Annotated in this window: 52 protein-coding genes and 1 other RNA gene (1 of these 53 running past the window's edge); 16 read left to right on the top strand and 37 right to left on the bottom strand. The window is 39.5% G+C overall.

What is annotated here, in order from left to right; translation table 11 throughout:
- The 5 genes from lpdA to ampD all read right to left on the bottom strand — a co-directional run.
- Positions 1-703, bottom strand: the beginning of a protein-coding gene (gene lpdA / locus BTO23_RS00265; protein WP_060994114.1) for a dihydrolipoyl dehydrogenase. Its footprint begins 728 nt before the window's first position; only the first 703 of its 1,431 coding nucleotides appear in the window; the start codon lies at positions 701-703; the stop codon falls past the left edge of the window.
- A 270-nt stretch (positions 704-973) separates the two neighbouring features.
- Complete coding sequence (aceF, locus tag BTO23_RS00260; protein ID WP_105062772.1) at positions 974-2,854, bottom strand: pyruvate dehydrogenase complex dihydrolipoyllysine-residue acetyltransferase; 1,881 nt, start codon at positions 2,852-2,854, stop codon at positions 974-976.
- A gap of 11 nt (positions 2,855-2,865) precedes the next feature.
- Entirely contained in the window at positions 2,866-5,529 is a 2,664-nt protein-coding gene (gene aceE / locus BTO23_RS00255) for a pyruvate dehydrogenase (acetyl-transferring), homodimeric type (protein ID WP_061030632.1), read from the bottom strand.
- A gap of 55 nt (positions 5,530-5,584) precedes the next feature.
- Positions 5,585-6,355, bottom strand: a complete 771-nt coding sequence (gene pdhR / locus BTO23_RS00250) for a pyruvate dehydrogenase complex transcriptional repressor PdhR (protein WP_061005749.1) — start codon at positions 6,353-6,355, stop codon at positions 5,585-5,587.
- A 288-nt stretch (positions 6,356-6,643) separates the two neighbouring features.
- A complete protein-coding gene (gene ampD, locus BTO23_RS00245) occupies positions 6,644-7,195 on the bottom strand; it encodes a 1,6-anhydro-N-acetylmuramyl-L-alanine amidase AmpD (RefSeq protein WP_061005747.1) in 552 nt (183 codons plus the stop codon).
- 124 nt (positions 7,196-7,319) lie between these two features.
- On the opposite strand from ampD, the gene nadC reads away from it, so the two are divergent.
- The 8 genes from nadC to yacG all read left to right on the top strand — a co-directional run bounded on the left by nadC (position 7,320) and on the right by yacG (position 14,571).
- On the top strand, positions 7,320-8,207 hold the full coding sequence (gene nadC / locus BTO23_RS00240) for a carboxylating nicotinate-nucleotide diphosphorylase (RefSeq protein ID WP_061005744.1): 888 nt from the start codon (positions 7,320-7,322) through the stop codon (positions 8,205-8,207).
- Positions 8,208-8,547: 340 nt separating this feature from the next.
- Complete coding sequence (locus BTO23_RS00235) at positions 8,548-9,027, top strand: pilin (protein ID WP_105062770.1); 480 nt, start codon at positions 8,548-8,550, stop codon at positions 9,025-9,027.
- Positions 9,027-10,718: a type IV-A pilus assembly ATPase PilB gene (gene pilB, locus BTO23_RS00230; RefSeq protein ID WP_105062769.1), complete on the top strand. Its 1,692-nt coding sequence runs from the start codon at positions 9,027-9,029 to the stop codon at positions 10,716-10,718. Before BTO23_RS00235 ends, pilB begins: the two co-directional genes overlap by 1 nt.
- 21 nt (positions 10,719-10,739) lie before the next feature.
- Positions 10,740-11,978: a type II secretion system F family protein gene (locus BTO23_RS00225; protein ID WP_061037445.1), complete on the top strand. Its 1,239-nt coding sequence runs from the start codon at positions 10,740-10,742 to the stop codon at positions 11,976-11,978.
- A gap of 104 nt (positions 11,979-12,082) precedes the next feature.
- Positions 12,083-12,970 (top strand): prepilin peptidase, encoded by an 888-nt coding sequence (locus BTO23_RS00220; RefSeq protein WP_061030642.1) that lies wholly within the window; start codon positions 12,083-12,085, stop codon positions 12,968-12,970.
- Positions 12,967-13,590, top strand: a complete 624-nt coding sequence (coaE, locus tag BTO23_RS00215; protein ID WP_061005735.1) for a dephospho-CoA kinase — start codon at positions 12,967-12,969, stop codon at positions 13,588-13,590. Before BTO23_RS00220 ends, coaE begins: the two co-directional genes overlap by 4 nt.
- A gap of 5 nt (positions 13,591-13,595) precedes the next feature.
- Positions 13,596-14,342 (top strand): cell division protein ZapD, encoded by a 747-nt coding sequence (gene zapD / locus BTO23_RS00210; protein ID WP_105062768.1) that lies wholly within the window; start codon positions 13,596-13,598, stop codon positions 14,340-14,342.
- 7 nt (positions 14,343-14,349) lie between these two features.
- The gene (yacG, locus tag BTO23_RS00205) at positions 14,350-14,571 is read left to right on the top strand and encodes a DNA gyrase inhibitor YacG (protein ID WP_060994103.1); all 222 of its coding nucleotides are present in this window, start codon (positions 14,350-14,352) and stop codon (positions 14,569-14,571) included.
- A 74-nt stretch (positions 14,572-14,645) separates the two neighbouring features.
- Here the strand turns inward: yacG and mutT are convergent, their stop codons facing one another.
- Together mutT and secA are read right to left on the bottom strand one after the other, a co-directional pair.
- Positions 14,646-15,044 (bottom strand): 8-oxo-dGTP diphosphatase MutT, encoded by a 399-nt coding sequence (gene mutT, locus BTO23_RS00200; RefSeq protein WP_061005731.1) that lies wholly within the window; start codon positions 15,042-15,044, stop codon positions 14,646-14,648.
- Positions 15,045-15,130: 86 nt separating this feature from the next.
- Positions 15,131-17,854 (bottom strand): preprotein translocase subunit SecA, encoded by a 2,724-nt coding sequence (secA, locus tag BTO23_RS00195; protein ID WP_061030626.1) that lies wholly within the window; start codon positions 17,852-17,854, stop codon positions 15,131-15,133.
- Between the two features lie 332 nt (positions 17,855-18,186).
- Here secA and BTO23_RS00190 point away from each other — a divergent pair, with 332 nt between their 5' ends.
- Positions 18,187-18,657 (top strand): DUF721 domain-containing protein, encoded by a 471-nt coding sequence (locus tag BTO23_RS00190; protein WP_245922063.1) that lies wholly within the window; start codon positions 18,187-18,189, stop codon positions 18,655-18,657.
- Positions 18,658-18,712: 55 nt separating this feature from the next.
- Here the strand turns inward: BTO23_RS00190 and lpxC are convergent, their stop codons facing one another.
- The 16 genes from lpxC to rsmI all read right to left on the bottom strand — a co-directional run bounded on the left by lpxC (position 18,713) and on the right by rsmI (position 36,747).
- Positions 18,713-19,630 (bottom strand): UDP-3-O-acyl-N-acetylglucosamine deacetylase, encoded by a 918-nt coding sequence (gene lpxC / locus BTO23_RS00185; protein ID WP_060994100.1) that lies wholly within the window; start codon positions 19,628-19,630, stop codon positions 18,713-18,715.
- A gap of 105 nt (positions 19,631-19,735) precedes the next feature.
- Positions 19,736-20,977, bottom strand: coding sequence for a cell division protein FtsZ (ftsZ, locus tag BTO23_RS00180; protein WP_105062767.1), 1,242 nt, complete (start codon positions 20,975-20,977; stop codon positions 19,736-19,738).
- Positions 20,978-21,009: 32 nt separating this feature from the next.
- Entirely contained in the window at positions 21,010-22,272 is a 1,263-nt protein-coding gene (gene ftsA / locus BTO23_RS00175; RefSeq protein ID WP_060994098.1) for a cell division protein FtsA, read from the bottom strand.
- A gap of 1 nt (position 22,273) precedes the next feature.
- Entirely contained in the window at positions 22,274-23,026 is a 753-nt protein-coding gene (locus BTO23_RS00170) for a cell division protein FtsQ/DivIB (protein WP_245922062.1), read from the bottom strand.
- A gap of 228 nt (positions 23,027-23,254) precedes the next feature.
- The gene (gene murC / locus BTO23_RS00165; protein ID WP_061005727.1) at positions 23,255-24,718 is read right to left on the bottom strand and encodes a UDP-N-acetylmuramate--L-alanine ligase; all 1,464 of its coding nucleotides are present in this window, start codon (positions 24,716-24,718) and stop codon (positions 23,255-23,257) included.
- A gap of 8 nt (positions 24,719-24,726) precedes the next feature.
- Positions 24,727-25,800, bottom strand: coding sequence for an undecaprenyldiphospho-muramoylpentapeptide beta-N-acetylglucosaminyltransferase (gene murG / locus BTO23_RS00160; protein ID WP_060994095.1), 1,074 nt, complete (start codon positions 25,798-25,800; stop codon positions 24,727-24,729).
- Positions 25,784-26,986, bottom strand: coding sequence for a cell division protein FtsW (ftsW, locus tag BTO23_RS00155; protein WP_060994094.1), 1,203 nt, complete (start codon positions 26,984-26,986; stop codon positions 25,784-25,786). The genes murG and ftsW overlap by 17 nt, the downstream gene beginning before the upstream one ends.
- Positions 26,987-26,988: 2 nt before the next feature.
- Positions 26,989-28,314 carry a UDP-N-acetylmuramoyl-L-alanine--D-glutamate ligase gene (gene murD / locus BTO23_RS00150; RefSeq protein ID WP_060994093.1) on the bottom strand — a complete coding sequence of 442 codons (1,326 nt, stop codon included), beginning with the start codon at positions 28,312-28,314 and terminating at the stop codon, positions 26,989-26,991.
- A 1-nt stretch (position 28,315) separates the two neighbouring features.
- Positions 28,316-29,398, bottom strand: coding sequence for a phospho-N-acetylmuramoyl-pentapeptide-transferase (mraY, locus tag BTO23_RS00145; protein ID WP_060994092.1), 1,083 nt, complete (start codon positions 29,396-29,398; stop codon positions 28,316-28,318).
- The gene (locus BTO23_RS00140) at positions 29,398-30,756 is read right to left on the bottom strand and encodes a UDP-N-acetylmuramoyl-tripeptide--D-alanyl-D-alanine ligase (RefSeq protein ID WP_105062766.1); all 1,359 of its coding nucleotides are present in this window, start codon (positions 30,754-30,756) and stop codon (positions 29,398-29,400) included. Before BTO23_RS00140 ends, mraY begins: the two co-directional genes overlap by 1 nt.
- Entirely contained in the window at positions 30,753-32,234 is a 1,482-nt protein-coding gene (gene murE, locus BTO23_RS00135; RefSeq protein WP_061030622.1) for a UDP-N-acetylmuramoyl-L-alanyl-D-glutamate--2,6-diaminopimelate ligase, read from the bottom strand. The genes BTO23_RS00140 and murE overlap by 4 nt, the downstream gene beginning before the upstream one ends.
- A 7-nt stretch (positions 32,235-32,241) precedes the next feature.
- A complete protein-coding gene (locus tag BTO23_RS00130; RefSeq protein ID WP_060994089.1) occupies positions 32,242-33,981 on the bottom strand; it encodes a penicillin-binding transpeptidase domain-containing protein in 1,740 nt (579 codons plus the stop codon).
- On the bottom strand, positions 33,978-34,304 hold the full coding sequence (ftsL, locus tag BTO23_RS00125) for a cell division protein FtsL (RefSeq protein WP_060994088.1): 327 nt from the start codon (positions 34,302-34,304) through the stop codon (positions 33,978-33,980). Before ftsL ends, BTO23_RS00130 begins: the two co-directional genes overlap by 4 nt.
- Positions 34,301-35,251: a 16S rRNA (cytosine(1402)-N(4))-methyltransferase RsmH gene (rsmH, locus tag BTO23_RS00120; protein ID WP_060994087.1), complete on the bottom strand. Its 951-nt coding sequence runs from the start codon at positions 35,249-35,251 to the stop codon at positions 34,301-34,303. Before rsmH ends, ftsL begins: the two co-directional genes overlap by 4 nt.
- Positions 35,252-35,418: 167 nt before the next feature.
- An RNA gene (gene rnpB / locus BTO23_RS00115) (RNase P RNA component class A) lies at positions 35,419-35,827 on the bottom strand.
- 56 nt (positions 35,828-35,883) lie between these two features.
- Positions 35,884-36,747: a 16S rRNA (cytidine(1402)-2'-O)-methyltransferase gene (gene rsmI / locus BTO23_RS00110; RefSeq protein WP_060994086.1), complete on the bottom strand. Its 864-nt coding sequence runs from the start codon at positions 36,745-36,747 to the stop codon at positions 35,884-35,886.
- 136 nt (positions 36,748-36,883) lie between these two features.
- Here rsmI and BTO23_RS00105 point away from each other — a divergent pair, with 136 nt between their 5' ends.
- Genes BTO23_RS00105 through BTO23_RS00090 form a run of 4 tightly spaced genes read left to right on the top strand, consistent with a single transcriptional unit; the run spans position 36,884 to position 40,233 of the window.
- Complete coding sequence (locus tag BTO23_RS00105; protein WP_105062764.1) at positions 36,884-38,695, top strand: penicillin-binding protein activator; 1,812 nt, start codon at positions 36,884-36,886, stop codon at positions 38,693-38,695.
- Positions 38,676-39,047 (top strand): YraN family protein, encoded by a 372-nt coding sequence (locus BTO23_RS00100; protein WP_061005716.1) that lies wholly within the window; start codon positions 38,676-38,678, stop codon positions 39,045-39,047. Before BTO23_RS00105 ends, BTO23_RS00100 begins: the two co-directional genes overlap by 20 nt.
- Before the next feature lie 3 nt (positions 39,048-39,050).
- Positions 39,051-39,641: a phosphoheptose isomerase gene (locus BTO23_RS00095; protein ID WP_060994083.1), complete on the top strand. Its 591-nt coding sequence runs from the start codon at positions 39,051-39,053 to the stop codon at positions 39,639-39,641.
- Positions 39,642-39,645: 4 nt separating this feature from the next.
- Positions 39,646-40,233, top strand: coding sequence for a BON domain-containing protein (locus BTO23_RS00090; RefSeq protein ID WP_060994082.1), 588 nt, complete (start codon positions 39,646-39,648; stop codon positions 40,231-40,233).
- A 79-nt stretch (positions 40,234-40,312) separates the two neighbouring features.
- On the opposite strand, the gene sspB is transcribed toward BTO23_RS00090, so the two are convergent.
- From sspB to zapE, 8 genes are all read right to left on the bottom strand, one after another.
- Positions 40,313-40,774, bottom strand: a complete 462-nt coding sequence (gene sspB / locus BTO23_RS00085; RefSeq protein WP_060994081.1) for a ClpXP protease specificity-enhancing factor — start codon at positions 40,772-40,774, stop codon at positions 40,313-40,315.
- Positions 40,774-41,409, bottom strand: a complete 636-nt coding sequence (gene sspA, locus BTO23_RS00080) for a stringent starvation protein SspA (protein ID WP_060994080.1) — start codon at positions 41,407-41,409, stop codon at positions 40,774-40,776. The genes sspB and sspA overlap by 1 nt, the downstream gene beginning before the upstream one ends.
- Before the next feature lie 146 nt (positions 41,410-41,555).
- A complete protein-coding gene (locus BTO23_RS00075) occupies positions 41,556-42,293 on the bottom strand; it encodes a cytochrome c1 (RefSeq protein WP_105062763.1) in 738 nt (245 codons plus the stop codon).
- Positions 42,290-43,558 carry a cytochrome b gene (locus BTO23_RS00070; protein ID WP_061005714.1) on the bottom strand — a complete coding sequence of 423 codons (1,269 nt, stop codon included), beginning with the start codon at positions 43,556-43,558 and terminating at the stop codon, positions 42,290-42,292. Before BTO23_RS00070 ends, BTO23_RS00075 begins: the two co-directional genes overlap by 4 nt.
- A complete protein-coding gene (petA, locus tag BTO23_RS00065) occupies positions 43,558-44,151 on the bottom strand; it encodes a ubiquinol-cytochrome c reductase iron-sulfur subunit (protein ID WP_060994131.1) in 594 nt (197 codons plus the stop codon). The genes BTO23_RS00070 and petA overlap by 1 nt, the downstream gene beginning before the upstream one ends.
- 402 nt (positions 44,152-44,553) lie before the next feature.
- Complete coding sequence (gene rpsI / locus BTO23_RS00060) at positions 44,554-44,946, bottom strand: 30S ribosomal protein S9 (RefSeq protein WP_060994077.1); 393 nt, start codon at positions 44,944-44,946, stop codon at positions 44,554-44,556.
- Between the two features lie 15 nt (positions 44,947-44,961).
- Positions 44,962-45,390, bottom strand: coding sequence for a 50S ribosomal protein L13 (gene rplM, locus BTO23_RS00055; RefSeq protein WP_045101173.1), 429 nt, complete (start codon positions 45,388-45,390; stop codon positions 44,962-44,964).
- 279 nt (positions 45,391-45,669) lie between these two features.
- On the bottom strand, positions 45,670-46,776 hold the full coding sequence (gene zapE, locus BTO23_RS00050) for a cell division protein ZapE (protein WP_170066717.1): 1,107 nt from the start codon (positions 46,774-46,776) through the stop codon (positions 45,670-45,672).
- A 124-nt stretch (positions 46,777-46,900) separates the two neighbouring features.
- Here zapE and zapG point away from each other — a divergent pair, with 124 nt between their 5' ends.
- Together zapG and degS are read left to right on the top strand one after the other, a co-directional pair.
- A complete protein-coding gene (zapG, locus tag BTO23_RS00045) occupies positions 46,901-47,356 on the top strand; it encodes a Z-ring associated protein ZapG (protein WP_060994075.1) in 456 nt (151 codons plus the stop codon).
- Positions 47,357-47,568: 212 nt separating this feature from the next.
- Positions 47,569-48,636 (top strand): outer membrane-stress sensor serine endopeptidase DegS, encoded by a 1,068-nt coding sequence (gene degS / locus BTO23_RS00040; protein WP_061005710.1) that lies wholly within the window; start codon positions 47,569-47,571, stop codon positions 48,634-48,636.
- Between the two features lie 119 nt (positions 48,637-48,755).
- On the opposite strand, the gene parC is transcribed toward degS, so the two are convergent.
- The 6 genes from parC to nudF all read right to left on the bottom strand — a co-directional run bounded on the left by parC (position 48,756) and on the right by nudF (position 55,555).
- A complete protein-coding gene (gene parC, locus BTO23_RS00035; RefSeq protein WP_060994073.1) occupies positions 48,756-51,029 on the bottom strand; it encodes a DNA topoisomerase IV subunit A in 2,274 nt (757 codons plus the stop codon).
- A gap of 3 nt (positions 51,030-51,032) precedes the next feature.
- A complete protein-coding gene (gene parE, locus BTO23_RS00030; protein WP_061005708.1) occupies positions 51,033-52,913 on the bottom strand; it encodes a DNA topoisomerase IV subunit B in 1,881 nt (626 codons plus the stop codon).
- Positions 52,914-53,056: 143 nt separating this feature from the next.
- Entirely contained in the window at positions 53,057-53,641 is a 585-nt protein-coding gene (yqiA, locus tag BTO23_RS00025) for an esterase YqiA (RefSeq protein ID WP_060994071.1), read from the bottom strand.
- A gap of 1 nt (position 53,642) precedes the next feature.
- Positions 53,643-54,467, bottom strand: coding sequence for a 3',5'-cyclic-AMP phosphodiesterase (cpdA, locus tag BTO23_RS00020; protein ID WP_105062761.1), 825 nt, complete (start codon positions 54,465-54,467; stop codon positions 53,643-53,645).
- 28 nt (positions 54,468-54,495) lie between these two features.
- Complete coding sequence (locus BTO23_RS00015) at positions 54,496-54,915, bottom strand: DUF1249 family protein (RefSeq protein ID WP_105062760.1); 420 nt, start codon at positions 54,913-54,915, stop codon at positions 54,496-54,498.
- 1 nt (position 54,916) lies between these two features.
- The gene (gene nudF, locus BTO23_RS00010; protein WP_060994068.1) at positions 54,917-55,555 is read right to left on the bottom strand and encodes an ADP-ribose diphosphatase; all 639 of its coding nucleotides are present in this window, start codon (positions 55,553-55,555) and stop codon (positions 54,917-54,919) included.
- A 232-nt stretch (positions 55,556-55,787) separates the two neighbouring features.
- On the opposite strand from nudF, the gene tolC reads away from it, so the two are divergent.
- Positions 55,788-57,113: an outer membrane channel protein TolC gene (gene tolC / locus BTO23_RS00005; RefSeq protein WP_060994067.1), complete on the top strand. Its 1,326-nt coding sequence runs from the start codon at positions 55,788-55,790 to the stop codon at positions 57,111-57,113.
- Positions 57,114-57,671 lie beyond the last annotated feature (558 nt).

Below are 57,671 nucleotides of genomic sequence, written 5' to 3'. Positions count from 1 at the left end.
CAAGCATTAGGTTAAACTTGTTTTTAATACGCTTAGTATAAACTTTAACGATATCTTTATCTGCAGCAGGGATTACTTGGTCAAACATCTCAACAACGTCAACTTGAGAACCCAGCGCGTGATAAACCGTACCCATTTCTAGGCCGATGATACCACCACCCATGATAAGCAGTTTCTTAGGAACTTCTTTAAGCTCAAGTGCATCCGTTGAATCCCAAATACGTGGGTCTTCATGAGGAATGAACGGCAGTTTAATTGGACGAGAACCCGCAGCAACAATCGCATTATCAAAATTGATTGTTGTATTGCCATCTTCACCAGTTACTTCAATAGTGTTAGCGCCAGTAAATTTACCAAGACCATTAACTACTGTTACTTTACGCATCTTAGCCATACCGCCAAGACCGCCAGTCAGTTGAGTAACTACTTTTTCTTTCCATAAACGGATCTTATCGATGTCCGTTTGAGGCTCACCAAATACGATGCCGTGATCTGCCATCGCTTTTGCTTCTTCAATAACTTTAGCTACGTGAAGTAATGCTTTTGATGGGATACAACCAACGTTTAAACATACACCACCAAGTGTGTTGTAACGTTCAACGATAACTGTTTCTAAACCTAAATCTGCACAACGGAATGCTGCAGAGTAACCAGCAGGACCGGCACCAAGTACCACAACTTGGGCTTTAATTTCTTTGCTCATTTTGACCTCGTTATAGTCATTTCCCTAACAGGCTGACCGATGTTCTAGTATTGTTTTCAGACTGACTTTATTTTACATATATGTTAACAGTGTGAAAGCAAGATGGGGTTAGCCTGTGAGCTAGACAACAATTCAGGTTAATACACTTCCTATAGAAAGTATTAAGATCCGTAAATTGTATTTAATTCTAAAAACTGAAGTTAACCTTCAATTTATGAAGCAATAAGGCGGCTTATTTGCCACCTTATTGTTTATTTCAATTACCGCTAATTACAGTACTAAGCGACGAATGTCTGATAATGCACTGTTTAAGAAAGTAATGAAACGAGCACCTTCTGCACCATCAATCACACGGTGATCGTAAGATAGAGACAGAGGAAGCTGTAGGCGTGGAGCGAACTCTTTGCCATTCCAAACTGGTTTAATTTCAGATTTAGATACCCCTAGGATACCTACTTCTGGTGCATTTACGATTGGTGTAAATGCTGTACCACCGATACCGCCAAGGCTTGAGATTGTGAAACAACCACCTTGCATATCAGAAGCCATTAATTTACCAGCACGTGCTTTCTTAGAAATAGCCATTAGCTCTTCAGATAGCTCGTAAATGCCTTTTTTGTTCACGTCTTTAAATACAGGAACAACAAGACCGTTTGGCGTATCAACAGCGATACCTACGTTTACGTACTTCTTAAGGATAATGCTTTCGCCATCATCAGATAAAGAAGAGTTAAACGATGGGAATGCTTCAAGTGCTTTCGCTACTGCTTTCATGATGAACACAAGTGGCGTGATCTTCATACCAGTATCATTTTTCGCTTCGATTGCATTCTGCTCTTTACGGAATGCTTCAAGCTCTGTGATATCAGCATTATCCCACTGTGTAACGTGCGGGATCATTACCCAGTTACGATGTAGGTTAGCACCAGAAATTTTCTTAATCTTAGAAAGTTTCTTAACTTCTGTTTCACCAAACTTGCTGAAGTCAATTTTTGGCCATGGAAGTAGACCAAGAGCTGAACCGTCACCGCCTTTAGCTGATGCAGTAGCACCAGATTCAAGACGCTTAAGTGCATCTTTAACAAAGCTTTGAACATCTTCTTTTAGGATACGGTCTTTACGGCCAGTACCTTTAACTTTAGCAAGGTTTACACCAAACTCACGAGCAAGACGACGAACAACTGGAGATGCATGTGCATATTCGTTGTTTGCTTCAAATTCACCTGTAGCTGCTGGAGCAGAAGCCGCTGCAACTGGTGCTGGAGCTGCTTGTGCAACTGGTGCTGCTGTCGTTTGTGCTGCAACTGGTGCTGCGCCTTCAACAACAAATGTCATGATTAGAGATCCAGTTGATACTGTATCGCCAGCTGCAATCTTAATCTCTTTGATAGTACCAGCAAAAGGAGCAGGAACTTCCATCGATGCTTTGTCGCCTTCAACAGTAATTAAAGATTGCTCTTCTTCTACTGTATCGCCAACCGCTACCATGATTTCAGTTACTTCAACTTCATCACCGCCGATATCTGGAACATGAACTTCTTTCTCAGCAGAGACTGCTGGAGCCGCTGCAACTGGTGCTGCTGCTGCCGCTTGAGGAGCAGCTGCTGGAGCAGAACCTGCAACTTCAAAGATCATAACTAGAGAGCCAGTTGACACTGAATCACCAGCAGCGATTTTGATTTCTTTAACTGTACCAGCGAATGGTGCAGGAACTTCCATCGATGCTTTGTCGCCTTCAACAGTTAAAAGAGATTGCTCTTCTTCTACTGTGTCGCCAATAGCAACCATGATTTCAGTTACTTCAACTTCATCACCACCAATATCTGGAACATGAACTTCTTTAAGCTCAGCAACAGATGCCGCAGCAGGAGCAGCTACTGGAGCTGCAGGTGCAGCAGGTGCAGCAGGTGCAGCAGCACCCTCAGCTTCAAAGATCATAATTAGAGAACCAGTTGTTACTGAATCGCCTTCAGAAATTTTAATTTCTTTAACGATACCCGCTTGAGACGCAGGAACTTCCATTGAAGCTTTATCGCCTTCAACAGTGATCAGTGACTGCTCTTCTTCAACTCGGTCACCGACCTTAACTAGAATCTCAGTTACTTCAACCTCATCTGCACCGATATCAGGTACATTAATTTCGATTGTCATTGTTTTCTACCTTATGCGTATTGCGGGTTAGTTTTTTCAGTATCGATATTGAATTTAGCAATTGCTTCTGCAACAACAGATTTCTCAATATCACCACGTTTCACAAGTTCAGTTAGAGCAGCAACAACTACGTAGCCTGCGTTAACTTCGAAGTGACGACGTAGGTTCTCACGGCTGTCTGAACGACCAAAGCCATCAGTACCAAGTACTTTGTATGATTCAGTTGGCATAAATGCACGTACTTGCTCAGCATAGTTCTTCATGTAATCTGTCGCAGCGATTGCTGGTTCGTTACCAAGAACAGTTGTGATGTACGGTACTTTCGCTTCTGCTTCTGGGTGTAGCATGTTGTAGCGCTCTGCATCTTGACCATCACGAGTTAGCTCGTTGAACGATGTTACAGAGAAGATATCAGACGCTACGCCATAGTCTTCACTTAGGATCTGTGCAGCTTTGCGTACTTCGTTCATGATCGTACCAGAGCTCATTAACTGAACTTTAGCTTTAGAACCAGCATGAGACTCAAGCTTGTAGATACCTTTACGGATGCCTTCTTCAGCGCCTTCTGGCATCGCTGGCATTGCGTAGTTTTCGTTCATTACTGTTAGGTAGTAGTAAACGTTTTCTTGGTTCTCACCGTACATGCGACGAATACCGTCTTGCATGATTACCGCTAGCTCGTAAGCAAACGTTGGGTCATAAGAAATACAGTTAGGAACTGTGTTTGCCATGATGTGTGAGTGACCATCTTCGTGTTGTAGACCTTCACCGTTTAGCGTTGTACGACCTGCAGTAGCACCTAATAGGAAACCACGTGCTTGTTGGTCACCCGCTAACCATGCCATGTCACCAATACGTTGGAAACCAAACATTGAGTAGTAGATGTAGAATGGGATCATTGGAAGATCGTTGGTGCTGTATGATGTTGCAGCAGCAACCCAAGATGCCATTGAACCTAGCTCATTAATACCTTCTTGAAGAACTTGACCAGAAGTTGCTTCTTTGTAGTAAGAAACAATGCCTTTATCTTCAGGAGTGTAATCTTGACCGTGTGGGTTGTAGATACCAACCTGACGGAATAGACCTTCCATACCGAATGTACGTGCTTCATCACAAATGATAGGAACGATATTCTTACCAATGTTCTTATCTTTAAGTAAGATATTTAGTGTACGTACGTAAGCCATCGTTGTTGAGATATCACGCTTCTGCTCACCTAATAGAGGAGCAAATGCATCAAGCTCTGGCACTTTGAATTCTTGAGTAAACTTAGGCAGACGCTTAGGTGTGTAACCGTGTAGCGCATCACGACGTGCGTGTAAATAATTGTACTCAGCAGAACCTTCTTCCAATTTAAGGTAAGGAAGCTCTTTAATTTTCTCATCAGAAAGGATGTCTTCTAGACCTAAACGATCACGTAGGTGTTGAACATGAGTCATGTCCATTTTCTTAACACCGTGTGCAATGTTCTTGCCTTCAGCTGCATCACCCATGCCGTAACCTTTAACAGTTTTAGCTAGGATCACTGTTGGCTTACCGCCTGTTTCTTTTGCATTGTTAAATGCTGCGAACAGTTTAGATGAATCATGACCACCACGCTTAAGAGCGAAGATTTCGTCATCAGTCATATCAGCAACAAGCGCTGCAGTCTCAGGGTATTTACCAAAGAAGTTCTCACGAACGTAAGCGCCATCTTTAGATTTGAATGTTTGGTAGTCACCGTCGATAGTTTCGTTCATTAACTGAAGAAGTTTACCAGTCGTGTCTTTAGCAAGTAGTGAATCCCAGTTGCTACCCCAAATAACTTTAACAACGTTCCAGCCAGCACCTTTAAATAGGCCTTCTAGTTCTTGAATGATGCTACCGTTACCCATAACAGGGCCATCTAGACGCTGTAGGTTACAGTTAATTAGGAAACATAGGTTATCCAGTTTTTCACGAGCAGCGAAAGAGATCGCACCGCGTGATTCTGGCTCATCCATCTCACCATCACCTAGGAAAGCATATACACGCTGAGCGCCAGTCTCTTTCATGCCACGGCCTTCAAGGTACTTAAGGAAGCGCGCTTGATAGATAGCAGAAATAGGACCAAGACCCATAGATACTGTAGGGAACTGCCAGAATTCAGGCATCAGTTTAGGGTGTGGGTAAGAAGGAATACCTTTACCATCAACTTCTTGACGGAAGTTATCTAGTTGCTCTTCAGTTAAACGACCTTCAACGAAAGCACGAGAGTAGATACCAGGAGAGATATGACCTTGGTAATAAACTAAATCACCACCGTCCGTCTCATTTGGAGCACGGAAGAAATGGTTGAAACATACTTCGTAAAATGCAGCTGCAGATTGGTAAGACGCCATGTGGCCACCTAGATCCAAATCTTTCTTCGAAGCACGTAGAACGATCATGATTGCGTTCCAACGAATAATTGAACGGATACGACGCTCAAGAGTAACATCACCAGGGTACGCAGGTTCTTGCGTTACAGGGATGGTATTGATGTAGTTAGTATTGATGCCAGTTGGCATATCAACACCATCTAAACGAGCTTTATCAAGAACTTGCTCTAATAGATACTGGGCGCGTTCAACACCCTCTTCACGTACAACTGACTCAAGAGCTTCTAACCAATCTTGAGTTTCTAGTGCATCAACGTCATGCTTCATGTCAGACATGCGAGCTATCCTTTTATTTGTTGGTTCAAATAGGGTGACAATGATATGAATCGAATTAATTCATATCATTACTTTGTTGAATTCGACGAAGCGAGCACTCTCGGCGGCTCTCTTCTTTTGTCAATTCCAACAATGTTTCTTCAATATAAGCAAGATGTGAGTGTGATGCCAAACGCGCCTCTTCAGGCCTTCCTGACACTATCGCCTCTACAATCTCAGCTCTATGCTCTCTTACTTTTTTCACCACCGCTTCGCGACGATTTAATAAAGTAAAATTTTGTAATACGTTTTGTTCAAGCAAAGGTTCTAAACTACGAACCATGTGAAGTAATACCACATTGTGCGCCGATTCAGTGACCGTAATAAGACAATGCATAACCGCAGACGCTTCTGCTTTTAAATCACCATCTTGTTGTGCTTGTTGGATTAACTTATGTGACTCTTTAATCCGTTTAAAATCTTCTTCATTACCACGTAAAGCGGCGTAATAGGCAGAGATACCTTCTAACGCATGGCGTGATTCAAGTAAATCAAACTGTGTTTCAGGGTGAGTTGCTAGTAAATCTAACAACGGCTCTGAGAAACTTTGCCACAGTCCCTTATTAACAAATGTTCCACCACCTTGGCGGCGAGTTAATAAATGCTTCGCCTCTAAACGTTGTATTGCTTCTCGTACCGAAGGACGAGAAACATCAAACTGTTTTGCTAACTCTCTTTCTGCTGGCAACTTTTGCCCTGGAGAAAGGGTTCCTTCTAAAATCAGCCGTTCAAGCTCTTGCTCGATTACATCGGACAACTTTGGCTGACGTATCCTTTGATATGTCATCGTAGCTCAACCTAATTTAAGTTGATTACTTCCCACATTACCGTGAGTCATTCGTCACTTTAAATAATTGGTAATACCAATTTTATTTGAGGTGCAAGTTATCATGAAAAAAGGGAATTTGTCTAGATAAAAGTTGATTTGAATCATGGAATGGAGTTGATTTACATTGTTAATTAACAATACGCTCACACAATAAAAACAATTGGTCTGACCAATTCAATCTATAAGCAGAGATTAATGTGCCAAAATTAAGAAATCAAAGCACATAAATTTTAAGGCTAACCTCTTCTATTTCCTTAACTTATGGAACTTTTCCCAGTGAAATGATAACCCCGGATCTGTTTTCCTTAGCGGGGCAATGTACTGATGACCAGTGATACGCTTATCAACAATCAATGGGTAAGCGTCTTGTAGCACGTTTGTTACAACAGCTAAACTATCATATTGTTTTTGAGTATAAGCAGTAAAATCAGTCCCTTCCAACTCAATTCCGATACTATAGTCATTGCATCGCGTACGTCCTGCAAAGGATGATTCCCCTGCATGCCAAGCTCTTGCGTTAAAAGGAACAAATTGCACAACTGAACCATCACGTCGGATCAAGCAATGCGCCGATACTCGAAATTGGTGGATCACTTTAAAGAATGGATGTTCATCTGGATTTAATGTGCCCGTAAATAACTGTTCAATATAAGAACCACCAAATTGTCCTGGCGGTAGACTGATGTTATGCACCACAAGTAAAGAGATATCTTTATCATCAGGACGATCATCATAAAATGGTGATACCACGTGCTTTGCTTCATTAAGCCAATGATCTGTTGATAAAGTGAATTTCATCATCTATTCCTATGTCAATTAAAGTAACTTATGCAACTTGTATGTATCTTATGATGAAATTCTGCTCTAGCGCGAGTATTATTGTCACCATAAATCTATTTCAAATAATTCAATGGACCTCACCATGATCAAAACCCATGACAGCGCCTCTCGTCTTGAATATTTAAAACAACAGCTTCCAACCGAAATTACTCGTGCCGTTTCAGATACGTTACGTGAAGATTTAGGTGGAACTCTCGATGTAAGTACGGACATTACCGCAAGCTTAATCGCAGAAGAAACGCAATCTGTTGCAACAATCATCACGCGTGAACATGGTGTGTTTTGTGGGAAGATGTGGGCCGATGAAGTATTCAAACAACTGGGTGGCACAGTCTCTATTGAATGGCATGTAGAAGATGGCGATAAGGTTGAACCAAACCAAACACTTTGTACCTTAACTGGCCCTGCTCGCACGTTGTTAACGGGTGAGCGCAATGCAATGAATTTTATTCAAACTTTATCAGGCTGCTCTACCATCACAGCAACCTATGCTGAAAAAATTGCACATACAAAATGTCGTCTGCTTGATACTCGTAAAACAATCCCTGGTTTACGCAGTGCATTAAAATATGCAGTGGCGTGTGGCGGTGGTTTTAATCATCGTATTGGGGTTTTTGATGCTTACTTAATTAAAGAAAATCACATTATTGCCTGTGGCGGTATTGAAAAAGCAATTGCTACAGCGAAAGAACTTAACCCTGGTAAACCTGTTGAAGTAGAAACGGAAAGCCTAGAAGAGCTACAACAAGCGATTGATGCTGGTGCTGACATTATTATGTTAGATAACTTTACTACCGATATGATGCGCGAAGCGGTGAAACTAAATGCAGGTCGTGCTGCACTAGAAAACTCAGGTAATGTCACTTTAGATACGATTGCAGAGTTTGCAGAAACGGGGGTTGATTATATCTCTGTAGGCGCTCTAACTAAGCATCTTACTGCAATGGATTTATCAATGCGTTTTAAGTAACCGCTATCTAACTGATTAAAAAGGCTGACATTACGTTGGCCTTTTTTATTTCTTTGTACATAATCCCCCATAAATAACTTTGACTAACCCCACACTACACAACTTCAATATAGTTAATTAACTCTTTGTTTCTAAATTAAGAATTGCGATCAAACATAAACTAAAAAATGTCATAACTTGAAGTTTATCGTATTTGATTTTGAAAATTTCATTGCCAACATAATAAAGTGATGCCTCACTCGAACCTTCTCTTTTTCTCTCTGCACGCTCTTTTTATTCGATTTATTATTTTACACATCAAATAAAACATGAATCAGTCTGATTCATCTTGGAGAGAAAAATGAAACAACGTCAAGGACAGAAAGGCTTTACCTTAATTGAATTAATGATTGTAGTTGCAGTGATTGGAGTATTGTCAGCAGTAGCTATTCCTCAATACCAAAAATACGTAGCTAAAGCTGAAGTAGCCTCTGCTTTAATTACTCTATCAGGCCTAAAAACTAATGTAGAAGCTCATACAGTAGAAAATGGAAAATTTCCAGTTGTTGGTACTCATGAAGATCTTGGGGCACCTATAGGCATGCAGCTTGGGGATATAGCCTTTGTAGATCAAGGAACAGGAGTTAGTGGTGCTAGTGGTGCTATCACATTTACATTCAAAACATCAGCAAGCGCAAGTGTAAGCTCTTTAATATCCGGAAAAAGTTTTTCATTAACCAGAAATAATAGTGGTACTTGGGGCTGTAAAGCGTCAGATACAAACGGCGTTAATGAAGATTTACTTCCTAAAAACTGTAAGACAAAGACAACTGCAGAATAATGCACACCAACCTAGCTTCAATCTTGCGTCAGGCTGAACTCATCAGCTCGGCGCAAGAAATTACCATTATCGAACACGTACAATCAGGGGCACACACCGTGCCTTCTGCGCTTTTGGCTGAGCATATTTTCAGCCCTGACGAACTCGTCAGCCATCTTGCTCACATCTTTGGTTTAGATGTCATTAATATTACCCACTATGACTATGCCGATTGTTGTCAAAAGTTGGGCTTACGCGATCTGATCACTAAGTACCAAGCGCTGCCTATTTCTAACGACGGTTGCAATATTCAACTCGCTGTCAGCGATCCAAGCATCGCCCAAGTTGAAGATGATTTTCGCTTTACCACAGGTAAACAAATTACTCTCGTTTTAGCTGACCAAGGTCAACTTGAAGCAGCAGTACGTCGCCTGTATGGACGCAGTATTTCAACCTCTGATTCGTCGCACCGTAAAGACATCACTCAAGATGAGCTCGCCTCATTAGTTGATGTATCACTTGATGAAATGACCTCTACCGAAGATCTTAGTCAAGATGATGCCCCAGTTACCCGCTTTATTAACCAAATTCTTTTAGAAGCCGTCCGCAAAGGTGTCTCTGATATTCATTTTGAGCCTTATGAAGAAACCTATCGAGTCCGTTTTCGTTGTGATGGGATCTTAGTAGAGAACAGTTCACCTTCTTCACATTTAAGTCGTCGCCTTTCTGCTCGCTTAAAGATCATGGCTAAACTTGATATCGCAGAGCGTCGTTTACCACAAGATGGTCGTATAAAACTCAAATTGAACAGTGATATATCGATAGATATGCGAGTTTCTTCCCTTCCCACGTTATGGGGAGAAAAAATCGTTTTACGTTTATTAGACAGCAGTGCCGCAAGTTTAGATATTGATAAATTAGGCTACAACGACAAACAAAAAGAGCTTTATCTTAACGCATTAAAACGCCCTCAAGGGATGATATTAATGACTGGCCCAACAGGCAGTGGTAAAACCGTCTCTCTCTATTCTGGTTTGAACATTTTAAATACCACAGAAAAAAACATATCCACCGCTGAAGATCCGGTAGAAATAAATCTTAATGGGGTAAACCAAGTACAAGTCTCCCCTAAAATCGGGTTTACTTTCGCCCATGCCCTGCGTTCTTTTTTACGACAAGATCCAGACATCGTCATGGTCGGTGAAATTCGAGATCTCGAAACGGCAGAAATCGCAGTAAAAGCGGCACAAACTGGGCACTTAGTGCTTTCGACCCTCCATACCAATTCAGCAGCAGAAACCGTAGTTCGCTTAGGTAATATGGGGATAGAAAACTTCAACCTTGCCTCTTCCCTTAGTTTAATTATCGCCCAACGCTTAGCGAGAAGACTTTGCCCTCACTGTAAAGAAGTTGACCCTCTTAGTTCAGAAACACGAGAAGAATATGGTATCGATTTATTAAGTACTATTTTTAAAGCTCGGCTTGAGGGCTGTAATGAATGTACTCATGGTTACTCTGGCCGTATCGGTATTTATGAAGTCATGCCCTTTACGCGTGAATTATCAATCGCCATCCTTAAAGGAGCGACAGTAAGACAAATTGAACAACTCGCCATCAAACAAGGTATGGACAACCTAGTTACATCCGGCATTAAACGACTTGAAGATGGCACAACGAGCTTACAAGAACTCACTCGTGTTCTTTATTTTTAATTCTTAAGTAAGTAACCTCTCATGCTAAAACCAAAAACTAAAATAAAAACACTTACCCTACACAACTTTCAATGGCGTGGAATCAATAGCACTGGAAAAAAAGTATCAGGGAAAATCCTTGCACTTACTGAGGTCGAAGTCAGAGCAAAACTCAATGAACAAAGCATTCAAATAAAGAAAATTAAAAAACGTAAGATTTCTAGCTTTGAAAAAATGAAGCACGCCGTTAAACGAAAAGACATCACTCTTTTCACTCGCCAGTTAGCAACAATGCTTGGTGCAGGTGTACCCATAGTGCAATCATTACAGCTCATCGCTGAAAACAATATTAAAGCCGAAATGAAATCCATACTTGGTCAGGTCTGTTTATCAATAGAGGCTGGAACCCAACTTTCAAAAGCACTCTCTACCAGTTGCTCACTCTTTGATTCTTTTTATATTGATTTAGTGGCGACAGGAGAAGAGACCGGGAGTTTATCGCATGCATTTGCTCGTTTAGCTGAATACAGAGAAAAAAGTGAGGCATTGCGAGCAAAAGTAGTCAAAGCAATGATCTACCCTACGATGGTTTTTTTAATCGCTATTGCAGTGACTGTTTTAATGCTTATGTTTGTTATTCCTGAATTTGAAGCCATTTTTAAAGGGTTTGGCGCAGCACTACCTTGGTTTACTCAACAAGTCGTCAATGCTTCCCATTTTTTACAAAATTATGGATTCTGGATTTTATTAATGTTGATGCTTGCTTCTCTATCCCTGCATTTATTAAAAAAGAAATCTTACCATTTTCGATTTATGCTCAACCGACGAAGTCTGCAACTGCCTATTATCGGTACTGTATTATCTAAAGCCGCTATTGCGAAATTTAGTCGAACTCTCGCCACCAGTTTTAGCTCAGGGTTACCTATTTTACATAGCTTACAAACCACGAGTAAAACCGCAGGTAATCTTTACTACCAAGAAGCTATACTATCGGTACAACAAAACACTGCCGCAGGAATGCCTCTTTATTTAGCAATGCGACACACTCAAGCCTTTCCTGAGATGGTATTGCAAATGGTCATGATTGGTGAAGAATCAGGTCAATTGGATGACATGCTTAATAAGATTGCTTTTGTCTATGAAGACGAAGTTGATAATACCGTCGATAATTTAGGGAAAATCCTTGAGCCCTTTATTATTCTTTTTTTAGGGGTCATGATTGGTGGTCTAGTGGTCTCTATGTATCTTCCTATTTTCAACTTAATGAATGTTATTGGATAAACTTAACTCTATTTTATCCGGAAATACTTGCTCCTATCTACTTCATGTAGATGAACTCTGATAAAATCAATGCATTAAATTATAATGATATCGGATGCATTTACATGGCTGTTTTTGATTACTACCCTTGGCTTTTTCCACTCTTTGCAACTCTCTTTGGTTTACTTGTGGGTAGCTTTCTCAATGTTGTTATTTATCGCTTACCGATAATGATGGAAAAAGAATGGAAAAAAGAGTGCATCGATTGTTTTCCTGACTTACAGCCTCAAAAAAACGCATCTGAAAAAGAAGAAACATTCAATTTAAGTGTCCCTCGCTCTCGCTGCCCAAAATGTAATACACAAATTAAATTCTACGATAATATTCCCGTAATTAGCTGGTTATTATTAAAGGGTAAATGCCGACAATGCAGTAACCCAATTAGTTTTAGATACCCAGCTATTGAACTATTATCTGGCGCTATGTGTTTCGCCGTATCTTATTTCTTGCCCTTCTCTTATTTTGCAATTGCAGCGGTTTTATTTACCCTAGTACTCATTGCTCTTACCTTCATTGATATTGATACCATGTTGCTTCCTGACCAGATCACATTGCCGCTCTTATGGGCCGGAATATATCTCGCTTTAGTTGGTTGGAGTTCAGTCTCTTTAATAGATTCTGTTATTGGTGCGATGGCAGGCTATCTGATCTTATGGTCCATCTATTGGGGCTTTAAACTTATAACGGGTAAAGAAGGTATGGGGTATGGCGACTTCAAATTATTAGCCGCTCTTGGGGCTTGGCTTGGCTGGCAACAATTACCTTTACTTGTTCTACTCTCTTCCGTTGTCGGTGCTATTATTGGTATAGCAATGCTCCGCGCTCAAAAAAATGGCTTTGATAAAGCCATTCCATTTGGTCCGTATCTCGCCATTGCTGGTTGGATATGCCTTTTATGGGGTCATGAAATCAGCCATTGGTACTTTACCTCGATTTTAGGATTCCCAGTATGAGTTATGTTATCGCGATCACTGGTGGAATTGGCAGTGGAAAAACTACGGTTGCCGATACCTTTTATAAAAATCACAACATAGACCTTGTTGATGCCGATGTTATTGCCCGTGAAGTCGTTGAACCAAACACCATTGGATTAACTAAAATTATCGAACATTTTGGCAAATCGATTTTATTAGAAAATGGATATTTAAATAGATCAGAATTACGACAACGTATTTTCTCAAGTCCAGATGAGAAAAAATGGCTCAATGACCTACTACATCCTTTAATTAGAGAAGAGATGCTGCGCCAACTGTCTTTAGCTCAATCAGAGTATGTAATACTTGTTGTTCCTCTTTTAGTTGAAAATCAATTGCAATATTTAGCAAATCGCATTCTTGTTGTTGATGTTTTGGAGCAAACTCAAATTAATCGAACCGTTAATCGTGATAAAGTAAATCAAGAGCAAGTAAAAGCGATCCTCGCTTCACAAGCTTCACGAGCAGAGCGACTAGCCATTGCTGATGACATTATTAAGAATGATCACAATATTCATGACTTGGACAATGAAATAGCTCTGCTACATAATAAATATCTGCTATTGTCTCAAGAATCGATAAATGAAGAGAATCAATAACGACTATGAATGGATTGGGCATGCAAAAATTTGAACACCCTTTAAATGAAAGGACTCGAATTTATTTACGAATAGAATCTCTATTTCGTAAGCTTGGGCATTCTGCAGATTTAACTCAACCATTTGAATACCAAGTTTTCTTTAGCTCCCTTTTTAATATGCTCGATATTCTAGAGCAAGTTCAAGTTAAAGCTGACTTAGGCAAAGATTTAGAAAAGCTTCGTTTACAATACCGAGCTTGGATGGATATTGAAGGTGTTGATCAATCTGCTTTGCTTTCAGTATTAGAGCAAATTAGTCAAGTTCATCATAATTTAATGCAAACGACTCGTCCTGGTCACTCTTTAAAAGAAGATCGCTTTTTATCTGCATTAAAACAACGCTTTTTTATCCCCGGTGGTGATTGTTGTTTTGATCTTCCTGCCTTACACCACTGGTTACATCTTCCTTTAGAAGTGAGATGCAGAAATACTCATAATTGGATGTCTCAACTACTTTCTCTTTCAGATGCATTATCACTATGGTTACGATTAACAAGAGAAACGGCACGCTTTGAACCACAAATTGCACGCAATGGTTTTATGCAAAGTGAGATGGAAAATGCGAATCTATTACGTTTAGAAATCCCAATTGGTAATGGTGTTTATCCAATGATCTCTGGGCATAAAAGTCGTTTTGCGTTACGCTTTATGTCTTTCGAAACCAATAAGAATTGTGAAAAAGACATTGAGTTTATGCTTGCTGTCTGCTGAGGAAAACATGTCAGAATCAAATAACGAACAACCTATAATTAAACCAACTATCGTTAAATGTCCAACTTGCCAATCTGCTGTTATATGGAATACAGAAAGTCCATTTCGCCCATTCTGCAGTAAAAAATGTCAAATGATTGATTTCGGTGAGTGGGCTGATGAAGAAAAATCAATTCCAGGCGCACCTGACATGTCAGATTCTGATGGTTGGTCTGAAGATCAATACTAATAAAAATCAAAGTAATAAAAAAGCGATCATCATGATCGCTTTTTTTATGCTTATTTATTGATACCAGATTACTACTAATTAAATTGCTCTACGACTTTATTTAATACAGGTATATTCGCTTCTGGAAACTCATACTTTTTAAGCTCGGAAATTGATACCCACAAGCCTTTTTGGCCTTCTTTCCCATAAGGTTGATTATCAAATTGAGTTACAGTAAAAAAATCAAAATAAAGCGATTTATCAGGGTAATCATGAGATAAAGATTCAAATAAATGAAGTTCAGTTGAGTTAATGCCAACCTCTTCATTAAGCTCTCTTATTAATGCTTGCTCTGCACTTTCTTCAGCTTCGACTTTACCACCAGGGAACTCCCAAAAACCACCTTTATGTGCTTTATCAGGACGTTTAGTAATAAATACTTTATCCTGTTTAGGATTCAAAATAATCGCTGCGACAATATGTAATCGTTTCATCAATAATCTTACCTACAATAAGTTTTAGTTATAAAAAAACCGCTAAAAATAGCGGCTTTCTATTAATTATAAACAGTCTATATCAACTAGATTTTTCCGTGACACTGCTTGTATTTTTTACCTGAACCGCATGGGCATGACTCATTTCGTCCAACCTTACGTTCATCACGTACTACAGGAGTATGGCCATCTTCTGATGTTTCACCATCATCTAATTGACTCTCTGCATTCTGATGTTGTAATTGTTGGCGACGAGCTGCTGCTTCCGCTTGCTGAAGGCGTTTTTCTTCCATACGTTCAACATCTTCTTGCTGCTGTACACGCACTTTACTTAAAATCGAAACAACATCAAACTTCAAGGTATCAAGTAGGCCTTCAAATAGCTCAAAAGACTCACGCTTGTACTCTTGTTTTGGGTTCTTCTGAGCATAGCCACGTAAATGAATACCTTGACGAAGGTGATCCATTGCTGCTAAATGCTCTTTCCATAAACCATCAAGCGTTTGTAGCATAACGGCTTTCTCAAAGTTACGCAGAACAGATTCGCCAACAGACTCTTCTTTGTCTTTGTATACTTGAATTGCCGTTTCGATAATTTTTTCACGTAAGTTATCTTCGTGAAGTTTATCATCGCTATCTAACCATTCTTGAACTGGAATATCTAAATCAAAATCAGCACGTAGACGTGTAGTTAGTCCTTCAACATCCCACATCTCTTCTAGAGATTGAGGCGGAATGTATTGACCAAATAGACCTTCAAGTACATCTTGACGGTTATGTGCAATCATGTCGCTAATGTCATCAACATTCATTAGTTCATCACGTAACTCATAAACCACTTTACGTTGGTCATTAGCTACATCATCATACTCAAGAAGTTGTTTACGAATATCAAAGTTACGACCTTCAACCTTACGTTGTGCGTTTTCAATGGCTTTAGTTACCCATGGATGCTCAATTGCTTCACCTTCTTCCATACCTAACTTCTTCATCATGTTAGACACACGATCTGAAGCGAAAATACGCATCAATGCATCTTCCATTGATAAGTAGAAACGAGAGGAACCAGCATCACCTTGTCGACCAGCACGACCACGTAATTGATTATCAATACGACGTGATTCATGACGCTCTGTACCAATAATATGAAGACCACCAGCAGCAAGTACTGCATCGTGAGCTTCTTTCCACTTAGCTTTCGCTGCTTGAATTTGCTCTTCAGTCGGCTCGTTTATTTTAGCAAGTTCTGCCTGCCAGCTACCGCCAAGTACGATATCCGTACCACGACCAGCCATGTTAGTAGCAATAGTTACTGCACTTGATGTACCGGCATTTTCAACAATCTCAGCTTCTTTTTCATGAAATTTCGCATTAAGTACATTGTGCTTAATTTTTGCTTTTTTCAATGCATTTGAAAGTAGCTCTGATTTTTCAATCGAAACCGTACCAACCAATACTGGCTGACCACGTTCAGAACACCCTTTAATGTCTTCAATGATAGCTGCAAATTTTTCTGCCTCTGTCATATAGACTAAATCACCCATATCATTACGAGTCATTGGACGGTTAGTTGGAATTACTACCGTATCAAGACCATAAATAGATTGGAATTCAAATGCTTCTGTATCCGCTGTACCTGTCATACCTGATAGTTTGTCGTATAAACGGAAAAAGTTTTGGAAAGTGATAGATGCTAAAGTTTGGTTCTCGTTCTGAATTTTAACACCTTCTTTTGCTTCAACAGCTTGGTGTAAACCTTCAGACCAACGACGCCCTGGCATTGTACGGCCAGTATGCTCATCAACGATAATAACTTCATCGTCTTTTACAATATAATCTACGTCTTTTTCAAACAATACATGCGCACGTAATGCGGCATTAATATGATGAAGTAAACTGATATTGGCAGGAGAATATAAAGTATCATCCGCCTCCATTAAGCCTTCATCTTTTAGTAATTGCTCAACAAACTCTTGGCCATTTTCAGTCAAGTGAGTTTGTTTTCCTTTTTCATCTAATGTGTAGTGACCTTCACCACGGTATTCTTCACTGTCTTCTTCATCTTGTTTAACAAGTTGAGGAATCAATGTATTAATTCGAGTATAAAGTTCTGAGCTATCTTCTGCAGGACCTGAAATGATAAGAGGGGTACGAGCTTCATCGATTAAGATTGAATCCACTTCATCGATCACGGCAAAATAGCGTTCACGTTGAACACGGTCTTCAGCACGGAAAGCCATGTTGTCACGTAAGTAATCAAAACCAAACTCATTATTTGTGCCATATAGAATATCGCATAAATACGCTTGTTTTTTCTCTTGAGGTGGCATATTTGGTACGTTAATACCAACGGTCATGCCTAGGAATTCAAATAATTCACGGTTTGTTTCTGCATCACGTTTTGCAAGGTAATCATTCACAGTTACAACGTGAACGCCTTTACCGGTTAATGCGTTTAAATAACATGGTAATGTTGCTGTTAGTGTTTTACCTTCACCAGTACGCATCTCTGCAATTTGGCTGTCATTCAATACCATACCGCCAATCATTTGAACATCAAAATGACGCATGCCATATAGACGCTTAGATGCTTCACGAACCGTTGCAAAGGCTTCTGGTAATAAACTATCTAAATCTTCACCTTGCTCTAAACGTGCACGGAACTCGATTGTTTTCGCTTTTAATTCTTCGTCTTGTAATGATTCGAATTGTGGTTCGAGTTTATTAATTTGATCTACGATTTTACGTAGCTTACGTAATGTACGATCATTACGGCTACCGATAACTTTTGTTAGAATTTTAGAAAACATGATTCCGTTGCTTCTCTTATCTCTATGATCATTTCTGATCGGTTTATCTGAAATGTGAATCAATCACCTAGAGAAATTACTCTAAGAAAAAAACTTCTTTATATACTTACCTTATGGGGATTCGACTTTGATTTTTCAAGGCCTATCATGATTGTTGTGTTGCTAGTCATCATAAGTAATAATTAGGAAAGTATAAGCGATAATGCGAAGCAATCCTAAGCTAAATCCGTAGAGTTTGATTTCAATTCTGAAAAATTCAGATCTAATTGGCATTTATGACTTTTTCTTTGGTGTTAGCCTATTAAATAGCACTCTATATGTGAGAATTACTAATGATGCGAGACCACAGACCGCAACCTGCGAATGATTTTTTTAATAATACTCGCTTCAAAGATCTTCAAGAAAAAGCGATTATTTTATCTAAACTATCTCAAGTATTAAAAGATTCATTACCTACGGGATGTGAAGATCATTGCCGCGTGGCAAATTATCGCCAAGGATCCTTAGTGATCGAAGTATCTAGCAGTGTGTGGGCGACGCGAATTAACTATGAAAGACTAGCTATTTTATCTGCTTTCCGCCGCCACGGTTTACCCGGTTTATCTAACTTAGAAATCAAGATCAACCCTGATCTCGCTCGATCTTTTGTTGGTGAAAAGCCGGCAGTCTATAAATCAGAAAAACAAGCAAAGCGAGAACTCTCAGCAGCAGCTGCAAGCGCACTAGAAATGGTGGCAGAAACGGCCTCACCAAAGCTAAAAAAACGATTAGAAAGTTTAGCTGCTTTGGCAAATAAAAAATAGAACAGGTACAAAAAAGCCAAGCGAACTGCTTGGCTTTTTTTAATTTGATGATGGGTTAGGCAAGAACCATTCCTGGCTGCATAAATGCAACTGGTGATTCTTGTTCATCTTCAATGGTTGTCCACTCCCATGCTTCTTGATCAGCAAGAACAGCACGAAGTAACTGATTATTCAAAGCGTGACCTGATTTATAAGCACTTAACTCACCTAAGATACTGTGACCACACATATATAGGTCGCCGACAGCATCTAGTACTTTATGCGTTACAAATTCATTATCAAAACGTAATCCGTCTTCGTTAAGAATACGGTAATCATCTAGTACGATTGCACAATCAAAACTACCACCTAGACATAGGTTTTGTGATTGTAAGTACTCAATATCACGCATAAACCCGAAAGTACGAGCTCGAGAGATATCTTTGATGAACGATTGGCTTGAAAAATCAAACACTAATCTTTGGTCATCTGATTCAATCGCTGGATGATTGAAGTCGATAGTAAAATCTAAGCGGAAACCGTTATAAGGACGAATTTCTGCCCATTTATCACCATCTTCAATGCGAACAGGTTTCTTAATACGAATGAATTTCTTCGCTGTATTAAGCTCTTCAATACCCGCAGATTGTAAAAGATAAACAAAAGGACTTGCACTGCCATCCATAATTGGAATTTCAGGTGCATCAACTTCAATAACCACGTTATCAATGCCCATGCCTGCTAAAGCAGCATTCAAGTGTTCAACCGTTGAGATTCTGACGCCTTCATCATTAACTAACGCTGTACATAGCATCGTATCGCGCACTGACTCTGGATCCGCAGGAAAATCTACTGGCGGATTAAGGTCTGTACGACGATAAATTACACCTGTATTTGATGCTGCAGGACGAAGAGTAAGCGTGACTTTACGGCCTGAGTGTAAACCCACGCCTGTCATTTGTACGATACTTTTCAGTGTACGTTGTCTGATCATATGCTCATCTCAACTATAAATATGCTTGATTTCAAACCAATTCTAGGAACTGGTTTGATATTCTAGCACACAATTTTCAATAAAACCAAATCGCTTGATGATTAATTAGTCAGCTTGACGTCGTAAAAACGCAGGAATATCTAAGTAATCTTCTTTTTGATCTGGTTTAGCTTGTGCTGCACCTGCATTCTGAACACCTGCCGCAGGCGACGTTGATGGTGTAGTTTGCGGTACTGCTGGCTTAGTTACCTGCACGTTTTGTGCCGCTTTTTCTACTGTTGGTTCAACAACCGGAGCTTTCGCTTGTGGTTGAACAACAGGTTGAGCAACTGGTGCTGGTTGAGCCGGCGCTGCTGCTTTATTTGTCACTAACGTGATTTCAGGCTTTTTTTCTGTACCGATACCTGTAGCAACAACTGTTACTCGAATTTCGTCAGTCATATCTGGATCAAGAGAAGTACCAATAACAACGGTTGCATTATCTGATGCAAATGCTTTTACTGTATTACCTACTGTCTCAAATTCATCAAGACGCATATCAAGACCCGCAGTAATGTTAACAAGAACACCGCGAGCTCCAGCTAAATCGATATCTTCCAGTAAAGGACTTGAAATCGCTTCTTCTGCTGCTTGTTCTGCTCGGTCTTCACCGACTGCGATACCGCTACCCATCATTGCATGTCCCATTTCAGACATAACAGTACGAACATCGGCGAAATCGACATTGATCATACCAGGACGAGTAATCAACTCTGCAATACCTTGAACTGCATTACGTAGAACATCATTTGCTTTTGCAAATGCCTCTAATAATGTGATACCACGGCCTAGTACTTTTAGTAGTTTTTCGTTTGGAATCGTAATTAATGAGTCAACATGTTTTGATAACTCTTCAATACCTTGCTCAGCAAAAGCAAGACGTTTACGACCCTCAAAGCTAAACGGTTTTGTCACAACAGCAACAGTTAGAATATTCAATTCTTTTGCTACTTCTGCAATAATAGGAGCTGCACCAGTACCAGTACCACCGCCCATACCAGCTGCGATAAATACCATATCGGCACCAGCAAGAACTTCTTTAAGGGCTTCACGATCTTCTAGAGCGGCATCACGGCCTACTTGCGGGTTTGCACCAGCACCTAAACCTTTTGTGATGTCTCCACCAATCTGAATAACTGTATTTACACTAGTCTTGCGAAGTGCCTGAGCATCAGTATTTACACTGATAAATTCAACACCTTCAATTGACTCACGTACCATGTGCTCGATAGCATTACCGCCACCGCCACCTACACCAACAACTTTAATTACTGCGTCGTCGGACATTTCCATCATCGGCTCAAACATCTGTTCTCTCCGTTCCTTCCTGTTCGCTCAGGTTAAAACTCTTTTAGTATCCAATTTTTAAATTTCTTTATCACGGTAGCAAAAGATTGGTGCTTACTTGGCACATAATCTTCATCGTCATGTAATTGACTTTCTTTACCGTAATGCAAAAGTCCTACCGCTGTTGCTTGATAAGGCTCTTTTACGTAATCTGTGAGACCGGTCACCTCTAAAGGTTGGCCTATTCTTACTTGGGTTTGAAAAACACGCTCTGCGCAATCAGCCAAACCTTCAATTTGTGCACCACCACCAGTTAAAACAATACCAGCAGCAAGATGATGCTTTGTTCCTTCAGCGCGTAATTTATCTTGAATTGCAAGAATACGCTGGTTTACAAGGCCTAGCAGTTCAGAATACCTTGGTTCGATAACTTCTGCTAGCATTCTTCGCTGTAAACTTCTAGATGGTCGACCACCTACGCTAGGAACATTGACTGTTTCATCACGATTAATATGCTCGCTAATTGCACAGCCATATTTAACTTTTAGCTTTTCTGCATCATTGAATGGTGTACCGAACGCATAAGCAATATCGCTGGTAACAGCATTGCCTGCATAAGGAAGAACCTCTGCATGACGCAAGGAACCGTCAGTCCAAATGGCAATATCCATTGTACCTGCGCCGATATCAACAACACAAACACCAAGATCTCGCTCATCTTCTGTGATTACCGCATTACTTGATGCTAAACCAGAGAAAATGATATGTTCAACTTTTAAACCACAGCGTTCAACTGCTTTAACAATATTTCTCGCCATATCATTATGACATGTAATTAAGTGAACGCTTACTTCCATTCTCATACCCGATAATCCTATTGGATTTCGAATACCTTTTTGTACATCAATAGAGAACTCCTGTGGAATAACATGCAATGTACGTTGCTCATCACCAATCTTAACGGATTTAGCGGTGTGAATAACGCTATCCATATCATCTTGAGTCACTTCCTCTTCAGAAATAGACCCCATACCTTTCTCTATTTGACTAGCGATGTGCTTGCCTGATAAAGAAATAAATACAGATGTAATGGTGCATTCAGCCATAAGCTCGGCTTGATCAATCGCTCTTTGAACCGATTTAACCACCGATTCAAGATCGTTAACGCCACCTTTATCCATTCCACGAGAGGGACATGATCCAGAGCCAATAACGCTCACTTGGCCATCAGGTAAAACTTCGCCAACTAATGCTGAAACTTTGTTTGTACCGATATCTAAACCAACAATAATACTGCCTTCTGGCGTTTTACTCATGTCAATTCTCTTCTTTATCTTCTACATTGTCGGATTTCCATCCAACAGCTGCGCCAGTATCGTAACGAAGATCTATATAATCTATCGAATTCTTTTTCTTTTCTAATTGCTTATATAAAGCAATAAATCGTTCAACTCTTTCTTCCCGAGAATCACGACCCAATTCAAGTCGAATGCCATTGTCTAATACAACCTGCCAAGACAAGCGATCGGTTAATGCAACACTATGAACACTTGTATGTAATGGTGCAAATTGCTTTTGTAATTGATGCCAGAAATCCAGCACTTCTTTACTACTACTCTCTGGACCAAATAACGCTGGTTTTGGTTCCATCAAATCACTCATCGGTGCATTAAAAACCACACCCTCTGGATTCACGATCACTCGGTCATTCCATGTCGCTTCAGGTTGATTTTCAACTACAAAGACCTTAATCGTTTCTGGCCATTGCTTTCTAACCGATACCTGTGCAATCCAAGGTAGCGACAGCAATGCATTTTGCAATTTGTTTACATCTTGAGTCATGAATGTCCCAATGGAATCCATCGAGTCAATCGCTTCACGAATATCATCCGCTGTAATATGCTTTAGCTGCCCTTGAATAATCATATGAGATAAAGGCAACCTGTCTTCATCTGTCATCCAACTTACTGTTGAAATAACTAGCCATAATGAAATGATTACGACTAAAAAAAGAAAAAGGCCACCTGGCAGATGTTTCCTTACTTTTTCTTTATCAAATGAAGTATTCATTTTGACCGTTTTTATCATATTATTTTCACAACAGTACTAGAAACTAACATCAACATTAACCAATTATACAAAATAATCGCCTTATGGTGACGTTAAAATGAATTCTACTAATAAGTATAGGGTGCAAAAACACTCTATCCCAATCTCTGATAGCATATTATTAATACAATGAGGATTCTATCCCATTATTCGTATTTTTATTAGAAGTTCTAACTAATTAAACAATAATTACCCAAAGTCTTTCATTGTTTCAATATTTAGTTTCATTGAAGCTAGCTGTTTTGCTAGTTTACCAACATCTCCAGCGCCTTGAGTCAGAACTAAGTCACCTTCTTGAATTATATTAGCTAATACAGGTGGTAATGCGTCAATATTTGGCACAAAAATAGGATCTATTTTTCCTCTACCACGAATAGTTCGACATAACGCTCTACCATCAGCGCCTGCAATAGGTGTTTCACCAGCAGAATAAACATCTAACATAATAAGCACATCAACATTATCTAGCACGTTCGCAAAATCATCATATAGATCACGAGTACGACTATAACGATGAGGTTGGAATATCATAACCAAACGCTTTTCAGCCCAACCAGCACGAGCTGCTTTGATTGTTACATCAACTTCTGTTGGATGATGTCCATAATCGTCCACCAACATCGCATGACCATTGCCTGTTTCAAATTCACCTAATTGATCAAAACGGCGACCAGCGCCTTCGAAATTAAGTAATGCAGAAAGAATAGCACTGTCTTCAACGTCTTCTTCGGTAGCAACAGCAATGGCTGCTGTCGCATTTAATGCATTATGCTTTCCTGGAATATTAAGAATAATATCTAAATCAGCGCGATCTTTTCTTTGAACCGTAAAGAAACTTTGTTGACCAACTTGACGATAGTTAGTCAAACGTACATCTGCATCTTCTGAAAAACCATAAGTGATAACTTGACGACTAACGCGAGGAAGTAACTCTCTAACTACATCATCATCAATACACATAATAGCTTGTCCATAAAATGGCAAGTTATGAAGAAAATCAATGAAGGTTTGTTTTAATACTTCAAAGTCACCACCATAGGTATCCATATGATCGGCTTCAATATTAGTAACAATACTAACCATTGGCTGAAGGTGTAAGAATGACGCATCACTTTCATCAGCCTCAGCAATAAGGAAACGGCTTGAACCTAAGCGTGCATTTGTACCTGCATTTTTAACTAAACCGCCATTAACAAACGTTGGATCTAATCCAGCTTCTGAATAAATCTGAGTAGTTAATGCTGTTGTTGTTGTTTTGCCGTGTGTACCCGCAACTGCAATACCATGTCGGTAGCGCATTAACTCTGCTAACATTTCAGCACGACGAATAACAGGAATTCGATTTTCTTTTGCTGCCACAATTTCAGGATTTGCTGGATCGATTGCGGTTGAAACAACCACTACACTTGCTTTCTCAACATTACTTGCTTGATGACCAAAAAAGATTTTTGCTCCTTTCTGAGCTAATCGAACCGTAACCGTATTCTCAGCTAGGTCTGAACCACTGATGTGATAACCTTCATTTAGCAAAACCTCGGCAATCCCGCTCATTCCAGCTCCGCCAATACCAACAAAGTGAATGCATTCAACGCGGCGCATTTCAGGGATCATGGTTCTAATTTCAGCTAATTGCAGTTTTTGATCTTTTATCATTCTAAATCTCAATTCTTTTTATTTGCGAGGTCTTTAATCGCATTGGCAACGCGTACATCTGCATCAATAATTGCAGCTTTACGTGCATTACATGCCATTTCTAATAATTCTTTTCGCTCTAATCCATTTAGTGTACCAATCAAACTCTGAACTGTTAAATCTTGTTGTTCAATCATTTGCGCTGCGCCACACTGTACAAGGTGATCTGCATTTAATGCTTGCTGACGATCTTTATGCATAAACGGAATAAACACACAACCAACCCCTGCAGCTGATACTTCAGATACTGTTAATGCACCTGAACGACATACTAATACATCTGCCCACGCATAAGCCTCAGCTACATTATCAATAAACTCTGTTACGTTTGCATTTGTAATTCCATGATCACAATACGCTTGATTAACAGTTTCTTGATTTCCTTTACCTGCTTGATGCCAAATTTCAACAGTGTGATTCAATTTTGGTAGCGCTTCTGGCAACGTCGTATTTAGAATGCGAGCACCTTGGCTCCCCCCCATGACTAACACTCGGATAGGTCCTGTACGTTCAGAAAATCGTTCACTTGGCTGAGCTAATTGACAGACATCTTCTCGAACTGGATTCCCCACAACTTCTGCGTTAGGAAATGCACCTGGAAAAGCCTGAAATACACGTTTTGCTATTTTAGATAACCATTGATTAGTTAACCCAGCAACGGCATTTTGCTCATGCAATACAACCGGAATCCCAGATAGCCATGCAGCAATTCCACCCGGCCCACTCACATAACCGCCCATGCCTAATACAACATCTGGCTGCCATGCTTGAATGTGTTTCTTTGCTTGGGAAATTGCACCTAAAATTTGAAAAGGTGCTGCCAATAATTTCTTAATGCCTTGGCCACGTAGCCCTTTTACTTTGATAAAATCAATTTCAATACCATGCTTCGGTACTAAATCAGCTTCCATTCTATCTTCCGTGCCTAACCAACGAATTTCCCAACCTTCATTCTGTAGCTGCTTTGCTACTGCTAACCCGGGAAATACGTGACCACCAGTACCACCAGCCATCACTAATAAACGTTTATTTTTGTTCTTCATTTTCGCTCCGTGGAGGCTCGTTTTCTAGAAAAATACGGCACTCATGATCAATACGAATAAGGAGAGATACAGCGACTGACATAATAATTAAACTGGAACCACCATAACTAATCAGTGGTAATGTCAGCCCTTTTGTTGGAACAATACCTGCAGCAGCCCCAACGTTAACTAAAGTTTGGAAGGCAAACCAAATACCAATACCAAACGCTAAAAAACCACCAAAACGCTGGTCATGCAGCAAACATCTTCGACCGATAAGCAAAGCTTTTAACACCAAAGAGAAAATTAAAATAAGGACTAAAGATACACCAATAAACCCTAATTCTTCTGCAACAACTGCAAACACAAAATCGGTATGAGCTTCAGGTAAATACTCTAATTTTTGGATTGAGTTACCAAGACCTTCACCAAACCAACTACCTCGACCAAATGCCATAAGAGACTGTGTTAGTTGGTAGCCACTACCAAATGGGTCTTGCCATGGGTCTAAGAAGGAGGTCACTCGGCGCATACGGTAAGGTTCTGCAATAATCAGAACGATAACGAGTGAGATACCACTCATCACTAGCGCAATGAACTGCCATAATTTAGCGCCAGCAATAAATAACATACCGATAGTCGTAACAAACATTACGATAGTTGTTCCTAAATCTGGCTGCAATAGTAAGAAAAAAGCAAGACCTATAAGAACAACTAATGGTTTAACGAATCCTTTAAAACTGTCTCTTACTTCACCATGACGACGAACAAGATAACCAGAAATAAAGACAAATAAAGAGAGTTTTGCGACCTCTGCAGGTTGTAAATTAAAAATCCCCAAAGGCAGCCATCGCGCCGCGCCGTTTACCGATTTACCGATAACTAAAACAGCCGCAAGTAATACAAAAGAAATTAATAATAAGTGACTACTGTATTTTAACCAATCATCCAACTTGATACGCAATACAACAGAAGATGCTCCCAGTGCTAAGCAAACAAATAGCATATGACGCATCATAAAATGGAATGGCTGTCCTGTCAGACGAGTACTAATTGGGAATGATGCAGAGCCAACCATAACAAGACCGGTTAGCATTAATCCTAAAGCAATCCAGATTAACTGACGATCAAACATCACTTTAGGAGATGGCGTTAAGCACCAATCTTGAACTGATGATACCCATTGTTTAATGCGGTCAAATATCAAAATTAACTCTCAGTTGAATACTGTCTTGCTAGTTGAGTGAATGCATCACCTCTAGCCATGAAGTTTGCGTATTGATCAAAGCTTGCACATGCAGGAGATAGCATAACCATATCTCCTTCTGCTAATGTAGGGAATAAGTTCTCTATGGCTTCATCCATCGTTTGGCATTGCTGAGAACGAGGGTCTAAAGAGAGAAACTGATCACCATCTTCACCAAAGCAATACATCATTAAGTTCAAATCATGTAGCGCGGGAGATAATTCGGAAAAATCTGCACCTTTACCGACACCACCAACTAATAAATGCAATTTACCATCAATCTTTAGACCAGATAATGCAGCAAGCGTACTTGCAACATTTGTTGCTTTTGAGTCATTGACCCAACGAATACCTTTATTATCAGCCACCACTTGGCATCGATGTGTCAATCCATTGTAAGTTCTTAATATTTCTAATGTTGAAGCAACCTTAATTCCTACTGCATCTAATAATGCGATTGCAACTAAACTATTAGCAATATTATGTTTACCAACAAGCCCTAATTCATCTGCTGCAATAATGGGCGTTGAATCAATGGCTAAATAACTAACTCCATTTTGAATAACACACCCGTAGTTACCTTCATCAAAGCCAAAACTTTTTACTGTTTTTCCTTTGATATCTGGGTACGTTTCTTTGTCATCGCGGTTAACAATGCATACATCTGCATTATCAAAAATACGTAACTTTGCTTGACGATAATCAGCCATACCCTGATATCTATCCATGTGGTCTTCGGATAAATTTAAGAATGCAGCCGCTTTTAATTTTAACGATGAAGTTGTTTCTAATTGAAAACTGGATAGCTCAAGAACATAAAGCTCTGCCTCTTGCTCTAATAGATCGAGCGCAGCAAAACCAATGTTACCACCAACAGCGGTTTTGACGCCTGCGGCATTCGCCATTTCACCAGTTAAGTCCGTTACTGTGCTCTTACCATTAGATCCAGTAATAGCTATCACAGGAGCTGTTACTGCCCAAGCAAAAAGTTCGATATCACCAACAACCGGCGTACCCTTCTTAATCGCAGGTTGCAATTGATGAGAAGCAAGAGCAATACCAGGATTGGTAACAATGAGATCTGCCTCTAACAGCCAGTCTTGTTGCCAACCACCAGAATATAACTCAACATGCTCAGGCAATTGGTCTTGGCCTGGTGGTGTTTCACGAGTATCAATAACTTTGACTATTAACGCTTCTGGTTGTCTAAGTAAGTGCTTAACAACAGATAACCCTGTCATTCCTAAACCAACGACAACAACGCTTTTTACACCACCAAAACCAGTCATATTAACGTACCTTCAATGTCGCTAATGCAATAAGAACCAATAACATAGAGATAATCCAGAAACGCACAATAACACGAGGTTCTGGCCAACCTTTTAATTCATAATGGTGATGAATTGGTGCCATACGGAAAATACGTTGACCACGTAACTTGTATGAACCGACCTGTAGGATTACCGATAAGGTTTCAACAACGAATACACCACCCATGATGACTAACAAGAACTCTTGACGAACAAGAACAGCTATTGTGCCTAGCGCACCACCTAATGCTAACGAACCTACATCGCCCATAAATACTTGTGCAGGGTAAGTGTTAAACCATAGAAAACCAAAGCCTGCACCAACGATTGCGGCACAAACTACAACCAACTCACTTGCTTGTGGAATATGTGGAATATGTAGGTAATTAGCAAATTGTACGTTACCTGTTGCCCACGCAATAAAAGCAAAACCCGCAGCAACAAAAACAGTTGGCATAATAGCTAAACCATCTAAGCCATCAGTTAGGTTTACCGCATTACTTGTTCCTACAATAACGAAATAAGTTAGAAGGATATAAGCAAGACCAAGTTGAGGCATTATTTCTTTAAAGAAAGGCACGACTAATTGTGTTGCAGCCGTATCTTTACCGTAAGCATATAAAGCAAAAGCAACCACTAACGCAATTGTTGATTGCCAGAAGTACTTCCAACGAGCAATCAAACCATCTGTATTTTTACGAACTACTTTACGATAGTCATCAACAAAACCAACAGCACCATAACCTAGCAGTACGAACATAACAGCCCATACATAAGGGTTAGTAAGATCAGCCCATAAGAAAACCGTTACCGAAATAGCGGTTAAAATCATGATACCGCCCATTGTTGGCGTACCACGTTTGCTAAAATGAGACTCAGGTCCATCATCACGTACTACTTGGCCAATTTGTAGATTTTGCAACCATCTAATTAATTTCGGTCCCATCCATAAAGAAATAGATAATGCCGTAATAATACTTAAGATAGCTCGGAAGCTAAGGTATTCAAATAAACGAAAAAATGGGAAATATTGCTCTAGAAAGTTAGATAACCAGATAATCATTACTGACACTCCTTAAGAGCAGAAACCACTTCGCTCATGCGTGAACTATTGGCACCTTTTACTAACACGGTAACCTCATTATGTTTAATTAATTGTAATTCTTGCTGTAAGTATTTATTTAAAGCATCACGAGTTTCAAAATGGTGACCATTGCATAATTCGCTGATCACTTTGGTATCGTCACCAAAAGTAAGTACTTGCTCAAATTGATATGGGGCAGCATATTCACCAACTTCTCGGTGAAGTGCAAGGCTTTCTTCACCAAGCTCTGCCATATTCCCCAAAACAAGCCAACGCTGAGCATTAAACTCACCTAGAAGGTCTACTGCTGCTTTAACTGCGGGAACACTGGCATTATATGTATCATCAATAACTTTCAAACCCGATGCTAACACCTCAACAGCAACACGACCTTTGACGCTATTTAGCTCTTGAAGGCCTTGTTGGATATCTTTTAATGAGCTATTTGCTTGAAGTGCTAATGCAGCCGCAGCAACGGCGTTAACAATATTATGCTTACCAATAATGGACAGAGAGACGGTAATGCTGCCAATTGGTGTATTCAGTATGAAGGTTGATTCTCCAATAGAGTTCACCTCAATATTTGATGCATAAAAGTCTGCCGTAACATTATCCATAGAGAAAGATAATACCGTCTTACCATCAAATAATGATGACCACTCTGGTAAGCCATTACTTTCTAAATTGTAAATAGCAACGCCATCTTCTTGTAAACCTTCAAAGATCTCACCTTTAGCCTTCGCAACTCCTTTTAAAGAGCCAAAACCTTCTAAGTGTGCAGCTGCAACATTGTTTACTAATGCGACATTTGGGCGAGCTAATTGAGTCGTATATGAAATTTCGTTTTGATGGTTAGCGCCTAACTCGATAACAGCAAAATCATCACTTGGACGAGATCGTAATAACGTCAGCGGTACACCAATTTCGTTATTAAAATTTCCGGCAGTAGCTAATACATTACCAGAACGCTGTAAGATCGAAGCCAGCATTTCCTTAACTGTTGTTTTGCCACAACTCCCTGTTAATGCGAACGTAAAGGTATCACATTGCTTATGAGCATTAGCTGCAATAAAACCAAGTGCCTTTTGTGTATCTTTAACAATAACTTGAGGTAGTTCACTGTCTAATTGACGGGAAACAAGAAGCGCAACAGCACCTTGCTCTTGAGCTGTCTTTGCAAAATTATGAGCATCAAAACGCTCACCAATTAATGCAACGAAAAGTCCATTTTCATCTATATTTCGACTGTCTGTAGATACCGATACAACTTGGCAGTCTGTACCTATTAGCTGACCGTCGCATAGTGCCACAATCTGATTTAATGTCATTTCTATCATGATAGTAGTCCTAATAATGTCTGTGCACTTTCACGATCTGAGTAGTGAATAGTGTTATTAGCAAGCACTTGATAGTCTTCATGCCCTTTGCCTGCAAGCAAAATAATATCGTTTTCTCTTGCTTGAGATAGCGCATACTCACAAGCTTCAAAGCGGTCATGAATTACCTTCGCTATTTCTGGTTTATTTAACCCAGCTAACATGTCTTTAGTTATTGAGCTTGGCTCTTCAGAGCGAGGGTTATCATCACTTAAAATAATCATGTCCGCTTGCTGCTCTGCAATACTGGCCATCATTGGTCGTTTACCTGTATCTCTGTCGCCACCACACCCAAAAATGCACCAAAGTTGACCCTCACAATGAACTCTTAATGCTTGTAATGCTTTATCAAGAGCATCTGGCGTATGAGCATAATCAACAACAATTTTCGCTTTCCCTGTTGTTGTAAATAATTCCATTCGTCCAATAACGGCGGTTAATTTAGGGGCTGTTTTTTCTAGTTCACGAATGTCATAACCGAGAGAAAGCAGTGTTGCACAAGCGACAAGAATATTGCTCGCATTAAATGCACCTATTAATGGAACAGATAAATCAGCCTCTCCCCAATCAGAAGTAAGAGATAAGTGAATCCCCTCAGAAGAATAAGCTACCGATGTAGCAAAAACTTTCTTGCCAGAATGATGTTCAACACCTTCTTTATTTAATGAAACGGCTATCGCGTAAGGCATTTCTTTTAACCAAGAAGCACCGACGATATCATCTGCATTGATAATTGAGTATTTAGGCTGATGAGAAGTGAATAATAGCTTCTTAGCTTCAGCGTAATTAGTCATATCACCATGGTAATCAAGGTGATCTCGACTTAAGTTCGTAAATACAGCAGCATCAAAAGAAAGTGCATTTACTCGCCCTTGGATTAATCCATGAGACGATATTTCTAAAGCCGTTAACTCAGCTCCAATATGATCAAGTTCAGTGAGCGTTTGTTGAATTTCAATCGGGCTACCCGTTGTGTTTAACGCTGGCTTTAAATCCGATAATAAACCGTTGCCAGTTGTCCCCATAACACCAGCAGATGTATTTAATAATGTTGCCCACTGCGCAATAATTTGAGAAATGGTTGTTTTACCATTAGTGCCAGTAATACCGACTAGTTTCATCTTTCGCTTATCTGCTTGATAAAAGCGACCAGCAAGCGCGCTTAATTTTATTGATAAATCATTAATATATATAATAGGTACTTGATCAACGTAATTAATCATACCTTCAACATTAAGTTCATCACTTTGGGCTAAAACTGCTGATGCTCCATTCTCAATCGCAGCTTCAATAAACTGTCGACCATCAATAGCGTGACCTTTAATTGCAACAAATAGACTACCAACAGATACTTGGCGGCTGTCCAATGTCATGGATGATATTTCAACGGTTTGATTTAATTCACACCAAGGTAATACTAATTCAGATAACTGCATCATCCCTTTCCTAATTCAATACATCGATATGTTTTACGGTACTTTCGTCTGGCGCTACATTTAGTATTTGTAGTGCATCTTTCATTACTTGACCAAAAATCGGCGCCGCAACTTGACCTGCATAATACTCATCGCCTTGCGGTTGGTTAACAATGGTAACTAATGCAATTCTAGGATTACTCACAGGCGCAACGCCCGCAGTCACCGTCATATATTCATCACTATAACCACCACGAACCGCTTTACGAGACGTACCGGTTTTCGCCGCCACTCGATACCCAGGAACGGCAGCCTTAGTTGCTGTACCGCCAGGTTGAGTTACGGTTTCCATCATTTCTAATACGGCTTTAGCATGTTGACGATTAACCACTTGCTTACCGGGTGTCGGTCCTGTGGTTTTTAAAATAGATAACGGACGATACTCTCCATAAGCACCTAGCGTGGCATATGCGTGAGCTAATTGAATAGGAGTAACAGAAAGACCATATCCAAAGGCTAATGTAGCGATTTCAAAATCAGACCAACGACGACGATCAGGGAAAATTCCTGTAGCCTCGCCGATAAGATTCAACCCTGATGGATCAGCAAGGCCAACAGCGCTGTATTCACCTAAAAGTTCTTGTAAAGGCATACCGAGAGCCAGATGAGCAACACCTATGTTACTTGATTTCTTTAATATCGTAGTTAAATCGGCTTTACCTACTTTAGAACTATCACGAACACGACTACCACCAATTCGCATGATGCCATTACCTGTATCTACGATAGTGTTTAGATTTGCAGTCCCACCATCTAGAGCCGCTAATACGACAAAAGGCTTAACTGTTGAACCCGGCTCTAATGTATCGGTAATCACTCGGTTTCGCATTCTAAAGCTTTGTAATTGGCTTCTGTCATTTGGGTTATACGATGGTGCATTCACCATAGCTAACACTTCACCGGTTTTAATATCAATCATGACCACAGAACCAGACATGGCACGATAATCAGCAACAGCTTGTTTAATAGAACGATAAGCAATAGCTTGTAAACGTTGATCAATACTAAGAGTAAGAGGCTTACCTTCTTGCTTTTCTTTTAGCGAAATATTCTCAACCACCCGTCCATAACGGTCCTTTCGAACGGTTCGTCGACCTGGTTCGCCAGTTAACCAACCATCATAACTGCTTTCGATGCCTTCTAAACCATGACTATCAATACCTGTCACACCAATAACATGGGCACTGATCTCACCTGTTGGGTAATAACGACGAGACTCTGCTTTCAGGCCAATACCTGACAGTTTTAATTTTCGAATATAAGAAGCAACCGCTGGTGAAATTTGACGTTGGAGATAAATAAAACGGCGCTTCTTGTTACGTTCTATTTTTGAAAGCAGTTCTTTTCTCTTTAAGCCTAAGACATCAGCTAAAGCATACCAACGCTCAACTTCAACCAAGCCACCTGCTTTATAAATGGCAACAGGATCAGCCCAAACGGCGTCAACAGGAACACTCACAGCTAGTTGCTCATCATTTCTGTCTGAAATAATGCCACGGGCAGAGGGAAGGGATTTAACTCGAATTGAACGCATGTCACCTTGCTTAATCAAGTTATCAGGTTCAATAACTTGGATATAAGCAGCTCTTGCAATTAGGATAGCTAATGCGAGAAAAACAAAGAAAACAATAACGCCAAAGCGCCACTGAATAAGAGTCGGTGGCGCTTTGGTGATTCGTTTATTATTTTTTTTTCTATTTGGTAATTTCATCGTAGTTTAATTATAACTTCTTTATCCGGTGCAGGTCGTTCCATATTCAATTCATCAACAGAACGAGATTGCACTCGACTGTGTTCAGCTAATGCACTTTCTTCTAAAATCAAATTACGCCATTCACCATCTAAAATGTCTTTTTCAAGTAACAAATTCTCTCGTTTAACAGCCATTTGACGAGTATTGTGCGTCGCTAAGACCACACAAATAGCACTAAAAAATATGCATATTAATAAGATAGTATGAAACCGACCTACACCCAAAAGGTCTAGGCCAATCATTTTTGTTAAATTAGATTGTGGTGAGGTATTTTGACTCATAAGCGCTCAGCGATACGCAACACAGAACTGCGTGAACGAACATTAACGTCAACTTCATTATCGGTAGGTTTAATTGCTTTACCAACAGCCTTCATTTTTGCACTGCCTAACGCTTTAATCTGCGCTTCTGTTAATGGCAAACCATGAGGAACTTGTGGGCCTCTACTTTCTTTACGAATGAAATGCTTAACCATACGATCTTCCAATGAATGAAAACTGATCACTGATAAACGACCGCCAGGAGCAAAAACATCAAGAGCACCATTTAATGCAGTATCAATCTCATCCAATTCACTATTGATATAAATACGGAAAGCTTGGAAAGTACGTGTCGCAGGATGTTTCTTTTCTTTGTAGCTCTTAGGAGCAACATCTGAAATTAATTTCGCTAATTGGCTTGTACGTGTTAATGGTTCATTTTCTTCATTTTCACGATAAGCAACAATGCCTTTTGCTATGCGCCACGCGTGCTTGTCTTCGCCAAACTCACGAATAACCCAAGTAATGTCTTCTACATCAGCATCTAATAACCACTGAGACACTGGCATTCCTGATGTCGGATCCATTCGCATATCTAGAGGACCATCTTTCATAAAGCTAAAACCACGATCTGCGTCATCTAATTGAGGAGACGACACACCCAAATCAAGCAGAACACCATCAATCTGACCCACTAACTCTAATTCTTCGACATATTGCTTTAAGCCTGAGAATGGACCATGAATAATATTAAATCGAGGATCTGTAATCGTTTTCGCTTCAGCTATTGCTTGAGGATCACGGTCAATACTGTACAAACGTCCGTTTTCACCTAATCGTGATAAAATTTGACGACTGTGACCACCACGACCGAAAGTACCATCAATATAGATACCGTCAGGTTTAATAGCTAAGCCATCAATAGATTCATGAAGAAGAACGGATACGTGTTGAAATTGTTCAGACATAGTGAGTATTTACTACCGTAATTATGAGAATAAGCGACTGAATTTTAGTTGGAAGTGTAAACTAAAAATACAGAGATGTGTGTCAAATTAGTGATAATTCTAAACCAATGTAGCAGAAAGCACAAAGCCCACCATAACACTACCGAAATAGTACTATGGTGGGCTAAGTTAAGAGCCGACATATAAGCCGGGTTCTGTCCCGCTTGCGCGGTGGTAACCATTCGTCTAGGCCTGCAATCGCTCACAGGCTCAAGCAATCTACCCGCCCCCAAACACGAGCAATGCTATGTGAGGGCCTATTTGATCTTGCTCCGGGTGGAGTTTACCTTGCAACGCACTATTACTAGACGTCCGGTGCGCTCTTACCGCACCCTTTCACCCTTACCTGTGCTTACTTCCCTATCCCGAAGAATAAAAGAAGATTAAGCCATCGGCGGTTTTCTCTCTGCTGCACTTGTCGTGGGCTTGCGCCCCCCAGGCGTTACCTGGCACCCTGCTCTATGGAGCCCGGACTTTCCTCCCCTTCATCAGTCTCCCGAAGGACATCAATGAAGCAGCGATTACCGAGTCAGCTCCTGAAGCGAATGATATAAGAGTCAGTTATAAGTTACCACCCCTTTTTATCAATTCTCTTAATCTAAATGCTCTAAACCCCATTTATATAGGGCATTTTTCTTCACACCATGTATTTCAGCAGCCATTGCCGCTGCTTTTTTAAGCGGAAGTTCTTTTACTAGAATAGAAACCGAACGTGTCGCTTCAAATGGAAGTTCATCTTTTGCTTCACTTCTGAAGCCATGAATCAATAAAACCATCTCGCCACGTTTGCGATTGGCGTCTTCTTTTATCCATTCAATCAATTCACCTAACGGTGCACCATGAATAGTTTCATAAGTTTTCGTTAACTCTCGAGCTAAAACCACCTGTCTTTCGGCACCAAGAACCGTCAGCATATCTTCTAACGAATCCATAATACGGTGTGGTGATTCATAAAAAATACATGTACGTTCTGCTTGTGCTATTTCTTCAAATTTATCACGACGACCTTTACTTTTTGGCGGCAAGAAGCCTTCAAAGCTAAAACGATCAGAAGGTAGACCAGCCGCTGATAATGCTGTTATAACCGCACAAGCACCAGGTAATGGCACAACATTGACATTTGCTTGACGACAGCGGTTCACTAAATGGTAACCTGGATCACTAATTAATGGAGTTCCCGCATCTGAGACAAGGGCAATAGATTTACCTTGTTGTAATTTACTGATCAACAGGTCTGCTTTATGCTGTTCATTATGATCATGTAATGCAAATGTTTGACTAGAAATACCAAAGTGAGACAATAATTTGCCTGTATGTCGAGTATCTTCAGCAGCGATTAAATCAACGGACTTTAAAACTTCCAAAGCTCGCTGCGTTATATCTCCTAAATTACCGATTGGCGTAGGAACAATGTACAAAGTTGCAGTCTCTACCACAGATAAATTGTGATCTGTCATTTGTTTACTATCTCTTCTGCGATTAATATAGGGAATATGAGTAGACATCACTATAATGAAAATAATATTTTAGCTGTTCGGGTGATTAGCATCCATAGTAACAACAGCCCTTTTAAGTAGGACCAGTATATTACCCATGGCAAATATGACCCTTAGAAAGAACAGTGTAACACGCCTTATAGCTCCTGTAGCCTTAGCGCTAACATTAGCTGCGTGTTCAAGTTCACCAAAAGCACCTGAACGCCTTGATATTACACAATCACCATCAGAAACGAGCAGCGCTTATATTTTAAAGGCAGATCAAAAACAAGGTACGCTTCAAGCTGATTTTCTAATCATGGCATTAAAAGCATCAGTGCAAGAGCAAGATTTTGAACTAACAAACAAATTACTTACGCGATTAGCAAGCTTACAATTATCTCCACCTCAAAGCGCTGAAGTTCAATTAAGTCGAGCTACAATGCTTAAAGCACAAAATAAATACGAAGAAGCGCTTCAAGTTCTTAATTTTCAGGCATGGTGGAAAATTGAAGACAATCAATGGGTTCAATACTATAAATTACGTCACGAACTGTATTTATTTAACGGCGATAACCTCAATGCAGCGAGAGAGCTAATCTCTCTTGATTCCTATACTCCAGAAGATCAAAAACAACAATTATGGTCTCAAGTGTGGACAAATATATCGTCTCTAAATAGTGCGAACCTTCAAGATATAAAGCTAAATAACAACGAAACTGTTTTACATGGTTGGGTTCAATTAGCTACCTATCTCGATACTCTAAAACACTCCCCGACTCGACTTCAAGAGGCATTAAATGAGTGGTTATTAGCAAACCCAACTCATCCTGCAGCAATTTATACTCCACAGGAAGTGCTTGATATTCTTGCACTTGAAATAACTCGCCCTGAAAATGTTGCGTTACTTCTACCTCTATCAGGACGCTTTGGTCCCCAAGGTATTCGAGTACGTGACGGCTTCATCAATATGATGATGGAAGATAAAGAACGTGGTGAATTTACTACTCTAAAAATCATTGATACTGAAATCACACCGATGGCAGATATTATGACCACTTTAGAGCAAGAAAAAATTCAATTTGTTGTTGGCCCTTTAGTTCGCAGCAAAATAGAAGAATTTCAGTCATTAAATAACTCAAACATAGCTCAACTTGCTCTTAATATTCCAAGTGAAATTGATGTAGATAAAAACAGCTGTTATTTCACTCTATCTCCAGAGCAAGAGGCTGAACAGGCTGCGATCCATCTTTTTAAACAAGGTCATAAACATCCATTATTTCTCGCACCACAAGGAACAATGGGTGAACGCCTAAGCGAAGCATTCAGTGATAAATGGTACCAATTAACAGCCAAAAAGCCGTCTATAAGTTATTTTGGTTCAAAATCGCAACTACAACAAAAAGTGAATAGCGTATTTGGTATTGAAAGTAGCCAAGCTCGAATTTACCAAATGAATGCATTAGCAGGGATGGAATTAGAGTCTCAGCCACGCAGCCGTCGAGATATTGATGCTGTTTATATGGTAGCAAAAAGCAGTGAACTGGTATTACTCAAACCATTCATCGATGTAGCGATAAATCCAGGAATTACACCGCCAAAACTTTACGCTAGCTCACGAAGTAACAGCGGACGCCAAACTCAATTAGTCGAAATTCATGGCATTGAATTTAGTGATATCCCACTACTAATAAATGAAGATAATAGTTTCAAAAATCAATACGATGAACTTTGGCCAAAAAGCAGTAATGGCGAAACTCGACTTCATGCACTTGGTATGGACGCCTACCAATTGATCACTGAACTACCACAAATGAAAGCAGTAGATAACTATGAAATGGATGGTAAAACAGGTGAACTCAGCATTAATAAAGAGTGCGTAATTCAACGACAAATGAGCTGGGCTATTCATGGAGAGAAATCAGAATAAGCGAGCAAAAGGTGAATATTATGAGTTGGTGGCTCAGCGTCATCTAGAGCAACACCAACTTATATTCATTGCTCGAAATTTCCATTCTAAAACAGGGGAACTCGATCTTATTATGCGAGATCGAGATACCTTCGTCTTTGTCGAAGTTAAATATCGTACATCTTCAAATTACGGTTCTGCTCAAGAAATGGTAACATGGCAGAAACAGCGCAAATTACAACGAACAGCTCTCTTTTGGCTCATGAAAAATGGGCTCTCTGTTGAACATACATCTTTTAGATTTGATGTAGTTGCTATCCACTCTCAAGGTAAGGAAATCAACTGGATCAAAAATGCAATTGTTGAAGGGTAAACAATGCTAGAACACATCAAAGAAAGCTTTACTGAAAGTATTCAAATTCAAATCGCGGCGGCAGAAGCGCTTCCTGATCATATTATGCATGCTTCTCAAGCAATGGTGGCAACTTTATTAAATGGCAATAAGATTTTATGTTGCGGTAATGGTGGTTCAGCATCAAATGCACAGCAATTCGCATCATGTTTATTAAATCGCTTTGAAACGGAGCGACCTAGCTTACCAGCAATGGCACTAACCGCAGACACTTCGACACTGACAGCAATCGCCAATGATTATAACTACGATGAAATTTTCTCTAAGCAAGTAAGAGCGTTAGGACAACCAGGTGATATTTTACTTGTCCTATCTACTAGCGGAAACAGTCAAGATATCCTAAAAGCAATGGAAGCGGCTGTAAGCCGTGATATGACAATTATCGCTCTTACAGGTATGGATGGCGGTGTAATGGCAGGCCTATTAGGTGAATCTGATGTTGAGATCCGAATTCCATCTCATCGAGTCGCTCGTATTCAAGAGGTCCATCTTTTAACTTTACATTGTATATGTGACCTTGTTGATCAAGTTCTCTTCCCACAACATTCTGAGTAATTATATGAAATTAGTTAGATTAAGTGCAATTTTGCTCTCTGCCGTTTTATTGCAAGGGTGTGCTGGTTTATTTATTGCGGGGGCAGCAACAACTGCATCTGTGGTAACTGACAACCGTTCAATGAAAGAACAATTGCTAGATAAAAACTTATCATTAGAAACGACAGGTTTAGCGAACAAATCCCCTTATCAATATAATATGCGAGTCAACGCTGTTTCCTATGACGGTAAAATACTTTTAATGGGACAAGCTAAAGATGCTCAAATAAATCAAAAATTTGAGAAGCAAATTAAAGCAATGAATGGGGTTAATACTGTTTATAACCAAATTCGAATTCGTCCTTTGTTAACCTTTACACAAGTGAATAACGACAGTTGGATTACCACAAAGGTAAAATCATCTTTACTTGCTAAATCTGAATTAAATGGCATTAAGGTTAGTGTATTTACCGAAGCCCAAGAAGTCTTCTTAGTGGGATTTGTGACAGAAGAGCAAGGTGACATTGCTGCAGATATCGCTCGTAATATCAAAGGTGTCAAAGGTGTAATAAAAGCCTTTGAATATGGCCAAGGTGGCAGTGTAGAAAAATAATATCTTTAAATAAGATAGAACAAATAAAAAAGCCTGCGTAATGCAGGCTTTTTAATACAATTAATTTAATAGCATCATACTATTTAACTACTCGTAAACTTGGACGACCAGTAGGACGTGGTGACTCAGGTTTATCTTCTGATGAAGGATGTTGTTCTGAAACTGAACTTAACGTCTCTTCTTCAAAAATGCCTTCATCAGATGTTAATTCATAAGCCTCTTCAGGTTCAAACATAGTTCCAGCGCCATTCTCACGGGCATAGATAGCTTGAATAGCATAAAGAGGTAGAATTAATGAGTGTGGACGACCGCCGAAGCGAGCATTAAATGTTACCGCTTCATTACCCATTTCTAGATTACCAACAGAGTGCGGTGCTACGTTTAAAACGATTTGACCATCTTGAACAAACTCTTCTGGTACTCGAACACCGTTCATTGTTGCATCAACAACAAGATGAGGCGTTAACTCATTATCTACAATCCATTCATAGAAAGCTCGTAATAAGTATGGGCGACGCGGCATCATTGAACTCATATCCATTAGTTAGTTAAACGCAGTTCACGCTCAGCTTCTGTTAACGAAGCTAGGAATGAATCACGTTCAAATACACGGCTCATATAAACTTTAAGTTCTTTTGCACCAGGACCTGATAATTCAATACCCATTGATGGCAAACGCCATAATAACGGAGCTAAATAACAGTCAACTAGGCTAAACTCATCACTCATAAAGTAAGTATATTCAGCAAAAATTGGACCTAACATTAATAAGTCATTGCGCAGTTTTGCACGAGCGGCTTCAGCTTCTTCAAAAGAACCACCTTCAACAATCTTCGCTAATGAATACCAGTTAGTTTCAACACGGTGCATCATTAGACGGCTGTTACCACGAGCGACTGGGTAAACAGGCATCAATGGCGGATGAGGAAAACGCTCATCTAAATATTCCATGATGATATTTGAGTTGTATAAAGCAAGCTCACGATCAACTAGTGTAGGTACAGTTTTGTAAGGGTTTAATTCTACAAGTTCTGCAGGTAAGTTGGATGGTTCAACCAATTCAACTTCAACACTTACTCCTTTCTCAGCAAGTACAATACGTACTTGATGACTGTACATGTCAGAAGCGTCTGAAAAAAGCGTCATTACTGAGCGTTTGTTGGCAGCAACAGCCATTGAGCCCTCCGGTATTTATCTAGGAGCAAAAAGCACCGCATTTTTTGGTGCCTGTCATCTATTATTCATTCTTAAAATAGTAGTGACACAAAAACAATGGAGGCGAAGCCTCCATTGCATACAATTAACGATCTAGAATATCACGATTAGTGGACATCGCGCCAATATTCTTTCTTAAGCAAGTAAGAAACAAAGGCAAATATTACTAAAAAGCCCATAACCCACCAACCTAGGCGATGACGCTCAAGCTGTACAGGATCACCAGAGTATTCAAGGAAGTTAACTAAATCACGAACAGCCACATTATATTCACCAGAGCTAAGTTCTCCAGTGCCATCTGACTCAACCCCTACGACTACTTTATGCTCAACACCATTTACTGTAGTTATTTCATAAATAGGAGTAGTTACCCCTTGGAGTTCTTGAAGAACATGCGGCATACCTACACTTGGGAACACCATGTTATTCACACCAAACGGACGTGTAGGATCAGCATAAAACGTACGTAAATAAGTATATAACCAATCTGTTCCACGAACACGAGCCACAAGTGTTAGATCCGGTGGCGGAGCACCAAACCAATTAGCCGCCTGTTTTTCTGGAATCGCATTTTCCATCAAATCACCAATTTTGGCATTTGGATCAAAAACAAGATTATCCATCATTAAATCTACTGGGATCCCAAGATCTTCAGCCACTCTTCCATAACGTTGGTATTGAGTTGAATGACAACCGGCACAATAGTTCATAAATAACTTAGCGCCATTTTGAAGTGATGCTTGGTCACGGATATCATTATTTGCTTTATCCAATGGAACACTAGCTCCAGCAGCCATTGCCATTGATGGCAACAAAGCAAAAAGCACTAAAATCAACTTTCTCATTTGAATGTCACCCTCTCTGGTAATGGTTTCGTCGCTTCATTTTTACTGTAGACAAACAACAGAACAAAGAACATAAAGTAAGTCAGACTGAATATTTGAGCTAACAATGTATATAAAGAGGTAGCTGGTAGTGCTCCTAAGATACCAAGAGCAATAAAGCTGACAGTAAATTGTGCAATATTCAATAAATGCAACTTACTACGGTAACGATATGAACGAACTTTACAACGATCTAACCATGGAAGAAGGAACAGCACGACAATCGATGCACCCATTGCTGCAACACCAATTAATTTATCTGGTACCGCACGTAAAATTGCATAAAACGGAGTGAAGTACCAAACCGGAGCAATATGCTCAGGTGTTTTAAGTGGATTAGCTGCTTCAAAGTTAGGGCCTTCTAAGAAATATCCACCCATCTCTGGATTGAAGAACAACACATAACAGAAGAAGAATAAGAAACCAGCCACACCAATCATATCTTTTACCGTCCCATATGGGTGGAAAGGTACTGAATCGATAATGTTATATTTCTTCGTATAGTACTCATGGAATTTAAACTGAGTTTTGTGCTCACCTTTGTCATCTTTTGCTTTTGGTTGTTTTAACTCAATACCATCAGGATTATTAGAACCCACCTCATGTAGAGCAAGAACATGTAATACGACGAGTAACAATAATACAATCGGCAATGCTATAACATGCAATGCAAAGAAACGGTTGAGCGTTGCTCCTGATATTACATAATCACCACGGATCCATAGCGTCAAATCATCACCAATAACTGGAATTGCACCAAATAGTGAAATAATAACCTGAGCACCCCAATAGGACATTTGTCCCCATGGTAGTAAATAGCCCATAAAAGCTTCAGCCATTAGAACTAAGAAGATCAGCATACCAAATAGCCATAATAGTTCACGAGGCTTTTGGTAAGAACCGTAAATTAAGCCTCGGAACATATGAAGATATACAACAACAAAAAACGCTGATGCGCCCGTTGAGTGCATATAACGTAATAACCAACCATAATCAACATCACGCATGATGTATTCAACAGAAGCAAACGCTCCTTCACCAGAAGGTACATAATTCATTGTTAACCAAATTCCAGTAATAAGTTGATTAACGAGAACTAACATGGCTAATGAGCCAAAGAAATACCAAAAATTAAAGTTTTTTGGCATCGGGTATTCAGACAAATGCTTTTTATATGCATTCATCGCTGGTAGACGTTTCTCTACCCAATCAAGTAATGGTTGCATTAGGCTTCCCCTCCTTCATCAACCCCAACTAGGATACGACTATCGCTAAGGTACATATGCTTAGGAACCACAAGGTTCAATGGTGCAGGTACACCTTGGAATACTCGACCAGCCATATCAAACTTAGAGCCGTGACATGGGCAAAAGAAACCAGAGTTAACCCCCTCAACTTGTTCACTAAAACTGTCAGGTAAATAGGTAGGTGAACAGCCAAGGTGAGTACAAATACCAACGGCTAAAAATATTTCAGGCTTAATCGAACGATACGCATTTTGTGCATATTCAGGTTGTTGTTCTTCCCCAGAAGAGGGATCTCGAAGTTGACCATCAATTTCAGTTAATGATTGTAAAAGAGCGTCTGAGCGACGAACAACCCATACTGGCTTTCCTCTCCACTCAACACGAACCATTTGCCCATCTTCAAGCTTACTGATATCGACTTCAACCGGAGCACCGGCAGCTTTCGCCCTTGCGCTCGGGTTCCAAGATTTAATAAAAGGTACGGCCACCGCCACTGCTCCTAAACCACCAACAACAGCTGTTGTTGCAGTTAAGAAACGACGTCGACCATTACTCACTGGCGCATTGCTCATCCAACTTTCTCCCATTTGCTCTTTATATAGTTTTTATTATGTCCATACATTTTCGAGCTGCGGCTAACTTTTAAGGTTTGATACAACAGAATTCCAAGACTTAAAACTCTCAATAAAACCAAAGAGTTTGTTCATACTTAGTTACACTGCTGTTTTAACCCATAAATGATAAAGAAAACCTTACTTTTTGACAAGGTAAAGCTACTTTTTTGCAACATTTGTGAACTAGGTAGGCTTTTTTTAGCGAGGAGGAAGAAAAGATAAGAAAAGATAGAAAAATTCAAGCAATGAAGATAATTTCACCTCACAAAAACAACAAAAGCCCAGCATTTCTGCTGGGCTTTTGACCACAATAACCAAAGTAGTTTTGAAACAAAACCACTTGGCAAAGTAAGCGTAATATTAACGCTTAGAGAATTGTGGTTTACGACGTGCTTTACGTAGACCAACTTTCTTACGTTCAACGCAACGAGCGTCACGCGTAACATAGCCAGCAGCACGTAGTGCAGGACGTAGTGATTCATCGTATTGCATAAGAGCGCGTGTGATACCGTGACGGATCGCACCAGCTTGACCAGAAATACCACCACCAGAAACAGTGATGAATAGGTCTAGTTTGTCAGTCATTTCAACTAGCTCTAGAGGTTGGTTAACAACCATACGTGCTGTTGGACGACCGAAGTAAACTTCAAGGCTACGCTTGTTGATTACGATGTTGCCAGTACCCGGTTTAATAAAAACGCGAGCTGCTGAGCTTTTACGGCGACCAGTGCCGTAGTATTGATTCTCTGCCATTGCCATAATCCCCGATTAAATGTCTAGTACTTGTGGTTGTTGAGCAGTGTGGTTATGCTCAGCGCCAGCGTAAACTTTAAGTTTACGGTACATAGCACGACCAAGAGGACCACGTGGTAGCATACCTTTAACAGCTAATTCAATAACCATTTCAGGTTTACGATCGATCAGTTTCTCGAAAGAAATAGATTTTAGACCGCCTGGGAACTCAGAGTGGCGGTAGTAGATCTTGCCAGCTGCTTTGTTACCAGTTACGCGTACTTTCTCTGCGTTGATAACGATGATGTAATCACCAGTATCTACGTGAGGAGTGTATTCTGCTTTATGCTTGCCACGTAGGCGAGATGCGATTTCAGTTGCGATACGACCAAGAGTTTTACCTTCAGCGTCTACAACATACCAGTCACGCTTTACAGCGGCTGGTTTAGCAACGAAAGTTTTCATGCTAATGATACCCGTTATTAAATAATTTCACTGATTAGGAGCTTTCGCTCCCACTGTATATTTTTGAGCCCAGTCATCACCCCTTCGAGTGGTTGGCACTCTTGGCAATTACGCCAGTACAGTAACGGTGGGTCGGAGGATTATAGTGAAGCGTGAAGAAAAAATCATCTTTTTTTTGAAGATATTTCACATATTAGGTAAAAAGCACAAAAAAAATGAAATTTGAACCTCATCACATCAAATAAATACCTTAAATTATCGTAATAAAGGAATTAATGATTAAGATAAATGTTCTTTCGCTAGATATTCATGGCTTTGCATTTCAACTAACCGAGACTGACAACGTTTAAATTCAAACGTTAAGCGTCCTTTTTTATAAATAGAGCTCAAATCTGCTTCTGCAGAGATGATTAATTTGACGTTTCGCTCATAAAACTCATCAATCATGGCAATAAAACGACGAGCGGCATCATCATTAAGCTCTCCCATTATTTTAACATTGGAAAGTAAAACAGTATGATATAGGCGAGACAACTCTATGTAGTCATTCTGACTACGAGCACTTTCACATAATGCTGAAAACTCAAAATGAACAACCCCATCACCTTCTGCTTTCACGCTTAATTGGCGATGGTTAATTTCTATCTTCTTCTTTTGATATTCACTGTCCACTGTCAATTTTTCAAAATACATTCTCATGTTATTTTCCGCTTTATCATCTAAAGGAAAATGAAAAATCTCAGCTTGCTCTAATGTCCTTAAGCGATAGTCAACACCACTATCTACATTTACTATTTGACAATGAGTTTCAATTAATACGATAGCAGGAAGAAAACGTACTCGCTGTAAGCCATTTCGATAAAGCTCTTGTGGGATGATATTCGATGTTGCGACTAAGGTAATACCTCGTTCAAACAATGCTTCTAGTAGTGTAGCTAAAATCATTGCGTCTGTTATATCTGAAACAAAAAACTCATCAAAGCAGATAATATCAGTTTCTTGCTTAAATTTATCAGCAACCACAAGTAATGGATCTGATTGATGTTTTAGTTCCCTAAGCTCATCATGGACACGCTGCATAAAACGATGAAAATGAACTCTCATTTTTCTCTTTGTTGGTAAAGCGTCATAAAAAGTATCAACTAAATAAGTTTTACCACGACCAACGCCTCCCCAGAAATACAACCCTTTGATTGGAGTTAACTTTTGAGGCTTCGCTTTTTTGAAAAAATGTTTCCACGATTTTTTTACTTCCTTTTCAGGAACTTTTGTTTCTAATATGCGTCGATATAAAGCATCTAGTTGTTCTACAGCATATTGTTGAGCATTATCATGATGAAATCCGTCCTGTTGAAGGTCGAGATGATATTTTTCTAATGGTGTCATCAGTTTTAATCTTTTCTTTTGTTGATTGACTCTCTTCATAGTAGCATGATCTCAACATACTCAATGAGTGGGCTAACTCACAGTTATGCCGACCCATATTAATAAATATGATAAGGAGCACTTCATGGCTTGGACCTACGCCTTAATTGGCTTAGCCGTTGGTATAATTATTGGCTTTTTAATTTCTCGCATTACCGTACCTGGTATTAAACAACAAAAATCATTAAAACAAGATTTAGAAAAATCCAAATATGAGCTAGAGCAATACCGTCAAGAGTTAGTTGATCACTTTGCTACAAGCGCTACTATGCTAGAAGCTTTGGCAAAAGACTTTAATAAGATGTATGACCATATGGCTTCAACATCAAAAGAACTTATGCCTAATCTACCAGAGCAAGATAATCCATTTTCAGCCCGTTTAGATGAAATGACACTTTCACCTGAATTAAATAAAAAAGTGGCTCACATAAAAGAAGAAGTGAATAAGCAACCAAAAGATTACGCAAATGGTGCGACAGGCTTATTAAATGATGAACCAATAATTGATATCAACGCAAAAAAAGAAGATAAGATCGCATAGCACCAAAATTTATAATTAACACTTTAAGGGTTTCTTAATCATACATGTGCCTTGACAACAAAATGCCTTCTGATTCTGAAACTCTTGTTCGTTTAAACGTATTAACGTCACCAATTAATAGCGCCTCCCTCCTTTATTCAATCTCTACTTTTTATGAACATTCAATGTTATCCTAACTAATTATTTTTAGATTTTTAAAGGTTAGGAAGGCAATGCTTTCATTCTTATTGCGCTCAGCTATTATAGGTACAGTAACTGCTGCTGTATTATTACTTGCATTCCCTAATCTACGTTCCTCAATTAACACGAAAAAAATCCCAACAGAACAAGCTTCTCAACAAATAAGTAATCAAATTTCATTTAATTATGCAGTACGCCGTGCGGCCCCCGCTGTTGTTAATATTTATAGCAGAAAATATAACGATAAAGACCGATTACGTTTAGATACTGAAGGCTTAGGTTCAGGGGTTATCGTTAGTGATAAAGGTTATATCATCACCAATTATCATGTGGTTGCTGATGCGGACCAAGTCATTGTAGCCCTTCAAGATGGTCGATTATTTAACTCTCAATTGATTGGCAAAGACAAACGCACCGATCTCGCTGTACTGCAAATTAAAGATACAAACCTTCCTGTCATTCCATTAAATCCGAATTATCAAGCAGACATTGGTGACGTGGTATTGGCAATAGGTAATCCTTATAACTTAGGACAAACCACCACATTCGGGATCATTTCAGCAACTGGACGAGCTGCGCTAAGTGCCGATGGGACGCAAGGCTTAATACAAACGGATGCTGCAATTAACCGCGGTAACTCAGGAGGAGCGTTAGTCAATACTCGAGGAGAGTTAGTTGGCATCAATACGGCCTCTTTCCAACAAGCAACCGAATTAGAAACCTATGGAATATCTTTTGCTATTCCTTATGCTCTTGCTGATAAAATAATGCGTCGTTTAATTGCTGATGGGCAAGTGATCCGAGGCTATATTGGTATTGATGGCAGGGATATTAACCCAGCAATGGCTCGTCTTATGAATGCTGATAATATCAATGGCATCCTAGTTCTAGGGGTTTCACCAAATAGTCCAGCAGAAAAGAGTGGCATAATTACTCAAGATATAATTACGAGCATTGATGGTAAGAGTGTTATTAATAGACAAAATGTCACTGATATTGTTACAGAATTACGCCCAGGGACAGAAGTCGATGTCGATGTAATTCGCAAAGGGGTCGCTCAAACTATCAAAGTAACCATTGCTGAAGATCCTTCAAATTAGTTTTCATACCAATGGTATTAATTAATACGGCCTGTTTTTTTACGTAGAATATCGTTTAATAGATAAAAAAATAGCGCATTTATCATGCGCTATTTTTTATTCACTTCATAAAACGAAGATCATTCGCTTTCTTCATTTGATGAACTTTCACCATTAACATCAATACGAGTAACTCGCTGTAAGCCTCTTGGTAGTAAACTACCACGACGACCACGCTCACCTCTAAAGTTATCAAGATCACTTGGTTTTAAACCTAACTTACGTTTACCGGCATATAAGGTAACAGTCGCACCTTGTGGCAATGGTAGTAAGTGAGATAAAAACTCATCACGTGATTTAGAGCGAGCAGCAGGAATATTAATTATTTTATTCCCTTTACCTTTACTTAGCTGTGGTAAATCTTTAATTGGGAACAGTAACATTCTACCTTCATTGGTGATTGCTAAAATTTCATCATTGTCTAAATCGGAAACAGATTCTGGGTTCATTACTAATGAATTTTCAGGAAGCGTTAGTAACGTCTTACCATTCTTATTCTTCGATAATAAATCACTGCCTTTACATACAAAACCGTAACCAGCATCAGAACTGATTAACCATGCTTGATCCTCTTCACCCATAACTACATGAGTAATTTGAGTACCAGCCGTAATATTTAAGCGGCCAGTAATAGGCTCACCTTGGCTTCTTGCTGATGGCAGGGTATGTGACTCAAGCGCATAACTTCTGCCGTTGGTTCCCATAAATACCGCAGGGGCATTACTTTTACCTCGAGCATGGGCAAGATATTTATCACCTGATTTATAGTTTAATGTAGTCGGGTCGACTTCATGCCCTTTAGCATGACGGATCCAACCTTTATCAGAAAGAACAACAGTAATCGTTTCACTTGGAATTAAATCACGTTCTGTTAATGCTTTTGCTTCTTCACGTTCAACCAAAGGAGAACGGCGATCATCGCCAAACTTCTCTGCATCCGCTAAGATTTCTTTCTTAATTAACGTACTTAAACGACGCTCTGAACCTAATAGTTTCTCAAGCTGATCACGCTCTTTCGCTAACTCATCTTGCTCACCACGGATCTTAATCTCTTCCAGTTTCGCTAACTGACGAAGTTTAATCTCTAAAATAGCTTCCGCTTGAATCTCAGTTAAATCAAAGCGCGTCATTAATTCATGCTTTGGATTATCTTCGGTACGAATAATTTCGATAACTTCATCGATATTTAAATACGCAGCCAATAGACCATCTAAAATATGTAAACGAGCCAAGATTTTATCAAGACGATGTTGCAAACGCTTACGAACTGTCGTGCGACGGAATTCAATCCACTCATTAAGAATGCTAACTAAGCCTTTAACTTGTGGGCGTAAATCCAAACCAATCATATTTAGGTTCACACGAAAGCTTTTTTCAAGATCCGTAGAAGCAAATAGGTGATTCATTAATGGTTCAGCTTCAATACGATTTGAACGCGGAACGATCACGATACGAGTTGGATTTTCATGATCCGATTCATCACGAAGATCGTCTACCATTGGTAACTTCTTCGCGCGCATTTGGCTCGCTATTTGTTCTAATAATTTACTGCCTGACACTTGATGTGGCAACGCAGTAATAACAATATCGCTACCTTCTTTATGCCATACTGCACGCATTTTAATGCTGCCGCGACCAGTGCGATAAATTTTCTTAATATCAGTATGAGATGAAATAATTTCCGCTTCAGTTGGGTAATCTGGTCCTTGGATAAAGTTCATCACTTCATCTAAGTCAGCTTTAGGATTATCCAATAAATGTACGGTTGCATTCGCAACTTCACGTACATTATGAGGTGGAATATCTGTCGCCATACCTACTGCGATACCCATAATGCCATTCAGCAATATATGAGGAAGGCGTGCAGGCAAGATCTTTGGTTCTTTCATCGTGCCATCAAAGTTTGGCTGCCATTCAACCGTACCTTGGCTTATTTCACCAAGTAGTACATCAGCAAACTTCGATAATTTTGATTCGGTATAACGCATTGCGGCGAACGATTTCGGATCATCTGGCGCACCCCAGTTACCCTGACCATCTACCAGTGGGTAGCGGTAAGAGAAAGGCTGAGCCATTAGTACCATCGCTTCATAACATGCAGAATCACCGTGTGGGTGGTATTTACCTAATACATCACCAACCGTACGTGCCGACTTTTTGTATTTTGCATTCGCAGATAAACCAAGCTCTGACATTGCATAAATAATACGACGTTGAACGGGTTTCAAACCATCACCAATATAAGGTAATGCGCGATCCATGATTACGTACATGGAGTAATTTAGATAAGCGTCTTCTGTAAACTTGCGCAGCGGCAGCTGTTCAACACCTTCCAAGGACATTTCTGAACTCATATCTTATACCTCTGCCTGATCGCCATTAGATTGTAGCCAAGCACGACGATCGTCTGCACGTTTTTTACCTAAAAGCATATCCATCATTTCATTGGTCTTTTCATCGTCATCAATGGTTAATTGAACCAGACGACGAGTATTTGGATCCATTGTCGTTTCACGAAGCTGAAGTGGATTCATCTCACCCAACCCTTTAAATCGTTGTACGTTTATTTTTGCACGTTTATTACTTAAACGATCTAATACGCCTTCTTTTTCTGCCTCATCAAGGGCATAAAAAACCTCTTTACCACAGTCAATACGATACAGCGGTGGCATTGCTACATAAACGTGTCCAGCACGAACTAAAGAAGAGAAGTGCTTCAGATATAGCGCACATAGAAGAGTCGCAATGTGAAGACCATCTGAATCGGCATCGGCAAGGATACATACTTTACCGTAACGTAAGCCTGATAAATCATCAGAGTCAGGGTCAATACCTAACGCGACAGAAATATTGTGAACTTCTTGAGATGCTAGAACTTGGTCTGCTGATACTTCCCACGTATTTAGAATTTTACCACGCAGTGGCATTACCGCTTGGAATTCACGATCACGCGCTTGTTTCGCAGAACCACCCGCCGAATCCCCTTCCACTAAGAAAAGTTCGGTACGAGCTAAATCTTGAATTGAACAGTCTGTCAATTTACCTGGCAATGTAGGGCCTGATGCTATCTTCTTACGAACAACTTTCTTAGCTGCTCGCATACGACGGTGTGCATTAGCAATACAAGCTTCAGCAATCAGTTCTGCAATTTGTGGTTTTTCATTCAACCATAAACTAAAAGCATCTTTTACAACGCCAGAAACAAATGCAGCACATTGACGTGAAGATAAACGCTCTTTCGTTTGGCCTGCAAATTGAGGATCTTGCATTTTAACCGACAAAACGTAAGCACAACGATCCCAAATATCATCCGCGGTTAATTTTACACCACGTGGTAATAAATTTCGGAACTCACAGAATTCACGCATAGCATCTAAAAGACCTTGGCGCATGCCATTTACGTGCGTACCACCTTGAGCAGTAGGGATAAGGTTTACATAACTTTCAGAAACAAGTTCTCCGCCTTCAGGCAACCAAGTTACGGCCCAATCAGCGGCTTCACCTTTACCTAAGAATGCGCCCGTGAATGGGTCTTCAGGTAATAACGTATAGCCAGTGACACCTTCTAGAAGGTAATCTTTAAGACCGTCTTCATAGCACCATTTATGTTCTTTATCGTTTACTTTATCTTTAAAGACAATCTCTAGCCCGGGGCATAATACTGCTTTAGCTTTTAAATTATTGATAAGGCGAGTAACAGAAAACTTCGGTGAATCAAAGTAACTGATATCAGGCCAAAAATGTACGCTAGTACCACGATTACGACGACCACAAGTTCCAACAACAGTTAAATCTGAAACTTTCTCACCATGTTCAAAGGCAATTTCATAGATTTCTCCATCACGACGAACTGTAACTTCGACACGTTTTGATAAGGCGTTAACTACCGAGATACCAACCCCGTGTAAACCGCCTGAAAACTCGTAGTTCTTACCTGAAAACTTACCACCAGCATGCAGCTTACATAAAATAAGCTCCACTCCTGAGACTTTCTCTACTGGATGTATATCAACAGGCATACCACGCCCGTCATCAATAACTTCAAGAGATTGATCGGCGTGTAAAATTACTTCAACTTTTTTCGCATGTCCGGCTAAGGCTTCATCGACACTATTATCTATTACTTCTTGCCCTAAATGGTTTGGACGAGTAGTGTCGGTATACATACCAGGACGGCGACGAACGGGCTCAAGGCCATTTAGAACCTCAATGGCTCCTGCATTATATTGTTCAGTCATATCTCGGAAGGCTTCTTAAAATTTGTTACATAGTCTGAAAGGGAGGAAAGAAAGTCAAGCAATCGACTCTATTCCTCTTTAAATATGTGGCTTTGTATTAAAGATTGTATAGATACTGTGTATTTCGGGTAGATAAAGCGTAACTATAAATTTAGAAATTGAATTATTTTTTCAGGGAAACGTTCAAAGCCAACAAAACTATGGTCCCCTTCTTTCTCAATAGTTTGTTTACAATTTACATATTTTCCGACAGCTTGGCGATAATCAAGAACTTCATCCCCTTCTTGCTGCAATAACCATAAGCTTTCAGGAGTGGCTACGGTTTTAACTAATAAATCCTGCAGTTCTACCATATGGTGGTTTTCAAGAAAGTAGTCTTCGCCAGTATAAGGGTTCGTTTGTACCCCTAAATAATCAGCAAGTAACTCATAAGGCTTAACAGCAGGATTAACAAGGACTGCTTTATAGCCATATTTATCATTTAACCACGCAGATAAATACCCACCTAATGAACTTCCAACTAATCCAATAGTAAATTCAGTTTTATATTTTTCAATAAGATTAATTAAAGATTCAGCCGCCTCTTGAGGATAAGAAGGCAAACGGGGAACAATAACCTTAATATCTGAACGGCTTTCTTTGCAGTATTGGACCATTACTTGAGCTTTATGGGATAAAGGAGAGCTGTTAAAACCATGAATGTATAGTAATAAGCTTGGCTTCTTCATTTTAATACCCTCCGGCTTCAACATCTGCTGAAAAATTACAATGCTCTAGACGATGCACCTCTGTATCAATATCACCATTTGGCAGCAAGTCTAAGGTTCGCCAACCTGGAGGCTGAGAATCTAGTGCAAAATCATCAGAATCAGGAAGAAATTGCACGCAGGTTGATGGTGTAGCAAGTAAGCGAACACCATTAATCATTCGATCAAGCTCTTGGTGAATATGGCCACACAAGATTCCTTTCACATTACTGTGCTTAGAAATAACATTCCAAAAATGTTCATTATCTTTTAATTGATGCTGATCGAGCCACGCACTGCCCGCAGGTAATGGATGATGGTGTAATAAAATCAATGAATAGCGAGTTCTATATTGAGTAAGAGCTTTGTCTAGGAGCTCCAACTGCTCTATAGATAAAGCACCATGAGGTACTCCTACAACCTGGCTATCTAAAATTATTAGCTGCCAATGTTTCCCAATAAGAAGGTGTTCAGAAGCCCTTATTTGAGGAGAGGGGAATACCCCTCCCATGCTTGGCTTATAGTCATGATTACCTGGCAACCAATAACATGGTTTTTCTAAAGGTTTAATCCCGTTTACAAAATGCTGGTAGGATTCAACGGTATGATCTTGAGATATATCACCAGTGGCCAAGATCGCACTAAAATCTGATGTACGCTGCTGCACTTGCTCTACTACGCTTTGAAAGCTGTATAAGGTAGGCACACCAAGTAGCGCTCCTTCTATTGGCGCAAATAAGTGAGTATCTGTTATCTGTAACAACCGTATCGGGCCGTTTTCATTCTTAAGTAGTGTTTCAGAGAGCAAAATAGCTACAACCTTTATATATTCTTTTTTAGAAAATGGGTTCTTGGCTTATCCCATTTTTTAAACAAAACGTCAGCCAGTCACTTAGGAACTGATTTAATTGGTGTTTCTCATCTTTTTGAAGCATTTTTCCATTCGGATAATCATATTTTGCTTTTATATGGGCAAGTTGCTGACTGGCACATACTTCAGCCACTCTAGCATCATGATAAAGTCTAACCGTTAATTTAGGAAGTGGATATATTGGTTTATTATCTATCTGATAAACCTCAACTAACGTTGTATATACTGTCACTTCTAATATTTTAATTTGGTATTCTTGCTGACACACTTTATAGCTAACAAGTTCACTGATTTTTTCATTTCTAGGTAAAAGTAAAACTAGTTTCGCATAATTAGTTTCATAAACACGCATTAGAGTAGATAAATCAACGTGATATTTACGCATGTTATTTCATGTTCCATTGTGTTCGTAACCCTGAAACATTTAACTCTAACCACTGTAATGCAATAATTGAGGCTGCATTCTCAATTCTACCATTAGTAACTAAGGCATATGCATCTTTTCGGGCTACGACATGAACCCTAATATCTTCACCTTCATCTTCTAAACCATGAATACCTTTAGCTGTAGATGTATCAACACAGCCAACAAATACATCAAGCTGTTCTGAACACCCTCCTGAAGAAGGATAAAAATGCGATATTTTTTGTAATCGAGAAACAACTATTCCAGCTTCTTCATTAGCTTCTCTAATAGCTACTTGTTCAGACGATTGACCTTTATCAATCATCCCAGCAACAATTTCATACTGCCATGGAGACGTTGATTCTAAAGCTCCAACACGAATCTGCTCAATTAAAACGACCTTATCTACAATAGGATCATAAGGTAAAAGTGCGACAGCATGTCCTCGTTCAAACAATTCACGTTCAATTATTTCACTCCAACCACCATTAAATAATTGATGCCGAAATGTAATTTTCGTCATATTAAAAAAACCATGGTAGAGTGATTTTTTCGACAAAACATCAACATCATCGCAGGTAAATTGATTATTTAATCCTTTATTTGAAGATGAATCCATTTATATCTCCTAGATTTAGCGTTCTGTTTTATCATTCATCCATAGTCGCAACAATTAATTAACTGAACATTTTTGATAATGCTTACATTTTTTTTAGAACCTTTCCACACTATTACAATAACGAAAATAGATAAAACGTAAAAAAATGTAATCTTTACAGCCATAGTATAGAGAGATAAGGTACACTCTATAAACTATATTATATAAAACAATTTTTGCAGGACAAACCACCATGAGAAAACTGCTTCCACTATTTATTGGAATGGCGTTAGGTAGTTTCAGCTCTTTAGCTGCTGCCGATGACCTTGCGCAAGTTTATAACCAAGCTAAAGAAAATGACCCTCAACTACTAAGAGCTGCTGCAACAAAAGATGCAGCTTTTGAAGCGGTAAACTCTTCGCAAAGTTCTCTATTACCACAAATTGATTTAAGTGCCGGCTACAATATTTTACGTAGTGATTTAGATACTCGTGAGAATGATCGTTTAACTGCAGGTATTAATTTATCTCAAGAACTTTACCAACAATCAAGTTGGGTTAGTTTAGATATAGCAGAAAAAAGTGCACGCCAAGCTGATTCTGCTTATGCCGCAGAGCAGCAAGGTGTTATTTTAAGAGTTGCCCAAGCTTATTTTGATGTATTACGTGCAAATGATAATTTAGAATTTGTTCGTTCAGAGAAAGCTGCTGTTGGTCGCCAACTTGAACAAACAAAACAACGTTTTGATGTAGGTTTATCTGCAATTACCGATGTACATGATGCTCAAGCTGAGTACGATAGCGTATTAGCTAATGAAGTATTAACAGAAAATCAATTAGTAAATAGCTATGAAGATCTTCGTGTTATTACAGGTCAAGGTCATACGGAACTAAGTGTATTAGATACAAAACGCTTCTCAGCAAGCCCATCAGAGCAAACATCAGATAGCTTAATTGATGAAGCCCAACAAAAAAATCTAAGCCTGTTAGCTGCTCGTATCAGCGCTGATGTTGCAAAAGATAATATATCTCTTGCAAGTTCAGGTCATATGCCATCCCTAACGTTTGATGCGGGTTATAATTACACCGACCAAAGTGGTACTAAAAATGGTTTTAATGATGATAGTTATGGAGACATTAACGCAGGTATTAACTTAAACATCCCACTGTATACTGGTGGTAATACTAGTTCGTTAACAAGCCAAGCAGAATTTCAATATGTTGCAGCAAGCCAAGACTTAGAAGCAACATATCGCGAAGTAACTAAAGATGTTAGAGCTTATAACAACAATATCAACGCATCTATCGGAGCACTAAAAGCTTACGAACAAACTGTAATCTCTGCTAATTCTGCATTAGAAGCAACAGAAGCGGGTTTTGATGTTGGTACACGTACTATTGTTGATGTTTTAGATTCAACACGTCGCTTATATGATGCGAATCGTAACCTAGCAAATGCTCGCTATGATTACATTTTAAGCGTACTTCAGTTAAAGCAAGCTGTTGGTACACTAAGCGAACAAGATATCATGGATATCAATATGGGCTTAAAAGCAGGTAAAACAACTCAAGCTCAATAATATTTATTGAACTCAATGTGGTGAACAGTAAATAAAGCCCGTAAACGCTCGGTATTATTATCGGGCGTTTTTTATATCCAAACAAATATCACAGGACCCTATTTCCGTAATCTAAACTTGTTATATTCATTTAACTCTATGGAGTATACTAAAGGTCGCAATAACTTCCTTCTGCTTATTTTAAAATCATCATCCACTCTGAGAGAGATTCTTATATAGTTCAATATATATTTGTAAACCTAAAGAATTACTATTATTAAAATATATAACCTCAACTAAATTAACAGCTTCTACGCTTTAGAACCATACACTAACACTCTCAATCTAAACTCTTTTACCTTTACCGATGAGTTAACACTTTCAGAGCAAGTTATTCACTTTCCTACAGACACATCGATTAAAGCCTTTTGATATAATGTTACTACGTTAATAGGGCTTTATATCAATCTATAGAGCAATATATCCCTCTATAGATTATCGACCACTAGCTCTTCAATAAAAAGTCCAGCCAATTGAACGACCACTTTGTGGTGTCTATTTAGCATAATTTCATTTATT

Origin of the sequence: Aliivibrio sifiae (assembly GCF_002954715.1) — a bacterium.
GTDB classification, from domain to species: domain Bacteria; phylum Pseudomonadota; class Gammaproteobacteria; order Enterobacterales; family Vibrionaceae; genus Aliivibrio; species Aliivibrio sifiae.
This window is presented reverse-complemented; position numbering and strand designations above follow the sequence as displayed.

Bases quoted from the DNA above. Each gene is read 5' to 3' on its own strand.
- yacG (WP_060994103.1), top strand. From the start codon at position 14,350: ATGTCAGAATCAAATAACGAACAACCTATAATTAAACCAACTATCGTT.
- aceE (WP_061030632.1), bottom strand. From the start codon at position 5,529: ATGTCTGACATGAAGCATGACGTTGATGCACTAGAAACTCAAGATTGG.
- BTO23_RS00070 (WP_061005714.1), bottom strand. From the start codon at position 43,558: ATGCAACCATTACTTGATTGGGTAGAGAAACGTCTACCAGCGATGAAT.
- BTO23_RS00140 (WP_105062766.1), bottom strand. From the start codon at position 30,756: ATGATAGAAATGACATTAAATCAGATTGTGGCACTATGCGACGGTCAG.
- zapE (WP_170066717.1), bottom strand. From the start codon at position 46,776: ATGACACCATTAGAAAAATATCATCTCGACCTTCAACAGGACGGATTT.
- pdhR (WP_061005749.1), bottom strand. From the start codon at position 6,355: ATGACATATCAAAGGATACGTCAGCCAAAGTTGTCCGATGTAATCGAG.
- lpxC (WP_060994100.1), bottom strand. From the start codon at position 19,630: ATGATCAGACAACGTACACTGAAAAGTATCGTACAAATGACAGGCGTG.
- mutT (WP_061005731.1), bottom strand. From the start codon at position 15,044: ATGAAACGATTACATATTGTCGCAGCGATTATTTTGAATCCTAAACAG.
- BTO23_RS00130 (WP_060994089.1), bottom strand. From the start codon at position 33,981: ATGAAATTACCAAATAGAAAAAAAAATAATAAACGAATCACCAAAGCG.
- BTO23_RS00090 (WP_060994082.1), top strand. From the start codon at position 39,646: ATGAAATTAGTTAGATTAAGTGCAATTTTGCTCTCTGCCGTTTTATTG.
- murE (WP_061030622.1), bottom strand. From the start codon at position 32,234: ATGATGCAGTTATCTGAATTAGTATTACCTTGGTGTGAATTAAATCAA.
- ftsA (WP_060994098.1), bottom strand. From the start codon at position 22,272: ATGAGTAAAACGCCAGAAGGCAGTATTATTGTTGGTTTAGATATCGGT.
- yqiA (WP_060994071.1), bottom strand. From the start codon at position 53,641: ATGAAGAAGCCAAGCTTATTACTATACATTCATGGTTTTAACAGCTCT.
- zapG (WP_060994075.1), top strand. From the start codon at position 46,901: ATGGCTTGGACCTACGCCTTAATTGGCTTAGCCGTTGGTATAATTATT.
- rsmH (WP_060994087.1), bottom strand. From the start codon at position 35,251: ATGTCTGAACAATTTCAACACGTATCCGTTCTTCTTCATGAATCTATT.
- aceF (WP_105062772.1), bottom strand. From the start codon at position 2,854: ATGACAATCGAAATTAATGTACCTGATATCGGTGCAGATGAGGTTGAA.
- BTO23_RS00225 (WP_061037445.1), top strand. From the start codon at position 10,740: ATGCTAAAACCAAAAACTAAAATAAAAACACTTACCCTACACAACTTT.
- tolC (WP_060994067.1), top strand. From the start codon at position 55,788: ATGAGAAAACTGCTTCCACTATTTATTGGAATGGCGTTAGGTAGTTTC.
- BTO23_RS00075 (WP_105062763.1), bottom strand. From the start codon at position 42,293: ATGAGAAAGTTGATTTTAGTGCTTTTTGCTTTGTTGCCATCAATGGCA.
- rplM (WP_045101173.1), bottom strand. From the start codon at position 45,390: ATGAAAACTTTCGTTGCTAAACCAGCCGCTGTAAAGCGTGACTGGTAT.
- coaE (WP_061005735.1), top strand. From the start codon at position 12,967: ATGAGTTATGTTATCGCGATCACTGGTGGAATTGGCAGTGGAAAAACT.
- BTO23_RS00015 (WP_105062760.1), bottom strand. From the start codon at position 54,915: ATGCGTAAATATCACGTTGATTTATCTACTCTAATGCGTGTTTATGAA.
- BTO23_RS00105 (WP_105062764.1), top strand. From the start codon at position 36,884: ATGGCAAATATGACCCTTAGAAAGAACAGTGTAACACGCCTTATAGCT.
- sspB (WP_060994081.1), bottom strand. From the start codon at position 40,774: ATGGATATGAGTTCAATGATGCCGCGTCGCCCATACTTATTACGAGCT.
- parE (WP_061005708.1), bottom strand. From the start codon at position 52,913: ATGACTGAACAATATAATGCAGGAGCCATTGAGGTTCTAAATGGCCTT.
- degS (WP_061005710.1), top strand. From the start codon at position 47,569: ATGCTTTCATTCTTATTGCGCTCAGCTATTATAGGTACAGTAACTGCT.
- murD (WP_060994093.1), bottom strand. From the start codon at position 28,314: ATGACTGGTTTTGGTGGTGTAAAAAGCGTTGTTGTCGTTGGTTTAGGA.
- BTO23_RS00170 (WP_245922062.1), bottom strand. From the start codon at position 23,026: ATGAATACTTCATTTGATAAAGAAAAAGTAAGGAAACATCTGCCAGGT.
- ftsL (WP_060994088.1), bottom strand. From the start codon at position 34,304: ATGAGTCAAAATACCTCACCACAATCTAATTTAACAAAAATGATTGGC.
- BTO23_RS00235 (WP_105062770.1), top strand. From the start codon at position 8,548: ATGAAACAACGTCAAGGACAGAAAGGCTTTACCTTAATTGAATTAATG.
- sspA (WP_060994080.1), bottom strand. From the start codon at position 41,409: ATGGCTGTTGCTGCCAACAAACGCTCAGTAATGACGCTTTTTTCAGAC.
- petA (WP_060994131.1), bottom strand. From the start codon at position 44,151: ATGAGCAATGCGCCAGTGAGTAATGGTCGACGTCGTTTCTTAACTGCA.
- BTO23_RS00100 (WP_061005716.1), top strand. From the start codon at position 38,676: ATGGAGAGAAATCAGAATAAGCGAGCAAAAGGTGAATATTATGAGTTG.
- rpsI (WP_060994077.1), bottom strand. From the start codon at position 44,946: ATGGCAGAGAATCAATACTACGGCACTGGTCGCCGTAAAAGCTCAGCA.
- parC (WP_060994073.1), bottom strand. From the start codon at position 51,029: ATGAGTTCAGAAATGTCCTTGGAAGGTGTTGAACAGCTGCCGCTGCGC.
- BTO23_RS00220 (WP_061030642.1), top strand. From the start codon at position 12,083: ATGGCTGTTTTTGATTACTACCCTTGGCTTTTTCCACTCTTTGCAACT.
- pilB (WP_105062769.1), top strand. From the start codon at position 9,027: ATGCACACCAACCTAGCTTCAATCTTGCGTCAGGCTGAACTCATCAGC.
- murG (WP_060994095.1), bottom strand. From the start codon at position 25,800: ATGAAGAACAAAAATAAACGTTTATTAGTGATGGCTGGTGGTACTGGT.
- mraY (WP_060994092.1), bottom strand. From the start codon at position 29,398: ATGATTATCTGGTTATCTAACTTTCTAGAGCAATATTTCCCATTTTTT.
- ftsZ (WP_105062767.1), bottom strand. From the start codon at position 20,977: ATGTTTGAGCCGATGATGGAAATGTCCGACGACGCAGTAATTAAAGTT.
- nadC (WP_061005744.1), top strand. From the start codon at position 7,320: ATGATCAAAACCCATGACAGCGCCTCTCGTCTTGAATATTTAAAACAA.
- secA (WP_061030626.1), bottom strand. From the start codon at position 17,854: ATGTTTTCTAAAATTCTAACAAAAGTTATCGGTAGCCGTAATGATCGT.
- murC (WP_061005727.1), bottom strand. From the start codon at position 24,718: ATGATAAAAGATCAAAAACTGCAATTAGCTGAAATTAGAACCATGATC.
- BTO23_RS00190 (WP_245922063.1), top strand. From the start codon at position 18,187: ATGATGCGAGACCACAGACCGCAACCTGCGAATGATTTTTTTAATAAT.
- zapD (WP_105062768.1), top strand. From the start codon at position 13,596: ATGAATGGATTGGGCATGCAAAAATTTGAACACCCTTTAAATGAAAGG.
- nudF (WP_060994068.1), bottom strand. From the start codon at position 55,555: ATGGATTCATCTTCAAATAAAGGATTAAATAATCAATTTACCTGCGAT.
- rsmI (WP_060994086.1), bottom strand. From the start codon at position 36,747: ATGACAGATCACAATTTATCTGTGGTAGAGACTGCAACTTTGTACATT.
- BTO23_RS00095 (WP_060994083.1), top strand. From the start codon at position 39,051: ATGCTAGAACACATCAAAGAAAGCTTTACTGAAAGTATTCAAATTCAA.
- ampD (WP_061005747.1), bottom strand. From the start codon at position 7,195: ATGAAATTCACTTTATCAACAGATCATTGGCTTAATGAAGCAAAGCAC.